This is a genomic window from Streptomyces sp. WZ-12 (genome assembly GCF_028898845.1).
GTDB lineage: Bacteria > Actinomycetota > Actinomycetes > Streptomycetales > Streptomycetaceae > Streptomyces.
Map to the genome: position 1 here is coordinate 113,832 of NZ_CP118575.1, position 57,671 is coordinate 171,502.

Genomic DNA, 57,671 nt, shown 5'->3' on the forward strand with positions numbered 1-57,671 from the left:
ACAGGCGGCCCGGGTCAGCCGGGGGTGATGGGGGTCAGCCACTCGGGGTGCGCCCCGTCGGCGGAGCGCTTGGCTGCGTCGTAGAGCGCGGCGGCCCGGGTCGCGAGCGGGCCGACTGTGCCGTTTCCGATGTCCCTGCCGGAAAGGGAGACCACGGAGACCACGCCCTTGCCGGTGGAGGACAGGAATATTTCGTCAGCGGTGAAGAGGTCTGCGGGGCTGAGCCGGCGTTCCAGGACTTCCATGCCCGCCTCCCGGCACAGTGTCATCACGGTGTCCCTGGTGATTCCGGGCAGCAGGTCACCCGTAGCGGGCGGTGTGGTGATGCGTCCGTTGTGCACGGCGAAGACGTTGGCGGTGCTCGCCTCGGCGACGTTGCCCGCCTGGTCCAGCAGGATGGCGTCGTCGAAGCCGGCGGCACGGGCTTCGTCGCTGGCCAGGGCGCAGTTCACATAGCCGCCGGTGAGCTTTGCCTGCGCCGGGAATGCGTCACGGGGCGGACGCCGCCACGAGCTGATCAGGCAGCGTATGCCCGGTGGGGTCCGGGATGCGGGAAAGCCGAACGTGGTGATGGACAGCGCGTCGGAAACTCCGGTGAGCGAGACGCCGGGGGGCGTGTGCGGCGTCAGGACGAGCTTGTGCACCAGCGGCCGTACGTAGGCGTCCTCTTGATGACCGTTGCGCCTGAGCAGTTCCCCGGTGATGTCGATGAGGTCGTCGATGTTGTCGGGTATGCCAGTGATGTGCAGGATCCGGCAGGCGCGCAGCATGCGTGCGTAGTGGTCTCGTGCCCGGAACAGCAAGAGTCCGTCGTCACAGTGGTGTGCGCGGATTCCTTCGAAGGCGCCGGTCCCGTAGTGCAGGCCCTGTGTGGAGAGCGTCAGCCGTGGAGCCGTCGCCGAGACGAACTCCCCTCGGTCGTAGGCCCATTCGCCGAGCCCCATCGAGGATCGTGTGAAGTTGTTCTGTGTGTCCGTCATGCCCTCGTTCCCGCGATCCGTTCGGCGGAGGCGTTTTCGATGGAGGACTCGGTGCGTAGGTCCACCACCCGTGCGGCTTTCCAGCTCACCATGGCTCCGGTGCTGGTGATGGGGCCGGGGGCGCCGAACCCGATGCTGAGCGGGGTATCGAGTGTGTCGAGGCATTCCTCGGCGGCCTTCTTGACTGCCTCTTGCCGGCTGTCCGGGTCGGCCTTCAGGGTCAGGGAGAGCAGGTCCTTGCCGTGGTCGTCACGGGCGACGGTGATCTGGTAGTCCTGGTAGCCGCGGAAGTGGCGGAGCAGCAGGTTCTCCAGGTCGTAGCCGTTGATGAGGTGACCGTTGAGCAGAAGCCGGTCGCGTACGCGGCCGACCGCCTCCAGAGCGGGGGCCGGCACCGTGGCGCCGGGCGCGGGGTCGGTCATCCGCACCATGTCCCCGGTGCGGTACCTGATGAGCGGCTTCGCACCGGTGTAGAGGTTCGTCACGACGAGTTCGCCGTACCGTACGCCTGCGGAGTCGGCTGCCACCGGCTCCAGGGTGTCCGGATCGATCACCTCGTAGAGGTTGATCAGCGGTGCGGTACGGAGCGAGCCATCGGAAGTGGCCGCCGCGAGAACCGAGGCCTCCTGTGAGGCGTAGAGGGCGTTGCGGGCTTCGGCTCCCCACAGCGCGCCGATGTTCGCCAGCAGGCTGGGAGACATCAGCTCGCCGGTGAGCATGAGGATGTCGAGGCAGAAGTCCTTCTGGGGGTCGAGGCCCGCCTCGGTCGCCTTCTGGGCGAGCCGCATCGCCATGCCCGGGGTGCAGAACAACCCCGTGATCGGCAGGAGACGCACGACCTCCAGGGCGCGGTCGAAGCCGATGACCGGCGAGTGCGGCCACATCTTGGCCACCGCGTGCCCCAGGTTGCGGCACACGTCCCCGAAGGTGTCACCGGTGGCGTGCAGCTCGGTGGGTCCGGAGACCCCGATGACCTGACAGTCACCGTGAGCGGCCAGGACATCGCGGTAATAGGTGGTAAGGACGGTGTTGTTGTGGATGGTGTCTGCGTTGGTGCGCGGACACGGGGTCGCTGCACCGGTGGTGCCGGTGGTCTCGTAGAAGATCCAGGCATCGGAGACCGGACATGACAGGATGCCGAGTTGAGTCTGCCTCAGGTCTTTCTTGGTCGTGAAAGGAAGGCGCCGCAGGTCGTCGCTTCGCAGTGCCGATATTTCGCCGTCGCCTATTCCCTCCAACTTCTCCCGGTAGAACGGGGAGTTGGCGCGTACGTATGCGGCGACCTCGCGGAGTTTGCGCGTCTGATGGGCGGCCAGTGCGTCATTGTCCCACTCGCCGGCCGTGAACGCGTCGAATTGGTCGCGCAACTCGCAGGTGAGAGAGGCGGATTCCGGGTCGTATTGCGTGAACATTCGGTGGAGCCCCCAATCAGGGATCTGTTGCCTCCCGTACGGGAGGCCTGGAGAAGGTCAGTCGTCGATCAGATCTGCGACTACCCAGTCGGAGATCGACCGCCACTTCTGGATGGCCTCTTGGTGAAATTTGTTGGTCTGGTACTTATCCAGCGCGGTCAGGTCGGGCAGCACCCCGATGACGGCGAAGTCGTAGGAGATGTCGCGCTTGACGGTGTTCCATCCCACCCGCCAGGTGAGCAGCTCCGGGACGTTGCGGCCGACCTGCTTGGCGAACTTCTCGGCCTCGACCACGGAGGGCGAGGTGCGCTCGAAGCCGTCCTTCAGTTTGAAGAGAGCGATATGCGTGATCACCGTTTTCTTTCACGCACGAGGCCCCAGCTGATTTCCGGTCGCGCGCGGTTTCCGTTCAACGGGAGGTATGTGGGGCCGTGTGCGATTTGGTCGATGCGGCGAGGCAACGGGGTGCCATCCTCACGCTGGTGTCCCAGCGCGTCGCAGTCCGGTTGCCCGTCAGTGAACAAGGGGTTTTTCCGGCTGTATTGCCGATCCCCGCGGAATGGAGTGTGGTGAATTCCTTCGGAGCGGTCATGTTCGATTCCTTCAGGAGCGTGCAACCGCAGTCTTCCGGTGCTGTGGACCGAAGGAGCCGATGCACCGGGCCCGAGGCGAATGCCGGCCTTCGGGTGGTCCGCGGGGGCGCCCGTGGGTGTTCCCGTGCTTGCCCGCCATCAGTCTCCCGGAAGCCGGAGGATCTCACTGGTTCCGGGAGCGTTCCCGGTCGGCTTTGCCGGTCCTGGTCCTCCCGTCCAGTTCCGTTCGATGTACTCCAGCGCAGTCTCCCGGTCGACGTCGGTGAAGGCGGCACGCCAGCCAGCCGGGAGGTCCAGGAACGGCCGCCACAGGGCGTGCTGCTCGTGGTCGTTGACGACCACGAGCCACGTGCCGTCACCCGCGTCGAAAGGACTGCCGGTCATCGCGTCTCTCCGCTCATCTCGTCGTCGTGGGCCAGTCCTGCACGGTCGGGGAAGAACCGGACCGGAAGGCTGGAGAATCCGTTCAGCAGGTTGGATCGCAGACGGGGCGCATGGCCGGTCCACTCAAGGCCTGTGGTGAAGTCCCGCAGGGCCATGAGGAGTTCCGATATCTCGATCTTGGCGAGATGCGCGCCGACGCAGTAGTGGGGGCCGTAGCCGAACGAGATCTGCTGGTTCGGTGTCCGTCCCAGGTCGAACACCTCGGGCCGGTCGAAGACGCGCTCGTCCCGGTTGGCCGAGTAGTGCCACAGCGTCACGATGTCGTTCCGGCGGATGGTAACGCCGTTGATCTGTGTGTCCTGCACCGCGGTGCGGCCGAAGTGCATCGACGGGGACGCCCAGCGCAGCACTTCGTCGACGGCCGTGTTGATGGCGACCTCGCCGTTCTTCAGCCGCTGCCACTGGTCCGGATGCGTGGCCAGCGAGTGCACACTGTCGATCATGGTGAGCCGACTGGTCTCGTCACCGCCGATGATCAGGCTGTAGCAGTTGAGGACCACGTCCTCGTCGGTCAGCCGGACCCCGTCGACCGTGCTGTGCGCCAGTGTGCTGACGAGGTCTTCACCCGGCGTCTTGCGCCTCTCCTCCACCAAGTCCTGGAAGTAGAGGAGGATTTCGTTGCGCGCCATCGCCGACTCCTCCTCGTCGACCTCGTCGTCATCCGTGCTCAGTGCGGTCTTGTTCAGTGTCAGGAGGTAGTCGCGGTCACTCTCGGGCACGCCCAGCAGGTTCGAGATGGTATTCATCGGAATGCGGCTGGCTATCTCCAGGGCGAAGTCGCAGCCATCTCCTGCGACGGCTTCCCGGACCAGCGGACGGGTATTGGCGCGCACCGCCTCTGCCACGGGCCTGAGCACTCGGGGGCCCAGCGCCCGCAGCAGGATCTTGCGCAGCTGCTCGTGCCGTGGCCCGTCCGTGACCGCGAGCATCTTGCCTGCTCCCGCATCGCCGCCCTCGAGCAGGGTCACCAAGACGTTGCCCCGCTCCGAGGTGAAGTTCTCGTCGTCGCGATGGACCGCAATGATGTCCTCGTGGCGTGAGAGCACCCAAAATCCGCGCCGCTGGCTGGTCGGCCGGTTCCAGTGAACGGGTCTGGTGTCCCTCAGGTCGCGCCAGAAGGCGTTCAGGTCCTGGTCCGCGAAGGTGGCTGGGTCGGACAGGTCGATCGTCTCGGGATCGCTCGCATGAGAGGCGGTCGCCTTGGGGTCGCCTGCCTCGGCGATGACCGTGGTGGGGTTCATTGCGGTGCTCCGGCTGATCGGGTCGGGGTAGGAGGAGAAGCACTGACCGTCACCAGTCGGTCCGCCAGAAGCGCCGGCGTGCGAAGGGATAGCCCGGCAGCGGGATCCGGTGGCTGCGCTCGCCCTCGTGCAAGGCAGCGAAGTCCACCCGCTGGCCTTGTACCCAGGCCTCGGCGAGCCGGAAGAGCGCATGCTCCTCGTGCAGTGCCTCGGCCGTGTCCGGCACGAGACCGTCGTCGGTACGCCTGAGCCCGGACAGGTCGGTGTGCCGCGCCGAGCCGCCGGAGGTCACCCGCTCGCCGGCCTCGACGGCCAGGGCCTCGGCCAGCTCGGCCTTGGTCCGGACCACGGCCGCCCAGCGCCGGCCCATCATCTTGCGCCCGAGGTTGAGGCTGAGAGTGATGTCATCGAGCCGTGCCTGGGGATGCGAGGTGATCCACTCCCGCAGCGCCCCGAGCCGCGCGGCCAGCCCCCGCTCGTCCAGGGCAGAGACCGTGACGAGCCGCGGTGCCCCGGTCTCGGGAGCCCGGGCGGGCAGGGCCGGCGGTTCCTCCAACACGAGATGGGCGTTGTAGCCGCCCCCGCCGAGCGCGGTGACACCGGCACGCCGGACACCGGCCTCCGCCTCCCAGTCCGCACCCTCCACTTGGGGCACGAAAGGCGTGTTGGGGAAGTCAAGGTCCTCGTTGACCTCGGTCAGGTTGATCGTCGGCACCAGCTTACGGTGGTAGAGCGCGAGCGCCGCCTTGACGGCACCGGACCCGCCGGCCGCCACTCCCGCGTGGCCGATGTTCGCCTTGACCGAACCGATGGATGTGGTACTGGTCTGCTTGCCGAACGCCATCTGCGCCGCGCGGACCTCCAGCCCGTCGGTGATCGGCAAGCCGAAGAAGTTGCCCTCGTACATGGACACGGTGTCCGGGGCCACGCCGCCCACATGCATGGCGTTGGCGATGCAGGCGCTGAGCCGGTCGGGCTGGGCGAACCCGTACGACACCGCGCTTGCGCCGTTGTTGTTGACGGCGGAGCCCTTCACCTTCGCGTAGATGTGATCGCGGTCGGCGACGGCCTTGCGGAGCGGTTTGAGGAGGAACGTCGCGACACCGCTAGCCAGCCTGGTCCCGGTGCCGTTGGCGTCGAACGGGCGGCAGTGCCCGTCCCGGGACATGATGCGGCCCTCTTCCCACAGGTATCCACGGCGATGCGGCAGTCGCACCATGACTCCGCTGGCGATGGCCATATCCGTCTGGCCCAACAGCAGCGACTGGCAGGCGAGGTGCACCGAGTAGTGGAAGCCGGTGCACACCGCCGTCAGGGTCATCGCCTCGCCCGTCAGCCCGGTGTAGAAGAGGGCGTTGGAGGACATCGTGTCCGTGAACCAGGCGTTGCTGAGCTCCATCACCTCGGGTCCGACGGAAACCCAGTCGGGGGCGGAGCTGTACAACGCCGGGGTCTGGGGGTTGGCCGCCGCGTAGATACCCACTTCACCGGCGACGCGATCCGGGTCGTAGCCGGCGTCCTCCAGGACGTCCCAGACACTCTCCATGAACAGGCGGTGCTCAGGGGACATCAATCTCGCGAGACGGTCCGAGATGCCGAAGACCGAGGGGTCGAACTCGTCGTAGCCGTCGAGCGTGGCGCATGCCCGAACGTAGAACGGGTTGTTGACCAGTGCCTGGTCCACCTCGAGGTCCTCCTTCTGGAGGAACGTGATGGATTCCCGTCCGTTGACGAGGTTGTCCCACAACTGCTCCTTGCCGTCCGCTCCGGGGAAGCGGCACGCGATACCGGTGATCGCGATGTCGCTCTCGTCGTACTGCAGCTCAGGGGTTTGGTTCATCGGTGTGAAAGCCTCCAATACGCAGGGTGGTTCACGACGTCTCAAGCGTCGGATGGGCGGCCTCGGCCGAGTACGGCGGACCGTCGGGCCTCGGCGCGGCGCCTGGCGTCGGTGACTGCGGTGGGCGTGGCACCGTTCTCGACGTCGTCCAGCCACTTGGCTTGCGAGGCGATGTCACGGAACCGGAAGAGGTCCGACACACCCACCCGCCTGCCGAACCGCTGGCTCATCCGTTTGGCAAGGCGCACCAGCAGCAGCGAGTTGCCCCCCAGGTCATAGAAGGCGTCACGCACACCGATGGTTTGGGGATCCCGGCTGAGGAGTTCGCCCCACAGCTCGGCCAGTGCCGCTTCGCCCGCGGTGCGGGCCGGTTCGGTTGTCCTCGGAGAGTCAGGCGAGGGAGGCTCCGGCAGGGCCGACCGGTCGAGCTTGCCGTTGGGCGAGACGGGGAGCGTGGCCAGGAATACCACCGTCTCGGGGACCATATAGTCGGGCAGCATCTGCTCCAGCCGCCGGGTGATCCGGGACTGCAACTCGGCATCAAGCCACGGACTGTCGCCCCTTGCCGACGTCTTGCTGCCGTCCTGCGGCACGACATAGGCGACCAGCGAAGTGGCACCGGGCTGCCCGGCCGCCGAAGGTACCGCGACGGCCCCCTCCCGCACCTCCGGGCATCCGGACAGCCATCCTTCGGCCTCCTCCAGTTCGATGCGGTACCCGCGCACCTTCACCTGGTGGTCGGCACGCCCGATGAACTCCAGCTCGCCGCCCGGCACGAAACGGGCGATGTCACCCGTGCGGTACATGCGTTCGCCGACCAGGTGCGGATCCGGCACGAAGCGTTCCGCAGTCAGTCGCGGCCGGTTGACGTAGCCCCAGGCCAGGCCCGCGCCGCTAAGGTACAGCTCGCCCGGTTCTCCTTCCGGTACCGGCCGCAGGTTCTCGTCCAGGACGTAGAGCAGGGCGGTGGAGGAGGGCATACCGATCGACGGCTCGCCGGACTCGTCCGGCGGGACCATTTTGAAGGTACAGAAGACCGTTCCTTCGGTCGGGCCGTACCCGTTGAAGACGCGGGTCACCTTCGTCTCGCGGTACACCCGGTCGACGAGCCGGCGTCGTACCGCTTCCCCACCGAGGACGACCGAGCGCAGCCCGGGCGCCAGATCCCCGGCGTCGAGCAGGCTCGTCATGGTGGAAGGAACGGTATTGAGATGTGTTACCCGGTGCCGGTACGGGCTCTCCGGGAGGTGGAGCGCGCTCTCGAGCAGGACCACGGCCCCGCCCTGGGAAAGCGGGGCGAAGATCTCCATGACTGCCAGGTCGAAGCAGATGGAGCTGACGGCCGCCACACCGCTCAGGTCACAGTCTTCAAAGATGCGTTGGGCCTCGGACAGCATCGCCGCGCAGCTGCGGTGCCGGATCGGCACGCCCTTCGGCTGTCCTGTCGATCCGGAGGTGTAGATCACATAGGCGGAGTCCTTCGGAACCGAGACATCGGGTCTCGCCCCGGGTTCGGTCTCCACGGTGTCACCGAGCACCATCACCGTGGGCCCCTGCGGGCACCGGCCCCGCGCCCCAGGCGTGGTCAGCAGCAGAGCGGTGCCGCTGTCCCGCACCATGAAGTCCAGCCGCTCGTCGGGATATTTGGGGTCGAGCGGCAGGTAGCAGGCGCCGGAGCGGAGGATCGCCAGCAGGCCGACGAGCAGACTCACACCGCGTTCGGCGCAGATGCCGACAGGTACGCCCGGGCGCGCACCCTCGGCCACCAGCTGTTCGGCCAGCAGCGCCGAACGCCGCTCCAGCTCTCCGTAGGTCATTACACCCTCGTCGCAGAAGATCGCGGTCGCTTCCGGGCTCTTCGCCGCGTGCTCGAGGAAACCGCCGTGCAAGGTGGTGTCGGTGCGCATCACAGTTCCCTCTCTTCCGGCCGGGAGCCGGGTGACAGGTGGTCTAGGGGCAGATCGGGGCTATCCATCCCCTGCAAGAGCACGGAGCGGAATTCCTTCAGCAGCGTCGTCACGATCTCCCTTTCCACGAAGCTAGGTTTGTACTGGACCTGGCCGACCACTTCGTCGGCGATGTCCGCCAACGTGATTTCCAGATCGAATTTCGCGATGTCCCGCCGCATCGGGAACGGGACCAGGGACAGCGCCCCAGTGGGCTCCTCGGCCTCACCGACACCGTGGAAGAGTGTGGTGACGTGAGTGAAGGCGTTGCCGGAGAGCCAGTTGACGGCGAAGTCAGACCACGGCGCACGCCCTTCGGCCCGGGGCGGATTGAGTTCCGCCACCAGCTGGTCCAGGGGATAATTCATGTGCTCCAGCACACCGAGCGAGAAGGCATGGACCTCGCGGAGCAGCTCTCGGAAGCTGTTGGCGCCGCTCGGCCGGGCCCGTACGAGCACGGTGTTGAGGTAGTAGCCCACAGCAGACTCCCAACCCGGTTCGCCGCGCTGGGCGATGGCAGTGGCGACGACGGTGTCCTCGGCACCGGTCAGCCGGTTCAGTGCCGCGAAGAAGCCTGCCAGCACCAGGGTGCTGAGCGAGACGCCCTCCCGCACCGCGAACGCCTTCAACCGGCCCGTTTCGTCCGCGTTCCAGCGGAAGATCAGGTCCGCCCCCTCGTAAGTGACCACGGGCAGCCGTTCCTTGACCAGGGCCGCCGCCCCGGCCGATGGGGGCAAATCGAGGTTGGCCGGTGGTGCCGCCAGGCGCTCCGCCCACCAGCGCAGCGCCGCCTCGGCCTCGGGACCGCCCAGCCAGGCGCGCTCCCACTCGACAAAGTCCGTGTAGGGGGCGGCCGGTTGCTGGGGCACCAGGTCTGCGCACAGCGCCCGTTCGTAGTACATCCGCAGATCGCGTACGACGGTGTCCACGGACGCCGCGTCGACGGCAACATGGTGCATGACCAGCAGCAGGAAGTGGTCTTCGGGGCCGCGAGAGACCAGCGCCGCCCGAAGGATGGGGCCTTGATCGAGGTCGAGCGGGCAGTGCCCCCGTTCCACGAGCAGGTCATGCACCTCTTTGTCCTCGAGCCCCGAGCCGTCCTCCGTCAGGAACTCGTAGACCGGCTGGTCCAGGATCAGCTGGTAGGGCCGTCCGCCCGCCTCGACGAAGACCGTCCGCAGCACCGGGTGCCGCTCCACCACCGCCCGTACAGCATCCTCCAGCGCCTGCTCGTCCACCTCGGTGGGGATGCGTGCGGAGAACATGAGGTTGTACGGCACGCCGTCGGGCGACAACTGCTGCATGAACCAGATCGAGGTCTGCCCGTGTCCGGCGGGCGCCAGCTCGAAGGCCGACGTAAGCTCCAGCGCAGTCCGCAGTCTCTCGACCGCCGGCAGACCATCGTCCGCAGGCTGCTCCAGCAATTGCCGCGCGGCAAGTTCGTCCAGCAGCTCTTGCGCGTCCTCGTCCAACAGGCCGTCGACGACGTACGCCGATTCCGCCCTCGCAGGCGGCGGCGTACCGTCGTTCGCTGCCGTTTCCTTTCCGTCCCCGACAAGTTCGAGCAGCCGTTGCAGAAGGTCGGCCACAGTGCGGTCGTCCAGGAACTCCGCCGGGGACAACCGGTGCCCGAACAGCGACTGCATCCTGTTGGTCAGGCGGATGGCCAGCATGGAGTCCAACCCGAAGTCTCTCAGCCGGGTGGTGGGGCCGAATTTTTCGGGCGGAACCCCGAGTACCTCGGAGATTTCCCCGAGGATGACCTCCCGGGGAACCAGGCGCCCGGTCCCGTCAGCCGGAGCGGTCTCAGCCAGCGCGGTACCCTGCGGGGCAGGGTGCGAGGCATCGGTGGCGGAAGGCGCGGCGTTGGTCCCGGGCGCCCCCTCACGCGGTGCCGCCTCCAGCCAGTACCGGTCCTTCTGCCAGCGGACCAGCGGTGTCCCGACCACCTGCGCACCCGCCGGGGACAGCGCCTCAAGCGACAGGGGCACGCCGCGCACGAACAGGGAGGCGACAGCCCCCAGTAGGTTTCGCATGTCGCTCTCCCCCCGCTGCAGGGAGTTGACCACATGAACGTGCACCCCGTCGGCCAGCGCCGTCTCCTCGACGGCACCGCGCAGCACGCCGTGCGGACCGATCTCGACGAAGGTGTCGATGCCGTCCTCGATGAGCCCCTTGACGGCCGGGGCGAACCGCACGCAGTCTCGGAGATTGTGCGCCCAGTAGTCCGCGTCGACGACGGGGCTGAGCACACCGCCGAGCGTCGTGGAGCGCAGCGCCACCTCGAACGACCGGGGAACAATGTCCTGGAGCGCCTCGCGCAGCACCGGTGCGATCGGTGTCATGGACGTGCTGTGCGCCGCCCGCTCGAGCCGCAGCCGCCGCGTCGCTATCCCCGCGCCCCGCAGATCCTCCTCCAGTGCGCGGATCGCGTCGGGCTCACCGGAAACGGTCACGCTGGTGGGACTGTTGACCGCCGCGAGCGACACGCACTCCCCGTAGGGGGTGAGGTACGCAAGGACGTCTCCCGAGAACTCCACAGCGATCACGGCACCCACTCCGACCTCGTGCTGCATCAGGTGCGATCGGGTCACCGCGACCCGAGCCGCATCCTCCAGGGACAGCGCGCCGCCCACGCAAGCCGCGGCTACCTCGCCGAGACTGTGCCCGACGAGTGCCGCTGGGCGCACACCGAGATCCGTCCACACCCGCGCCAGTGAGACCTGGAAGGAGAACAGCACCGGCTGCATGACGTCCAAGTCGTCCAAGCGCGACTTCTCCGGGGGCGCCGTCATCGCCTCGAGCACCGACCAGCCGGCCAGGTCGCGCACGACGGCATCGCAGTTTTCCATCTGCTCGCGGAAGCCGGCGTGCCAACGCAGCAAGTCGCGGCCCATACCCGGCCACTGGGTTCCACCCCCATTGAAGACGAACGCGATCCGCCCCTCGCCCTTGCTCGCAGCGACCGTGCCCTGCACGATGTCACGGTGCGGCTCCCCGTCGCTGACCCGCGCCAGCCCGTCAAGTACGTCCTGACGGTCGCGTGCCAGGATCGTGACCCGGTGTTTGTGGTGGGTGCGCCGGTTCGCCAGGGTGTGCGCGAGATCGGGAACCCACAGACGGGCATCGCGCTCGATGTGATTGGACAGTTCACGGCAGGTGTCCAGCAAGGCCTCCGCGGAGTGGGCGGTGACGGGCATCAGGTGCGTCCGCTCCGGCGGCTCAGACGTGTGGTGAACCGGCGTGAGGTCCCCCTGATGGCTCGGCCCGAGATGGCGCCCCCTCATCCCGGAGACGAAGGAGCCGGCGGTGACGGCCAGTCCGTCAGCGTGCAGCGCGCCGAGCGAGGAGAGCAGTCTCCAATCGTCGTCCGTGCCTCGCTGGAGCGAGGGAAGGCAGCTCACCGCACGATCCGCGAAAGCCTCGCGTATCGGCTTCAACAGCACGGGGTGCGGGCTGAGCTCGACGACGGTGTCGACACCCCGCCGCTCCATGGTCTGCAGGGCGCTGGTGAGCTGGCTCGGCCGCCGGACGTTCTCCACCCAGTAGTCGGGCCCCAGATCGCCGCCGCTGACCTCCTCCCCGGTGACGGTGGAGATCATGGGGATCCGGGTCTCAGTCGGGTTGATCCCCTCGAGCGCGGCTCGTAGCGGAGCGAGCACCGGTTCCACCGAGCGCGAGTGCGCCGCGTACCCCATCCGGACCCGGTGGCTGGAGATCCCGTCCGCCGCGAGCCGCTCGGCCAGTGCTTCGAGTTCCGCCGTCTCGCCCGAGAGCAGCAAAGACGCGGGCCCGTTGTGACCAGCCACCGTGAGGCGATCACCCGCGGCAGTGAGATACGGGGCCACACGGTCCTCGCCGGCCTCGACCACCATCGCGTTGCCGCGACCCACAGCGAGCTGTTGTACGAGGCGGGCGTGGTGCGCAGTCAGCAACGCGGCGTCGTCGAAATCGAGTGCTCCGGCGATGTGAGCGGCGGCGAACTCGCCGATGCTCTGTCCGAGTACGAGATCGGGTTCCACCCCAAGCGAGCGCCAGGTTTCCGCCAGGGCGGTCTGGATGGAGAACAGAAGCGGCTGAACGACCTCCATGTCGTCGAGCCGGGAACGTTCCGGGGCAGCGAGCAACTGGTCGACCACAGAGAAGTGGGACAGCTCCCCGATGCGTTCATCCGCGCGCATTAGGCAGCGGCGGAACACGGGCATCCCCACGAGCAGCCGCCTGGCCATGCCCAGCCACTGACTGCCGGTGCCCGAACACAAAAAGGCCACCCGCGGCTTCCCCGGCCCGCTTGCCCCGGTGGCGAGCCCTGGGTGGGGCCGGCCATCGGTGAATGCGTCGAGCTGCGCAACCAATTCGTCCCGGTCGCGGGCTGCGGCGGCGAGCCGGAACCGGTCAGTGGGGACCGGGTCAGCTGCCTGCCGGCACAGGGCTGGCAGATCCGCCGCAATGCCTTGCGCAAGTGCGGTGCGCAGTGCGGCAACCCGGTCGGACAGTTCTCGCTCGCAGTCCTCGCCCAGCAGCAGCAGAGAACTGTCCGGATGAGGCAACTCCTCGGCAACAACGTGGCAGTTGGTGCCGCCGATACCGAAGGCGCTGACACCCGCCCGGCGCGCGCCTGAGCGCCGTGGCCACACAGTGGTCCGCTCCTGAACCCGCAGATGCGCCTCGGTGAAGGAGATCTGCCGGTTGGCGCTGCTGTAGTGCAAACTGGCGGGTAGGACGCCGTTGCGCAGAGCGAGGGCAACCTTGACGAGACCCGCGACACCCGCGGCCGGTTCGAGGTGGCCGATATTCGTCTTCACCGAACCGATCCGCAAGGCGTCCCCGGGCTCGCGGCCCCGACCCAGCACAGCCGCCAGAGCCTTGGCCTCGATCGGATCTCCCAACGGAGTGCCGGTGCCATGGCACTCCACGTAGTCCACCAGGGACGGCGACACACCCGCCCGCCGGTAGGCGGCGCGCAGCAGGGACTCCTGGGCACGCGGATTCGGAGCGGTGAGACCGTTGCTCAGACCGTCGTTATTGACCGCGCTGCCACGAATCAGGCAGTACATGGGCAGTCCGCGCTCGAGCACGACCCGCAGCGGCGCGAGGACGACCACTGCTGCGCCCTCGGCGCGCACATAGCCGTTGGCGCGGGCGTCGAAAGCTTTGATCCTGCCGTCTGGTGACAGCGCCCCGGCTCGCTCCATGGCCAGGAAGTGGTCGGTGATCAGGTTCAGGTTGACCCCGCCGGCCAGGGCCAGCCCGCTCTCGCCGTCGCGCAGCGACTGGCAGGCGAGGTGGACGGCGACCAGCGAGGATGAACAGGCCGTGTCGAGGGCCATGCTGGGCCCCTGCAGCCCGAGGACATAGGAGACACGGTTGGCGATAATGCTGTCCAGCGTCCCGGTTGCTGTGTGAGGCCCGACGTCGTGCTGCGAGCCGCTCTGATGCGCCATCGCGGCGTAGTCGCTCCAACTGGAGCCCATGAAGACACCAGTGTCACTCCCCTGGAGCCCGCCGGGCGCAATGCCCGCGTCCTCCAGTGCCTCCCACGCCAGCTCCAGCACCAGCCGCTGCTGGGGATCCATGGCGACCGCCTCGCGCGGTGAGATCCCGAAGAAGAGAGGATCGAAGAAGTCGACGTCGTCGAGGAACCCGCCCCACCTGAACGAATCTGCGGTACCGCCCTGTTCAAGAAGCTTCCGCCGCGAAGGGTGCACCGTGCCCACGGCGTCGCGCCCATCCTCGAGCAGTTGCCAGTACGCCGACGGGTCTGCCGCGCCGGGAAGCCTGCAGCTAATCCCCACGAGGGCAATCGGCTCCTGCGCGCTGTGCGCAACCGCCGCATACCGCCGGTCCGTTCCGCGTCCTTCCCCATCAGCGTGGGGACCGTGGGCCAGTGCACGGCACAGGCCCTCCAGCGTCGGATGGTCCCACACCATGGTGACTGGTACCGGCCGTGCCAGGAATTCCGACAACGCCAGGACAAGGGTGGCGGATTTCAGCGAGTCCAGCCCATACCGGTGCAGTGGCACCCACCGGTCCACCTCGTCCTCGGTTACATCCAACAGATTCACGAGCCGAGAAAGGAGAAAATCTCTGACCTCATCGATACCAGGCGGACTGGAACCAGCTGACATGCCTCTCCCTGGGTACTCATCAGGCGACGGAACTGAATAGCCGAGCAGACTGCCAAGGCCCACCTACCAGGGCGGAGATGACATCGCCCACATTGCCCCAAAAGCAAGGAACTGCTTCCACAGCTCAACGGCGTGACCGCCGCCCCGGCCCAGAAGACCCCTCGTCAGGCGTTCGGCTTGTCCCGCCCTCAACGATTCGCGAAGGAGAGTCGATTTTCAAACGCGCTTTATCGATGCAGTGAATCACCTGATGCGATGACAGCCTCGTAGTGAAGTTTTCTCAGGGATCACCGCCAAAGGCGTTGTCGAGTTGTTGGTGTGGGTGGTGAGTTGGGGTGTGATGAGGGTGCGGGTGTGTTCGCGGTGGCGCCTTGGTCAGCCGGCCACGGTCGCGGCGGTGACGGTCTTCCAGACGGTGAAGTGTTCGGTCATTTCGGTGCGGTAGTCACTGGCTGTGAGCAGGTGCCGCCGGGGTCGGAAGTGTGAGGAGATCTGGGAGAAGCAGGCAAGGGATGTCTGGGCCGCTCCGACGGGGGGAAGTTCTTCATGGCGCGTTCGCGTTGTCTGGTGGGCTGTTGGCTGTTCTCGGCCCGGTTGTTTAGGTACTTCGAGGTGCGGTGCTCGACCGAGGGCATGACCTGGCGGTGGGTGGCGTCGTAGGAGCGGAGTTTGTCGGTGACGATCACGCGGGGCAGGTACGCGTACTCCTTGAGGAGCTTGCGGAAGAACCGCTTCGCCGCCGTGGTGTCCCGCTTGTCCGTGACGAGAATGTCGAGGACGTTGCCGTCCTGGTCCACCGCGCGCCAGAGGTAGCGCATCCGGCCGTTGACCTTGATGAACACCTCGTCCAGGTGCCACTTGTCGCCCGGGCGAGGCCGGCGGCGACGCAGTTGTCTGGCGTAGGCCGGGCCGAACGTGGTGCACCAGGCGCGGATCGACTCGTACGAGACGACGACGCCACGCTCGAAGAGGAGCTCCTCGACCTCCCGGTACGAGAGCGGAAAACGGTGATACAGCCACACCGCGTGAGCGATCACCTCGGCCGGGAAGCAGTACCCCTTGTACGACGACGCCCCCTCGGACCCCACGACCGACCCCTCCCACAACGACCCAACATCAAGATCACCTCACGCCACCCACAACAACCCGATAGCGCCGACACCTGCGGTTATTTACGCGTCAGAGTCGGATACGGACCCAAGGCAGGAACGGTTCAACCCCCGTTTGCCGCAGCACCGTCATCTGGTAATCAGATGAGCAGTTGGGCCAATCGGTGACATACGTTACCCGTTTCGCGTGTCAAGGGTGGCGTGACCCGATGACAGAGGGAACAGTGAGGACTCCGTTGCTCAATCCCTGGGGCTAGCCGGCTCGGCTGCCACGACCTGCACCGACGCTATTTGCCGAGCGACCAGAGTCGGCCAGATCTGCAGCTCCTGCGAATTGGGCAACGGAGTCAGTGAGGGCGTCAAAGCCAATACCTGCCTGTTCCACGCTAATTGGCGATACGGGCAGGGCTCTGAACGTAGCCAGCGGTCAGCTGGAGTTCTGGCTCTTTGCAGCAGGAGCTCTTTTGCTGCCTGCCGGCAACGCTGACAACTACCCTGCCCCCAAACATCGGAGCTGTTCATGATTCGTACGCCGGCTCTCTCCGTGCTTCGCATGCTCTCCTGCTTGCTGCTGGCAGCTTGTATCACGTGCCTTCATCAGGTGAGTTATGCAGCGCAGACCGCCGTCAGCTCCAAATGGGACGCCGTAGCTGCTTGTGAGAGCGGTGGCGGTTGGAGCATCGCCACAGGAAATGGCTACTACGGTGGACTGCAGTTCTCCGCGGAAACCTGGAGAGAATTTGGAGGCCGACGTTACGCCCCCCTTGCGCATCAAGCTTCCCGGGCAGCGCAGATTGCGATCGCTGAAAATGTCCTCAAAGTGCAGGGCTGGCGTGCCTGGCCTGTATGCTCACGTTGGAGATGAGCATGGTTCTCGTCACGTAAGGCATGTTTGAGGAATTTCGATTTCCGCAGTAAGCTGTCCAGTAAGGCTACCTCGACGCATTAGTCGGGTTCGCGGGGTCAAATCGGGAGAAGGCATGAAGCTTCTGCAGGACACGCCTCACCGAAAGATCATGCCTGTTGTTGCCGAAGTCGTCGTGGCCGCTTATGCATCCATGTTCCATGCATGAGGCACGATCCTGGCCCCTACTGGCTTATGGCTTAGCAGCTCAATCGCAGTCTTGCCGGGCGCATCTCGCCAAGGCCGTGAACTGCCGGATATTATCGTGGGCGAACTTTACTAAACAGGCCGAAGGCGCCTGACAGTACCGGACAGGTGCGGTTCCAGCGCCTGGTCTTGGGGTTTCTCACCTGAAAGCGGAGCCCTTCAAGATTGCGAAGGAGTCCGAACAATGGAGCTTGCGGTATTTCTCTCCGTCAGATGACAGCGATGCAGCAGAAGGGTACCGAAACACCCACTCAGAACTTGCGACGCCTGGAAAGATTCCGCTTATACTACAGTACTCATCCGCATCTGATGGGGACTACGTCACAACTGGGCTTGCCCAATGCCGCCACCTCCGTTCAACTGCGCAAGTTGCTACGAAGGTTTCCAACGAATAGGAGCAGAGAATCCATGACCTTGTTGACTGGTCGACTCATTTTTCGCATTCGCCTTGCATTCCGGAAGCAAGTCATTCCCACGCCAGTCGCCAATCTCGCATCCGCCCCATTATTTACCTATCCAGGTGAAAGGTATTTCCGCTGGGGAGAGGAAAATGCCTACGTTACATGCGCCCGATACATGTTTATGCAATGTGGCATGGCTGACCTCTATCGCGACTCCACCTTTAAAGGATGGTCAAACATCGACATCCGAGCATGCGAAAGATTTCAGCGGACTTTTGGATGGTGCATAAAGAGAAGTGATGGCGTGTTGGATTCGAAAACCTGGGGGCTGCTTGCTCGGTGCTGGGTAAATAACTTTAGGCTACCTAAAATCCATTACCTCCCGTTACACCCGAACACGACCACGGCCGTGTTCCCTAATACTCGCCCGCTGAGCTACCCTGGCCGTTCTGCATTTGGCCCCGGCCATGACAATGCGTGGGTCCTAATGCTCCGGATCGGGCTCCTGTGCTATGGTTATGGTTCGCGACCACGAGCACCTTTCTGCAAGAATCTCCTTAACCGAGAAGCATCTTCTTGGGATGATCAACTTCGTGAATCGTGTAAAGAATTTCAGCGCGCACTAGGATGGAGAGGAAGGGCAGCCAACGGCTATCCATGCGAACTTACTTGGCGGCTTCTATGGAACTGTCCCAGCAGCTGTAGTTCTTGATCGGTATGGTGGGCTCAGGTCGCTGCGGCTGCCGTGATGTTGTTCCAGGATGCTGTCAAGTTGCCGGAGCCTTTTCCGTCTCTCACGGCATCTTTAAGTCGTGATCTTCGGGGCGTCCGTGCAGGTCAGCAGGTTGCTGCGGGTATGGGAACGGCCACCGTGATCATGAGCGTTTGTGACGACGTCCAACGATCAAGTGGCCGTGGAGGCAACGATAGCCGAGCAAGTGTGGAGGACGGCGCCTTCGCGTCCCGCGAGGGCGTACTCCAGCGTGGTCAGGACCAGGTCGGCGTCCGCGCGGGCGGAGGTCTCCCAGGCCACCACCCGGCGGGAGAACGCGTCCCGGATCGCCGACAGCCACAGCGGGCCCTCGCCGGTCGAGATCATCGTCAGGTCGGTGACCCACAGCCGGTTCGGCGCCGGTGCGGTGAAGTCCCGGTTGACCAGGTCCGGGGCGAGTGTGGCCTTCGGATCCCGGCGCGTGAAGCCTGTGCGGCGCGGGCTGATGCCCGCCAGGTCGGCCTCGCGCATCAGGCGCTCGACCCGCTTGCGGCCCACGCGTGTGCCCTCGCGTTTCAGCACGGCATGCACGCGCGGAGAGCCGTAGATCCCGCCGGACTCGGTGTGGATCTCCTTGATCCGCTCGGTCAGCTCGACGTCGCGACGCCGCCGCTCGCACGGCTGCTTCTCGGCGCGGCGCCAGCGGTAGTAGGTGGAGGAGGCGATGTGCAGTTCCCGCAGGACGCACTCGACTCCCAGGTCAGGGTGCTCGTCGAGGAGCCCCGTCACCTGGGCCGGGTCGGGTCGAGTTGCGCCGCGAAAAAAGCCGAGGCCGTCCGCAGAACTTCGTTCGCGCGCTTGAGCTGGGCGTTCTCCTTGCGAAGCGCGGCGAGTTCGACGCGTTCGTCGCTGGTCAGCCGGTCGTCCCGCTCGCCGGCATCGGCCTCGGCCTGCCGGATCCAGCCGCGCAGGGCCTCGGGATGCACGCCGAGCTCGATAGCCAGTCGCTTGATCTGGGGCTTCGGGTCGGAGGTCCGGTACATCCGCACCGCACGCTCGCGCAACTCCAGCGAGTACTTCCTGGGGGCAGCCATGGTCGATGTTCCTCTCATGAGAACCATCTGACCCTCTGTCACCATCCTCCGCATCTCGGGGGAACCTCAGGATCAAGACGCCGTCATCGCCGGCCTGTCCAGCTCCTGGAGCTCCGGCCAGGTCGAGGGTCAGAATACGAGAGCCATTCTGTGGAATCAGAATTGTCAAGCTTGCTGCGGTTTGCCCTGGCGGACGTCGAGGATCGGAAGGAGGGGCGTGTTCGGTGGGACGTCGAGTTGGCGGGGTGTCGGTCCGGCCGGGGTGGGGGTGTCGGCGAGTCTGTCGAGGAGGCGGTCGAGCGCGCTCTGGCCGTCGGTGACGGCTGCTTGTTCATCTTCGGTGAGTGGGATCGAGACGGCCATTTTCTGCAAGTTTCCCCTGGCTTCGAGTAGTTGGGCTCTCGTGGAGTCCTTGGGGGTGTAGAAGTCGCAGCGTGCGCAGGCCATGCGGTGCTGGCACTGCTCGAAGAAGGTGTAGGTGCAGTAGCCGTGTCCGAGGTCGTAGTGCTGCCAGGGTTCGCCGGTCGCGGCGGCGCCGGAGGTGACCGCGTCGCGGTCGACCAGGACCTCGATGGTGCGGACGTTCCGCTCGAAGTAGCCCGCCTCGGAGTACGCCTTGGACAGAGTGTTCGGGGTGATCTTCGCGTAGTACTGGGTGGATTGTGGCGATCGATGTCCGAGCCAGGCTTGCAGCTCGAACAGCGTCATCGGTTCCTTGGCGTTGTAGAGCTGGCTGGCGATGGTGGACCGGGCCCGGTGGCTGGTGATGTTCCCTCGGACGTCGGCGTCCGGGACGCCGGCCTTGCGGCAGAGCATCGGGATGATCGTGTTGTTGATGTAGCTGGTGGAGACGCGGCGGGCGCGGACGGCGAACAGCAGCTCGACGTGCTCGCCGGTGCGGCGGTCGGTGAACTTCGGCTGGTCCGGGCGGACGGCCTGCCAGACGTCGATGGCCTGGCCGAGGATCGGGTCGACCGGCTTGGTGAAGGCGGTGCCGGTCTTGTGGGTCGGGACGTCGAGCAGGCAGACCGCATCGCGGGCCAGCACCTGTTGCGAGTCGCCTGCGATCGAGTTCCCGTCGTGCTGCCAGCGGATGCAGCCCAGTCTCAGCCGGGCGATCTCGTTGCTGCGTTGACCGGAGAACAGCCAGGTCAGCGTGACCGCGCGGACCAGTTCGAAGGGGTAGAAGTGTCCGGAGCGGGTCTGTGGAAGATCCGCGGGGTCGAGGTTGAGGCCGGCCCACAACAGCTTCGCCCAGACCTCGTCGGCGATCACCCGTGGGTCGGGGCCGAGGAGGGCGGTGATGCTGCGGGGGATCGCCAGAGCGCGTAGTGGGTCGAAGCGGCGGGGCAGCCACTCCCACTCCTGGCAGTCCCGAAAGAAGGTCCGCAGCGCAGTGATCTGTCCGGCCTTGGTGGGTGCCTCAAGCGGCTTGCCGAGCCGGTCCTTGAGGCCGACCGTGCGCTGGACGTAGTCGCCGACTTTCATCCGGTCCAGTGCGCCGATCCAGGTCGCGCAGGTCTGCCGGGTCCAGTCGGTGGGATCGGCGGCGTCGGGCTGTTCGGCGGCGATCCACCGGCCGACCCGCAGGAGGGTGGAGCGGATGCTGCCGCGGACGCGCGGGGTGAGGGTGGAGGTGTCGTGCCAGCGGTCGGCCCACTGTTCCCAGATCTTGGCGCCGCCAGTGGCCCGCGCCGAGTGACGGCCGGTGCTCTGCAGGGGTGGATCGCAGAAGCCGAGCGCGGCGACCGCCCGCTGCAGGGCGTGCAGGGTGTTCAGCCGGGCGCCCTCCAGCAGCCGGTCGCGGCGGACCCTGTCGAACAGTGCGGTGTCCATGTCCTCGAGGTGCGGGCTGCGGTTGAGCAGGAACAGCTGGCAGGCGACCGCCGGCAGCAGTGTGTCGTCGTCCTGGCCCAGTTGATAGCCCCAGGCGCCAAGGACCGTGCGGAGGCGGGCGATCTCGCTGGTGACGCGGTCGCGTCCGAAGATCCTCCAGGACAGCGTGAGGCGTTGGAAGCTGCCGAGCTGGTGGAACTCGTTGAAGGAGCCGAGCAGGTAGGCGTGCGCCGCAAGGTAGGGGCGGACTTCGTCCCCGGCCCAGGCGGGTGCGTTCTGCCGGAACTCGGCCTGGGTGCGGCCGAGTAGATGGGCCCACTCCTGCGTGGTCCACCCCCAGTAGGCCCGTCTGGTCTGCGCGCTGTGCGTCAGCAGAAGGGCAACGACGTCGAGCATGGCCCTTCGGCGGTGCGGAGTGGGAGGTGAGTCGAGTGCCGAGTTGACCGCCTCCAGCGGACCCAGCAGCCGTGCGATCATGCGCCAGCCCGGTGCGGCCGGGTCGTGGTACTGCAGCCGGCGCAGATTGCGCACACCGAGTTCGAGGACGGCCTGTGTCTCCGCGGGGCGGACCTTGACGGTCGTGTCGTAGCGGTCCGGGATGATCGGCCAGGACCAGCGACCGCCGACGTCCTCGGGGACGATGGCCAGCGACGATGCGATCACCGCGACACCTCCGCCGTCGCGCCGGCCGGGGCGGTGAGCATCTGTATTCGCCAGGCATGAATGTGGTCCATGCCGCGGGCCAGCTTGTCGGCCAGGTCCCGGCCGGAGAGGTGGATGTACTGAAGGGTCGAGTCGGTGTGACGGTGTCCGGCGAAGGACGCGATCGCGTGCAACTCCCAGCCCATGCGGGCCAGATCGGTCAGACACAGGTGCCGGGTGGTATGCGTGGAGAACCGCTCGACACCGGAGGTCAGCGCGAGTTTGCGGACCACTTTTGACCAGGTCCACAGGCTCAGCGGCTGGGCGTGATTGCGCCGCGATTCCGACAGGAACAGCGGTCCCCGGGCCCGGCTGATCCGGGCGCGGTGGGCGAGGTAGTCCGACAGCAGTACCCCGGTCGGTGCCGAGTAGGGCACCACCCGCTCCAGCCGGTTCTTCGTCGTTTCCGCTCGTATCCGCAGCGTGCGGTGGGCCGGATCGACGTCGTCGGTCCGCAGTGAGCACAGTTCCTCGCGGCGCAGGGCGGCGTCGTAGGCCAGGGCGAGCATCACGCGGTTGCGTACCGGCTCGCGCTTGGCGACCTCCAGGACGTTCAGCCACTGCTGTTCGCCGGGAATCCACGGCAGCTTCGTCAGTCGGGGCACCAGGCCGCGCTGCGGACCGCCGTTCCGTCGGCCGGGGGTGTAGCGCCCCCGGCCGACGGGGTTGGACTCCCGCAGCCCCTCTTCCATGAGGAAGTCGTAGAACAGGCGGACCGGCACGAGCCGCTGCTGGATCGTCGCGTTCGCCAGCCCCGCCCCCGAGTCGATCGAGATCACGTTCGCACCCCGGCGGTGCGGCCGCGAGGTCAACTCCCGTACGTAGACGGCGATATGGGAACGGTTCGCGGCGACCGGGTCGACACCCTCCCGCTCGCACATCAGCAGGTACTCGGCCAGTCCCCGGCCGTAGGCGTCGATCGTGCGGGGTGCACGTCCGAGATCCGTCCAGACCGTCAGCCAGGCCGCTGCCTGCTCGTGCCGGCCGAACACCGGCCACTTCTCCGTGAGCACCGTCGTGCCGCTCAAGCCATCTCCCAAGTCCGTGGTTGCACCGGAGAGACATGATCACCCCGGCAGATTCCACGTAACTTCTAAACGGATCAAAAGGGACGGGTACGGCCGGGCCAACTTCGAGCTTCTCCGCACCCTCATCCTGTACAGACCCTGACCCGCCCGATCACAAGATCCGCGACAGAGCCGAATTACGTGATCGTTCACACGGGGCGGCGTGGCCCGTGGAATTGTATGGGTTGTGGTGCGAAGGTCACACATGTCGTCGTCGGCCGTGACTGTTCGATTCCCGGGCGCCGGCTGCGGCCCGGCGACGGCTTAAAGAAGGTTTCGAGGCTCACGCGATGGCAGCGTTCTTGCCGGCGCTGGGAAGAACGTGTCTGGTGCTGGGGCTGCTTGCACGACGCCTTCGAGGGGGTGCGGATGGCTGCCCGCCCCGCGTGCGTGAGAGGGGTGTTCTCGGCCCGGCTGGTGCGTCGAGTTGATCAGCCGACGCGTCACTGTCAGTGCTGCGTGGTATTCGCGCGCGCCCACACGCAAGGACGCGACCGGTCGCAGCGCGACGCTTCTGTGGTCCGCGGCGACCCAATTACGCGATGGCCACGGCTGCTAAGCCGCTCATGATCACGGTGTTCATGACGTACGGCGGTGCTCAATGGTCGCCCCTGCGATATTTCTTGGCCAGGTTGTCCAGTACATAGGGGTGGAAGCATAGGCGTAGTTGGGGGAAGAGGTGGTTCTCTTCGGTGTCGATGTGCGTGCGGAGCTGGGTGTGTACTTGGTCCACGAGATGGTCGAAGTCGGCGTCGTCGGGTTCGCGTTCCTGCAGTTGTTCGAGGAGGTGTCGCATCCGGCTGTGGTCGGCGTTTTTCTGAGTCGCGAGTGCGTCGCTGTGGTCCAGGTGTTTGGGCAACGCTAGAGGCAGGTGCTGCTCTTGGAAAGCCAAGTGCCTCTTCAGTTCGATCGTGAGTACGTTGACTAGTCGTTTGCGGTCCGCAGTCCCCGGGGGCGCGTTGTTGAACTGCGCGAGAAGTGCGTCGAAGATGCGGTGATCCGCTGTCAGTTCGTCGACGACGTCGGGGTCGCCTCGCACAGTGCCTCCACGATGGTGCGGCGTCGGCTTGCCCAACGCCGCACCATCTATTCCCACCCCGCCCGCTGAGTAACAGGAAGGCTCGGGCAAGGCGCTGGCCGGCTCATGTTCATCCGGTGAGTAACAACCGTCGCCGCGATACGGCCGAACATCCTGGGGGCGATGACGGTCTCAACCAGCGACGGCTCTCACACGCTATGGCAGGCATGAGGGGATCTGGCGCGAGTGTACTCAAGGGGTCTTTGCACGGATTTAGGTGTGGGCGGGGTTGCCGCAGCACTTCTTGTACTTGCGTGCCGAGCCGCACCAGCAGGGGGTGTTGCGGGGTGGGGGCCAGGGGGTGGCGTGGCCGCGGGCGGCGAGGTGGGGGAAGGTTCTCTCCTTGGGTGAAGGACTCGAAGTCGCTCATGGTGCCGTGCGCGATGCCGAGGTGGGTTGCCCCCTCGTTGGATAGGCGTTGCAGCGTCTGCTGGACGTGGTGGATGTGCTGGTGGTGTTCGTCTCCGTAGTGGTCGGCCATCTCGGGCCAGGTGTCGAGCAGTTGGGCGAACTCGTCACGGTTCCAGAACAGTGCGCAGGTCAGGCGAGGGTGGGAGCGATCGCTATGAAATATCGCGCCCTTGGTGAGCTTGCGGTTTCGTGCCGCGTTACGGATAGCCCGGACGATGAGCGGCGTCCGGTAGTGGTCATCCATTGCGTAGCCGATAACTTCCTTGCTGCAGCAGTCGATAATGGTCGCGAGATAAAGCCAGCCCTCTGTCGTCGGTATGTAGGTGATGTCGCCGACAAGTTTTTCGCCGGGTGTGTCGGCGGTGAAGTCGCGGCCGACAAGGTCTGGCACCAGGCTGGCCGTGGCTTGGGTGAGGCCGAAACGATTCGGCCTCGGCTGGCAGGGTTCCAGGCCCATCTCGCGCATGAGGCGGCGGACCAGCTCCGGGCCGACGGCGCGGCCCCAGCGGGCCAGCTGGGCGTGGACGCGCCGGTAGCCATAGGTGCTGTCGGATTCCTCGAATGCCTTCTTGATGAGCATTTTCAGTTCCTCGCGCCGCTTGGCTGTTGCGGATTCTGGACGGTCGCGCCATTCGTAGTAGCCGGATCTGCAAACGCCGAGTCTGCTGCACATGAACTCGACGCTGTAGACGTACTCCGCCGTATCAAGTCGCATCTCATCGATGAACTCGTACTTGCTCGCTACCGGGGATCCTTCGCGAAGTACGCTGCGGCTTTTTGTCAGGAAGGCGTTCTCCATCTCGAGCTCGTGGTTGCGCCGTTCCAGCTCTTTCAGTCGCGCACGCTCACTGACGGGCAGGCCGGCATCGGCGGGCAACTCATTCCGCTTCTGGTGCTTCTTCACCCAGCCACGGAGCGTCTCCGGATTCATCTCGAGTTCCCGGCCGACCTCGGTGACCGTCTTGCTCGAACTCAAGGCAATCCGGACGGCTTCCTCACGGAACTCCGGGGAGTACTTTCTCGGTGCCACTGCTTGTTCCTCGTTCCCTGTTCCAGGCGATCCTATTGGACGCCTGTCCGGAAACCTCGAGGCACCTCACCCACCCTCCACCTGCGGTGACCTGCGCAGATGGGAAGCCGCCGGCCACGTCTCCCTGCGCCATGCGGCCATCGCCTCCTCATCGCGCTCCACAGCCCGCACCTTCGGTACCTGCCAGGACCAGCCAAGGCGGTCCAGCAGCCGCCACACCCCGGAGATCTCATACGTGACGTGGAACCGCTCCTCGATCAGCCGGCCGATCCGCGCCAGCGTCCACCGCTGGTCCTCCAGCTCCGTTTCCTGCCCGGCGCTCAAGTACGAGCTGCCGCCCGACCCTTCGACAGCAGAGCCTCCCGACCGCCCTCGGCCCAGACCCGACGCCACAGGCTGACCGCCTGCGGCGTCACCCCGAGCATGCCCGCGACCCCGCTCTGCCGTATCCCTTGTTCGAATAAATCAGCTGCCCGCATACGCCGCCGCTCGACCTCAACTGCCCCCAACCGCCTGCGAGTTAGAATCCCCATACACACGGTATGCCGAACAAGGCCAGATCATCAAACGCGCCGTCAAAGATCAGTAGTACCAGTGTCCCAAAACGGAAGGTTGTCCATCAATCCGGGGCAACTTCACATCTGGGCCAAGACAGCCGAGGAAATCCTCACTCCCTTGCCCACTTCTGCCGACGGATCTCTGGCGCAGGACACTAGCCGTGAATACCCTGGCAGGGGGAACGCGAAGAGACATTCACAACGTATCGCCAACCATTTAGCCCCTGAGAGCTACCATGCGTCGCAAAGCATTGACAGCTGACCCGCGTCATAGGCTGCTGACCACAGCCGAAGCCGCCCGCATGGCTGGTGTTTCACCAGCCTGCATCCGCCAGTGGGTGAGGCGTGGATACCTGCAACCAATTGCCCACTATCGTCGAGGGAACATCCCGCTCTACCGGGAGGATCATGTATTGTTAGCTGAACGTGACCGCCGCACTCGTAAGGGTGAGCCTGCGTAGTTATTTAGCCGAAATCGCCTGACTGCCTCGCTCGTTGAGGGTATGCGATCCAGGGCTGACGCAAGTTCCTGTTGATCATGCATCTGGGCTGGCGAGAGACCCCGCTCCAGTCGCCCGTGCCCTCGATTCCGCTCGCTGTGCCGGACCGTCGCCCTCTCCCGCGGCAGACTCCGGCACGCCGCATAGAGTGTCGGCTGGTTGGCCTTCACGGTCATGATGAAGTGCGCCTTCTTGGCCTCGACCAGGAACTTTGCGGTCTCGGTCTGTGTATGGAGCGCGTCCAGGGTCACCCAGGTGCCGGTCAGGTCGACGTGGCGTACAGCTCACGCAGGCAGGGGATTTCGTTCGTCTTGTCCGGGACGCGCATCTGCCCGGTGACCAGGGCGTTCTCATCACAGCCGGACAGCAGGTGAGCGGCGGATGCGGTATGGGTGCGCGAGCCGCGGGCGCTCTTGCCGTCCACTGCCAGACGCTCCGGGCACCCCTTCGGCGCGGCGCGGCCGGTCAGCAGGGCCGCGAGCCCCTGTGGGCAGGTCATCAACAGCAGGCGCCGGACGGTGTCCTTGGCCGGGACAGGGCGCAGTCCGAGACTGCCATGGCCGGGAAAGCCCAGGCGAGCGCGGGCATCCTGGGTACTGTGGCGCAACCAGTCGGCGATCGCCGCATAAGACTTGGCGCCCGCAATCACCGCGGCCTGCGCAGCACGCAGAACCGGAAGCAGCGACCAACGCCGGCCCCGGCGACTGCGGGAATCGAACATCTCCGGATCGCCGTCAACAGTCGCGGAGGGTAAGCAGACGAATGTGGCAAGATACGACAACGCCGAAGTTCCGTTCCGGACAGCCGAGTTGGAGTCTCAGCTGAACCCAACGGAACTTCGGCTCTTCAGGTTGCGGAGCCTCTCACCAGCCCAGATACATGATCAACAGGAACTTGCGGGCGGCCGGCGAGCGATCTGCTCCGGACTCCAAGAGCTCGCCCAGCGACGGTCCTTGCGTGGACCGTGCCGTCGTCCGATCCAGCGTGTGGGCGGCCCGGGGATCTCGTTGCCGTCTGCCGCGGTGACCGTCCCGGCGAGCCGTTCCTGCACGTACTGCTGGAGCCGCTCGTTGTTGGCGAGCTTGGAGGTCTTGGGGCGGCAAGCCTGCCGATCGGCGTGCCACTGAGCAACCGAGGCTCGGTAGCCCAGACGGCCACCGCGGGCGGCCGCGTTGCATCGCGGCTCCCGCGAGATCGTCGAAGGGGAACGGTCCATCTGACGGGCGATGTCACGCACCCCGCAATTCTTGGCTCTCAGCAGCGCGATCTCCTCGCGCTCAACGAAGGACAGGTAGCGTCCCGAAGGCGAATTCAGGCTGAGTGGCGGCATGCCGCCACCCTCACGAAACCACCGAGGCCCCAGTGGCTGCGACACACCACAGGCGACGGCAGCCTCCTCGCTCGACAGCCCTTCAGCGATCTTCCGCCAGAACTGCTGTTTCTCCGCCCGCCGGTTGACCGGCGGGCGACCCGGCGACCGCAGCGGCGGACGCCGGCCTGAAAAGCCGCACTGAATCCGCCCAGTATGTGTCTATCCGCTACACCGACCGCCTCCACGAAGCCGGCGCCACCCGCGTCGGGACCGTCGGCGACGCCCACGACAACGCACTCATGGAGTCCACAATCGGCCTGTTCAAGACCGAGACCATCAAGCCCGGCGGCCCCTGGCGGACCCTCGACGACGTCGAGATCGCCACGCTGACCTGGGTCGATTGGTACAACCTGCAGCGCCTCCACAACAGCATCGGCAACCTCCCACCCACCGAGTACGAGGCGATGCACTACCGTTCACACCAAGCCACACAGACCCGCTGAAAACCACACATCACACTCCCCAACGAACCCAGTGCGGTTCAGTTCGAGGAGCTCTTCGTCGAGGTCGCACGCGGCAAGATAGAGGAAGACGGGGCATCTCCACAGGTGAAGCTACGTTTGGCGACTCTCCAAACCAGCGGGATGCCCCGTTCACAACGGCGTTGAACGGCAACGCCAGTGTGAAAGCAACGCTGCTGGACAGGCGGATCCCGCGCTCGGGGCGCTCAGACGTCATCCGCTTTCCGAACGTGATCGGCTGGTTCGGGCTGGTCGGGTGTGAACTCTGGCTCATGGAGGGAGAGTTAAGACGATTCGTTCGTCTCGCTCGTGGAGGTGGCTGTGCCGTCGGTGCTCGGTCTGCTGGAGGCCCGGGAGAAGAAGGTTCGCGAAGAGGTGGCGCGGTTGCGCGAGGAGGCCGAGCGGGTGCAGACCGCGCTCGATGCGGCTCAGGCGGCACTCGACCGGCTGTCCGCCGCGCGCGAGACCGTCGCCGAGGTCATGACCGAACTGCCCGCAGACCAGGACGGGGTGGTCCGCGATGCGGTGCCGCGCTCGGTGGTGCCCAACCGGTCCGAGGGCGTCGGGGCAGAGGTGCTCGCGCCTGAATACCGGCAGATCCTGTCCGTGCTGGCCGCTCCAGACACCGCGGACGGGCTGCGGGTGAAGCCGATCGCGGTGAGGCTGGGCCGGGAGACGCGCCGGCCCGCATCGAAGGGGTGCGCTCGCGGGTGAAGCGGCTGGCGGCGCGGGGCTGGGTGCGTGAGGTTTCGCCGAACGTGTTCGCCGCCCTCAGCCCGGCAGGGTCGGCGTCGGCCGCGGGGTGAAGCCGCTTGTGCGGCGGCCCGCGAGGCGTCCGGTCATCAGCATGGTCATCGACCACAGCACCATCGCCTCGTGCATCACGGGCAGCGTCTCGTAGTCGCGCACCAGCCGGCGCGAACGCATCAGCCAGCTCAGCGTTCTCTCCACCACCCACCGCCTGGGCAGAACCACGAACCCCGCACAGTCGTCGCTGCGCTTGACGATCTCAAGTGTGAGCTGGAGTTTCTCGGTCGCCCAGTCGACCAGACGCCCGGCATAACCGCCGTCCGCCCAGACGAGCTTGAGCGCGAAGTACCAGCTTCGGAGCCGCTGAAGCAGCGGGACAGCGGCGTCACGGTCCTGCACGCCGGCCGCGGTGACCAGCACCGCCAGCACCAAGCCGAGGCAGTCGACGATCAGATGACGCTTGCGTCCGCCGACTTTCTTCCCGCCGTCCCACCCGGACGTGGTCCGGGGGATGTTGGCGGCGGCCCGCACCGACTGCGAATCGATGATCGCGGGCCGTCGGATCCGGTGACCGGCCTGCCTTCGCCCGCACGCGGTCGCGCAACCGGTCGTGGAGCTCGGCCAGCAGGCCCTGGACCTGCCAACGGCGGGCGAAGTCGTGCACCCGCCGGAACGGCGGGAAGTCCACCGGCAGGTTCGCCCACTTCACACCGTTGTCCACGACGAAGCGGACCGCGTCGATCATGATCCGGTGGCAGTACTTCTCCGGACGTCCGCCCCGACCTCCAGCCACGCCGGAATCGGCAGCGAAGCCCGCACGACCCGCCACTCGACGTCCGTCATGTCCGAGCCGTAACACGGCGTCCTGATCGGTCCGTCGGCCGCGTTCCCGAACCGATGCGCGAGACAATCGCACACCGACACACGGCAGTTGGACTCCCCAGGGGCGATCACGCAAGACTGCGACAACAGGGCCTCCTGGATGCTCGAGCGTTCGCAACCCCGAGCTACCGAGAGGCCCTGCTCTTATGCGCCTGCACCACGGCGATCACCCGATCCAGAACACCGTTCCAATGATCAGGCTCCTCGAGCGGTAAGCGGATGACCTCTCAGACCTGCTCGAGCAGGAGGTCTGGGGGATCCTGACCGTGAGTTTTCGCTACGGCTATAGCCGACTGTGCCCCTTACTTCCCACGCAGGTCACTTCGGAGAGTTAACACAGGTCAGCCAACTTCGAGTGATCGTTTTCGCTTCGTCTGCCTGGTCTGGTGTGACGACACCCTCCACGTCTGGAGGACGCCCCAGGAAATCTTGTACCTGTTCGCGCTCGCCTGCGCTAACAACCCATACGGAGGACGTAGAGGATCCGTCATCGTGCCAGTCCAGCACGCTAAGAGTATGCCGATCGGTCATCATGTCCTCCCGGCCTCTTGCATCAGCTCACGTCGCGCGGCCAAGGGGGATGGGCGTGACGTTTTCAGCCTGTGGGCCCTTCGGGCCTTGGACGACATCAAACGACACCGTTTGGTTCTCCTCCAGGGAGCGGAACCCCGAGGCTTTGATCGCCGAGTAGTGAACAAAGACATCGGGGCCACCATCTTCCGGTGCGATGAACCCGAATCCCTTCTCGGCGTTGAACCACTTGACTGTCCCTGTAGCCATGGCCCCTCCTGAGACTGAGGCGGGGTACCGCTGATTCGACAGCGGAACCAGTATCGGCAGCTTCACCGATGAGTACAACAGAGACGTCTATTCGGTAAAAACGCCACCACTGCCTACACTCTAACGCTCATGTCCTTGATGGGCCAGGCGCCGCCATCACCAGCACCAAGCCGTCCAAGCCCACCACCGATGGAACAACGGCACCGTAGAAGCAACAACATGACCTCACGACGAAGATCACGACTTACAGCTGCCGTGTCGGAGGTGGTGAACTTCCACTGGAACGGCTGTGCGTGGCGCTGCACCCGGGTTCCCAGCTCTTCATCCGGGCGAAGGCGTGCTCCACAATCCCGTGTCCACCTGCGTGGAGCCGATCAGACCCCTCTCTGTCAAAGTAGGTCAAGCCAGGCATACTGGATGATTCATTGAGTCGAGGGTGGAGAGGGAGTAGTGCCCCAGGTGGCCAGCACCAACGACCACGGGACTCCTGATCCGCAGGTTGTGGAGCAGGCGGACGCCACCCCGGACAGCAGCACCTACTACACGTCGCATCGTTGTAGCGGTTGTGACACGGAGGTTCACGGGCTCCACGGCTGGTGGACGTGCGCGACGTGCGGGACATGCTCCCCCGTACTCTCCGCCGCCTGGTGGGTGGGCGGCCGACCCGGACTATGACGCCTGGTCGTGACCTGTGATTCTGAGGTTCGTAGTTGGTGTGGTGAGGGCTGCTTGAGCTGGGGTGTTGGGGACTCTCTGATAAGTAGTTCGGCGCTTGCGGGAGGTTTGAGGTGCCTCGAGGTTTCCGGACAGGCGTCCAATAGGATCGCCTGGAACAGGGAACGAGGAACAAGCAGTGGCACCGAGAAAGTACTCCCCGGAGTTCCGTGAGGAAGCCGTCCGGATTGCCTTGAGTTCGAGCAAGACGGTCACCGAGGTCGGCCGGGAACTCGAGATGAATCCGGAGACGCTCCGTGGCTGGATGAAGAAGCACCAGAAGCGGAATGAGTTGCCCGCCGATGCCGGCCTGCCCGTCAGTGAGCGTGCGCGACTGAAAGAGCTGGAACGGCGCAACCACGAGCTCGAGATGGAGAACGCCTTCCTGACAAAAAGCCGCAGCGTACTTCGCGAAGGATCCCCGGTAGCGAGCAAGTACGAGTTCATCGATGAGATGCGACTTGATACGGCGGAGTACGTCTACAGCGTCGAGTTCATGTGCAGCAGACTCGGCGTTTGCAGATCCGGCTACTACGAATGGCGCGACCGTCCAGAATCCGCAACAGCCAAGCGGCGCGAGGAACTGAAAATGCTCATCAAGAAGGCATTCGAGGAATCCGACAGCACCTATGGCTACCGGCGCGTCCACGCCCAGCTGGCCCGCTGGGGCCGCGCCGTCGGCCCGGAGCTGGTCCGCCGCCTCATGCGCGAGATGGGCCTGGAACCCTGCCAGCCGAGGCCGAATCGTTTCGGCCTCACCCAAGCCACGGCCAGCCTGGTGCCAGACCTTGTCGGCCGCGACTTCACCGCCGACACACCCGGCGAAAAACTTGTCGGCGACATCACCTACATACCGACGACAGAGGGCTGGCTTTATCTCGCGACCATTATCGACTGCTGCAGCAAGGAAGTTATCGGCTACGCAATGGATGACCACTACCGGACGCCGCTCATCGTCCGGGCTATCCGTAACGCGGCACGAAACCGCAAGCTCACCAAGGGCGCGATATTTCATAGCGATCGCGGCAGCAACTCCATGTCCACCGAGTTCGCAGATGTCCTCAAGAAGCTTCAACTCCGAAAGTCCGCCGGGCGCACGGGGATCTGTTTCGACAACGCGATGGCCGAATCATTCTTCGGAGTCCTCAAGAACGAACGCGTATCGCGCGTCACGTACTTGACCCGCGAGGCCGCACGACAGGACATCACTCGATACATAGAATTCTGGTACAATCGCAAGCGCCTTCACTCGGCAGTGGGGTACCACCCTCCCCGCGAAGTCCACGCCGAGCACCAGAAGCTGCGAATAGCCGCGTGAAATAGACCGCCAGACGACTGTCCGGAAAACGCGAGGCCCCTCACGTTCGAGACTGGGTCTCAAAAAACAAGCACAGAGCTCGACTATCTGGCGACGGAACTCCGGCGGGTAGGCCGGACGCGTCCTCGGCACGATGAAGTCCTCCTTGCGGGACCCAATGCCCCAAAGCGGAAGGTTGTCCATCAAACCGGGGCAACATCACCGCTCCGTCGGAGCGGCCCAGAGATTCCTCGCTCCCTTCTCCCGGATCTCCTCACACTTCCGACCCCGGCGGCTCCTGCTCACAGCCAGTGACTATCGCACCGAGATGACCGAACGCTTCACCGTCTGGAAGACCACCACCACCATGGCTATCACCGGCTGACCAAGGTGCCCGGCACCAGCACAACCACACCCCCCAACTCACCACCCACACCAGCAACTTGACAGCATCCCTTCGGAAATCCTCAGCTGCCTTGAGTGCTCTTCGCGGAAGGTGACAATGAGCCTTTGCCAACCTGCTGGGCTTGATGGGGTGTTGGGGTGGGGCCCAGGTGCGTGACATGACGAAGCTCCTGGTAGACGAGTTCACGACCAAGATCGCTCGTCTGCTCCAGGAGCTTCGCGTGCTTGTCTACCCGTCCGCGCTCGACCTGTCCACTTCCCACCTGCGGTTTCTGACGGCTCAACTGGCTGCACACCGGGCCGGGCGGGGTACGCGCTGGCGCCGGCTGCCCGCTGGCCGACAGGCCCTGCTGGTGTTGGCGCACCTGCGCTGTGGGCACACGTATGCGCAGCTCGCAGCCGGGTTCAAGGTTGGTCTCAGCACCGTCTACCGATATGTCGCCGAAGCCGTGGAACTGCTGGCCGCCCTGGCGCCGGAGCTCGCGGCGGCGGTGAAGGCGGCACAGGGCAAGGCGTTCGTCATCTTGGACGGGACCCTGCTGCCGATCGACCGGATCGCCGCCGACCGACCCTTCTATTCGGGCAAGCATCGCAAGCACGGGATGAACGTGCAGGTCCTCACCGACCCGCACGGCCGACTGTTGTGGGCATCGCCCGCCCTGCCCGGCGCCGTCCACGACATCAAGGCCGCCCGCACTCACGGCATCATCAACGCCCTGTCTGATGCCGACCTGGCCTGCTGGGCGGACAAGGGATACCAGGGCGCCGGCGGGAGTGTCCGGGTGCCCTTCCGCGGCCGGCACAACAACCTCTCCGCAGGTCAGCAAGCTGTTAACGTCGCACATGCGCGCATTCGGGCTCTCGGAGAGCAGGCGATGGCCACGCTCAAAACGTGGCGCCTCCTGCGCAAACTCCGCTGCAGCACCACCCGCATCACCGGCGTCGTTCAAGCAGTGCTGACGCTTCACCTGAACTGCTCAAAGTGAGGTTGGCAAAGGCTCAATGCCTGATAGCCTGCCGAACCGAGAAGCTCGGTTGACGTCGACGGGTTCTTGTCACACCATGAAAAGACAATCGTTAGGCATGCCGAGATATCAATCCCCTGCGAACGGCGTCTGACACGGAAATAGGGTGAACCGTGCCGCGGAGTCGCCTCGGTCTGACAGGCACTGATGGGCTTGTGGGCTATGCGGCTGCGTAGAGCACGCTATGTGGTGTCTTTCGCGGTGTGATGACGTTCGTACTCGGCTGGGCTGAGCTGCTCGTTTCGCCGAGTGGCGGCGTCGGGGGTTGTGCTGATCTTTGACGGCGCGTTTGATGATCTGGCCTTGTTCGGCATACCGTGTGTATGGGGATTCTTACGGGTTGACCCGCGATTGATGATCTTGGTCACGTGTGGGGACATGGGGAGGGTCACGGGAGTTGTCCTGAGTGTGATGATCCGCCAGGCCCGTGTAGCTATGTCCCATCCCGCCTTCCGTGGTGTTCCGGAGCAGTTCCTGGGTGAGTTGGTGGCCGAGCTCGCGCCGCGCTGGGAGGCGCGGTGCGAGTCCGAGCGGCACGGCCGTCGCCAGGGGGCTCGGAAGCGGTAGGCGGGGGCCGGGTCGAAGTGCGAGTTCGTGTTCCTCGACCGGCTGCTGGTGACGCTGGTGCACCTGCGGACCGGGCTCACCCACCAGGCTCTGGGGGTGATCTACGAGGTGGGCTCGTCCACCATCGGCCGGGCGGTGAGGGAGATCCGCCCGCTGCTCGCCGAGCGGGGGTTCGCCGTCCCCGAACGGCCCGGCCTGCGGCTGCGTACGCTCGAGGACGTGTTCGCCTATGCCGAAGCGGAGAACGTGACGCTGCGGATCGACGGGATGGAAACCCAGGTGAGGCGCCCCAAAGCGGGCAGGCCCGGACGGCGCGCGTTCGTGTCGGGCAAGCGGAAACAGAACACGATCAAGACCACCACGATCAGCGACGAGGCGGGCCGCACCCTGTGGTCCGGGGCCGAACGCCCTGGCAGAATGCATGAAGCAGGAGGGATGTACTGGGCTCTGTTCCGTAGTTGGTGGTGACGAAGGGTGATGTGTGTCGTTGACATCTCATGCGGGATGTCAACGAGCTTGTGGCTGTGGTGTTTTCGGGGTTGTCAGCGCTGGTCATCGAGGATGTTGCGGGCGACGGCGAGGCGGTCCGGGTCACCGCCCGGACCCGGGATGTTCCGGTGCCCTGCCCGGTGTGCGGGGTGCCGACGGCGAAGGTGCACGGGTACCACCACCGGACGGTGGCGGATGTGCCGGTGGATGGCCGCCGGGTCGTGGTCCGGGTCCGGCGTCTGGTCTGCCCTGTCCTGGGCTGCCGGCGGCAGACCTTCCGCGAACAGATACCGGGGCTGCTGGAACGCCATCAACGCCGCACCACGCGTCTGACCGGCCAGATCTCCAAGGTGGTCAAGGAGTTATGCGGCCGGGCGGCAGCCCGGCTCACCCGGTGGCTGGCCACACCGGTCTCGTATGCCACCGCCCTGCGCCTGCTGCGACGCATCCCCGCGCCGCAGGTCCGCGTTCCACGGGTGATCGGGGTCGACGACTTCGCCCTGCGCCGCCGGCACCGCTATGCCACGATCGTCATCGACGCCGAGACCGGCCAGCGCGTCGAGGTTCTCCCCGACCGCGAGGCCGCCACTTTGGAGACCTGGCTGCGCGGGAAGAGGGGAATCGAGGTCGTGTGCCGGGACGGATCGGTCACCTACGCCGAGGCGATCCGGCGGGCACTGCCGGACGCGGTGCAGGTCAGCGACCGCTGGCACCTGTTCCGCAACGTGTGCGACAAGGTCCTGGCCGAGGTCCGCGCCCATGCTCCCTGCTGGGCCACCGTCAACCCGCCCCGCCCCGGCGGGGTCCGTGAGCAGACCACCCGCGAGCGCTGGCACAAAATCCACGGCCTCCTCAGCCAGGGCGTCGGCCTGCTCGACTGCTCCCGCCGTCTGGGACTGGCCCTGAACACCGTCAAACGCTACGCCCGCATCCCCGAGCCGACGGCCTTGCGCATCGCTCCCCAGTACCGGCCCACCCTGGTCGACCCCTACCGCGACCATCTGCGCGCCCGCCGCGCGGCCGATCCCGCAGTCCCTGTCACCCACCTGCTGCGGGAGATACGGGAGTTGGGCTACACCGGCAGCGCCAACCTGCTGGTCCGCTACCTCAACCACGGCCGCGCCGAAGGCGACCGCCCGGTCACCACCCCGCGACGCGCCACCCGACTCCTGCTCACCCGCCCTGAACACCTGCGCACCAAGGAGACCACCCTCCTGGAAGCTCTCACCGCTGCTTGTCCTGAGATGACCGAACTCGCCCGGCTCGTCCGCGAGTTCGCCGAGCTGCTGGCCCCGGCCGCGGGCAACGACGCCCGGCTCACCGAATGGATCACCGCAGTCCGGGCCGCCGACCTGCCCCACCTGCAGACCTTCTGCAACGGCCTTGAACTCGACCGCGCCGCCGTGGACGCCGGCCTCACCCTGCCCTACCACAACGGACGCACCGAGGGCGTCAACACCCGCACCAAGAGGATCATGAGGCAGATGCACGGACGAGCAGGCTTCGCCCTCCTCCGCCACCGCATCCTCCTCCCATAAGCAGAACCCAGCGTCACCACCGACTACGGAACAGAGCCGGTCTGTGTGTGATGGGTGTTGTGCTCTGTGGTCCTGGTTCCTGCCGTGGTTACTTTCGGTTGATGTTGGTCAGAGCGGGAGTCGGTCGCCGAACCGGATCTTGAACTGGTTCATGGCGCGGGTCCAGCCGAGGGTCCCGGTGCCGCGGACACGGCCTTGGGGAACGTGACCGTTGCCGTCGATGTGCCGGCCCTCGATGGTGCGGATGCCGAGGTAGAGCATTTTCATGGCGGCGTCGTCGGAGGGGAAGTGCCCGCTGGTCTTGGCGAGTTTGCGCAGGTTGCGGTTCATCGACTCGATCGCGTTGGTCGTGTAGATGACGCGGCGGATGTCGGGGTCGAAGTCGAGGAACGGGATGAACTGGGCCCAGGCGTTCTCGGACACACTGATCGTGCCGGGGTATTGCCGTCCGAAGTCCTCGCGGACAGCTTCGAGGGCGGTGGTCTCGTCGACTGCGGTGTAGACCGGCTTCAGCGCCGCGGCGACCTTCTTGCGGTCGGTGGAGTTGACGTATTTCAGTGCGGACCTGATCAGGTGGACGACACAGGTCTGGGTGATCGCTTGGGGCCAGACGGCCTCGATGGCCTCGGGCAGGCCCTTGAGCCCGTCGCAACAGTCGATGAGGGCATCGGCCAGGCCGCGGTGCTTGAGCTGGGTCAGGACGTGGAGCCAGAATTTCCCGCCTTCGTTGTCCTGGAGCCAGATGCCCAGCACATTCTTGACGCCGTCGACATCGACGCCGATGACCAGGTGGGCGGCCTTGTTGACGACGTGTCCGTTGTCACGGACCTTGCTGCGGATGGCGTCGATGTAGAGGATCGAATAGCACTCGTCCAGGGGACGGTTCTGCCAGCTGGTTACTGAGGGGCCTCGCGTTTTCCGGACAGTCGTCTGGCGGTCTATTTCACGCGGCTATTCGCAGCTTCTGGTGCTCGGCGTGGACTTCGCGGGGAGGGTGGTACCCCACTGCCGAGTGAAGGCGCTTGCGATTGTACCAGAATTCTATGTATCGAGTGATGTCCTGTCGTGCGGCCTCGCGGGTCAAGTACGTGACGCGCGATACGCGTTCGTTCTTGAGGACTCCGAAGAATGATTCGGCCATCGCGTTGTCGAAACAGATCCCCGTGCGCCCGGCGGACTTTCGGAGTTGAAGCTTCTTGAGGACATCTGCGAACTCGGTGGACATGGAGTTGCTGCCGCGATCGCTATGAAATATCGCGCCCTTGGTGAGCTTGCGGTTTCGTGCCGCGTTACGGATAGCCCGGACGATGAGCGGCGTCCGGTAGTGGTCATCCATTGCGTAGCCGATAACTTCCTTGCTGCAGCAGTCGATAATGGTCGCGAGATAAAGCCAGCCCTCTGTCGTCGGTATGTAGGTGATGTCGCCGACAAGTTTTTCGCCGGGTGTGTCGGCGGTGAAGTCGCGGCCGACAAGGTCTGGCACCAGGCTGGCCGTGGCTTGGGTGAGGCCGAAACGATTCGGCCTCGGCTGGCAGGGTTCCAGGCCCATCTCGCGCATGAGGCGGCGGACCAGCTCCGGGCCGACGGCGCGGCCCCAGCGGGCCAGCTGGGCGTGGACGCGCCGGTAGCCATAGGTGCTGTCGGATTCCTCGAATGCCTTCTTGATGAGCATTTTCAGTTCCTCGCGCCGCTTGGCTGTTGCGGATTCTGGACGGTCGCGCCATTCGTAGTAGCCGGATCTGGAAACGCCGAGTCTGCTGCACATGAACTCGACGCTGTAGACGTACTCCGCCGTATCAAGTCGCATCTCATCGATGAACTCGTACTTGCTCGCTACCGGGGATCCTTCGCGAAGTACGCTGCGGCTTTTTTCAGGAAGGCGTTCTCCATCTCGAGCTCGTGGTTGCGCCGTTCCAGCTCTTTCAGTCGCGCACGCTCACTGACGGGCAGGCCGGCATCGGCGGGCAACTCATTCCGCTTCTGGTGTTTCTTCATCCAGCCACGGAGCGTCTCCGGATTCATCTCGAGTTCCCGGCCGACCTCGGTGACCGTCTTGCTCGAACTCAAGGCAATCCGGACGGCTTCCTCACGGAACTCCGGGGAGTACTTTCTCGGTGCCACTGCTTGTTCCTCGTTCCCTGTTCCAGGCGATCCTATTGGACGCCTGTCCGGAAACCTCGAGGCACCTCAGTGGCCGGGTCGCCGAAGACGAACTCACCGCCGTGCTTGGGCGGTCGGCCGCCTTTGGGGTCGTAGATCCGGGGAGGCGTCGGCCGCCGCATCACCCGATCTGAGCGGAGCCGGCCGAGGATCTGAACCGGCAGGTCCGCCAGGAGATGTGCGATGCGGGGTGCGTCGTAACCGGCGTCCAAGACCACCAGGATCTCCGGGTCGCCCTCCTGCCACTGGCCGGCGGCGATCAGTCGCTGGACCACCTCCCGGACCTGGGCGGTGGTGATGGCGGCGAGGTCAGCACCGGGTTCCAGGCGGACGGCGTCAAGAATCGCCGTCCAGGAGGTCCGACCCGTCTCCAGGGCCGCCACGATCGAGTAGGGCCAGCCGGGCATCATCTGGTGCTTGGCCTCGCCGCGTCCGTAGGTGTGGCAAAACGAGCGGTCCGGGCAGGTCCCCGCATCCGGCCGCAACCACGGCGAGACATCCACCGCCAGGACCAGGCGGCCATCCGCCGCCCGCGGCAATGGCAGCCCGGCCAGAGCCCGACGGAGCCGGGCGACGTCGAGGCAGCCGCCATTGAGCCCGCCGTACAGCGAGCCATGACCACGGCGGTGTTCAGGGGCCAGCGCAAGCTCGACGAGCGATCTGACGGGGCCGTCGGTGCACAGCATGGCGTCGCACAACTCGAACAACGCGTCGCCCCACGCGGTCAGACACGTGTACAACTCCGTCCGGAAGCATGACAGTTCCGCGAACGCATCCCGCAGGACGTGCTGATCCCCCACACTCATGACTACGGCCTTCGTGCTCTTCCTGTGCCTTGTGACGAAGCAAAGGATCAGACGAAGGCCGCCCCCATTTCCTCTGAACTGCGAAAACGCTGCTAAAGTTCGAGGCACGTTCGAGACTGGGTCTCAAAAAACAAGCTTAGAACAGGCGACCCAGGCCACCTTCGCCCCCCCTACACTTTTGCGAAATAATCACAAATAACGCCCGATGCGAAATGAAACTTCGGAGGGTATTATGCAAAGAGGAGAGGAAGTAACTCCCTTGAATGGTGATGATATCTGGCCGACTTTTGCGCACACCAAACATCGCATACCCGTCCGGATTTACGCAGCAGATCCAATCCTCGAATCGGGGGTCGTCAGTCAACTGAGGCCGCATCCTGAAATTCAAATATTATGTGAAAGTGACGACTCTCAAGCACAGGTTGCCTTGGTAGTGAGCGAAGAATTTGACAATGCAACTGTAATCCAACTCCGGCGCTTGCGGCATACCCCGCCGACGCGCACCGCATTACTCATAAGCAGGATTAGCGAGTCAGAGATCCCGCGAGTAATCGAGTGCCGAGTATCGGCATTACTCTACCGCAGGCAAGCTACTCCGGAACGCGTAATCGCGATGTTAACTCAGGTGGCTGAGGGTGAAGCGTGTCTTCCTGGTGACCTCCTTCATCAACTGCTAAACCGTGTTGCCGATTTACAGCAGCAAGTCTTGCACCCCAACGGGCTGACCATGACAGGACTGACTGAACGTGAAAGTCGCATTTTAGAACATGCTGCCGACGGATGCTCTACCCGAGAGATAGCCCGACACGTCGGCTATTCAGAGCGCACCGTGAAGGGTGTCCTTAATTCTCTGCAGACACGATTCGGTTTGCGTAATCGAACCCACATCGTTTCCTATGTCATACGGCAGGGTCTCATCTAACGGGTTGACCTGCGATTGATGTTGGGACGTGAGGTTCCCCCGAGATGCGGAGGATGGTGACAGAGGGTCAGATGGTTCTCATGAGAGGAACGTCGACCATGGCTGCCCCCAGGAAGTACTCGCTGGAGTTGCGCGAGCGTGCGGTGCGGATGTACCGGACCTCCGACCCGAAGCCCCAGATCAAGCGACTGGCTATCGAGCTCGGCGTGCATCCCGAGGCCCTGCGCGGCTGGATCCGGCAGGCCGAGGCCGATGCCGGCGAGCGGGACGACCGGCTGACCAGCGACGAACGCGACGAACTCGCCGCGCTTCGCAAGGAGAACGCCCAGCTCAAGCGCGCGAACGAAGTTCTGCGGACGGCCTCGGCTTTTTTCGCGGCGCAACTCGACCCGACCCGGCCCAGGTGACGGGGCTCCTCGACGAGCACCCTGACCTGGGAGTGGAGTGCGTCCTGCGGGAACTGCACATCGCCTCCTCCACCTACTACCGCTGGCGCCGCGCCGAGAAGCAGCCGTGCGAGCGGCGGCGTCGCGACGTCGAGCTGACCGAGCGGATCAAGGAGATCCACACCGAGTCCGGCGGGATCTACGGCTCTCCGCGCGTGCATGCCGTGCTGAAACGCGAGGGCACACGCGTGGGCCGCAAGCGGGACGAGCGCCTGATGCGCGAGGCCGACCTGGCGGGCATCAGCCCGCGCCGCACAGGCTTCCCGCGCCGGGATCCGAAGGCCACACTCGCCCCGGACCTGGTCAACCGGGACTTCACCGCACCGGCGCCGAACCGGCTGTGGGTCACCGACCTGACGATGATCTCGACCGGCGAGGGCCCGCTGTGGCTGTCGGCGATCCGGGACGCGTTCTCCCGCGGGGTGGTGGCCTGGGAGACCTCCGCCCGCGCGGACGCCGACCTGGTCCTGACCACGCTGGAGTACGCCCTCGCGTCCCGCGAGGTCGAGCCCGGCAAGCTCATCCACCATGCCGACCACGGCTGTCAGTACACATCCATCAAGCTCCCAACTCGCCTGCTGCGGGCAGGAGTTGACGCGTCCATGGGCTCCGTCGGGGACAGCCACGACAACGCCCTCGCGGAGAACCTGTGGATGCTGATCAAGACCGAGTGCGTGCGCGGCCGCGTCTTCGCCACACGTGCCGAGGCGAACCTCGCGCTCTTCGAGTACACAGACGGCTTCTATACTGACCTCGGCTCGTCAGGGTGATGTTGGGTCATCGAGGGTGAGGCCGGTTCCGGCGATGAAGCCGTCGAGGGTGTCGGGCCGGTACTGGAGGCGCTTGAGCCGGTTGCGGACGAGTGCCTCGAGGCGGTCCAGGGCCACGACGGCGAGGTTGGCCAGGCTGCGTTTGACGTGTGCCCACACCCACTCGACCGGGTTCAGATCGGGTGAGTAGGCCGGCAGCAGGAATACCGTCAGCCATTCCCGTTCGTCGATCAACTTCCGCATCCTGCGGGAGACATGCGTGTTCAGCCGGTCCCACACCAGGACGATCGGTGCCTTGACGAGCTGATGGGCGCCGTCGATCAGCGCGATGAAGTCGCGCTCGCTCATGCTGCGGCGCTTACCCTTGCCCGCCGGGTGGGCGATCAGCCGGTGGCACAGGCGGGTCCGCGAGCCGGGCCGCATGGCGACCAGCCCGGCCACCGACAGGCGTCCCGATCGTCGTCCGCTGACCGTCACAACCGGCGTCACACCGCGCCGGCCCCAGGTGCGTCCCCTGGGCGGCTTGCGGGTGAACCCGGCTTCGTCCTCGAAGCAGAGGTAGCCCCCGCAGGCCGCCCGGGCTCTTTTACCTCCGCCCAGGTCGCCTCCTTCCACACCTTCACGGCCTGCTCGTCGCGCTCGGCCACCCGCCGCGCGGGAACCTGCGGGGAGAAGCCGAGCCGGTGCATCAACCGGGTGGCACCCGAGACGCTGTAGGAGACGTGGAACTTCCTGCCGATCAGCGTGACCACTCGCGCCGCGGTCCACACCTGGTCCTCCACCCACCCGTGCGCGGCCGGACCCTGGTCGAGATACACGGCGAGTTTCGCCAGGCAGCGTGGCGACAGCCGGCACCGGCCGCCACCGGGCCCTCGTGAACCAAGCGCATCGGCGCCGCCCTGACGCCACAGCTGCTGCCACTGATAGGCCGACTTCACGCTCACCCGCAGCCGCCGTGCGACCTCCGGCGGCTTGATCTTCTGCTCGAACAGCTCGACCGCCTGCATCCGTACAGCCTCGCGACGCTGACGTCCCGCAGCGGTAAGCCCGCCCCCATCTGCATATCTCACACACCACGAGATACAGACAACGCGCCCGCCTCACCAGCGACTTCGCCAAAGATCACCCTGACGAGCCGAAGTCAGTAACAACCCCCGCCGCACCCAGGAACGACTCGGCTTCCTCAGCCCGATCGAATTCGAGGAGAAGTACTACGCCGAGCAGGCAACGACCGAACGAACGAACCTGAACACCCATCAACCCCTCCTGACCAGCTGATCAGCGCCTCCCGAACGACGGGGGAACCTCACACTTTCAGGTGGGCGAGCGTGAGCAGGGCCTGGCGGCCAGCGCTCAGGCGCCGCCAACGCGAGCCGATTTCGTGGCGATGCCGTCGCAACTGCTGGGTGAGGAAGCGCAGGGCAGAGCTGGATACGTCGACGCCCGACGGGTAAACAAGCACGTGAAGCCTCTGGTGGAGACGGTTCTCTTGGTCGAAAACCCATCTACCAGGGGCCTCACCATGTTGTCAGCCCAACTGCCGGACTGGAACGTCAGGTTGGAAAGGGCTCATGGTCACCGTGCCCCTCAGCACCCCGAAGATCAACCCACCTGCAACGATCAAATGCCCATGCTAATCCGGAGCGGCACCCTCCGCCCCTCAACATCACCATCCTGAGTGGCAATCAACACCGCTCTGCCGTATCCCTTGTTCGAATAAATCAGCTGCCCGCATACGCCGCCGCTCGACCTCAACTGCCCCCAACCGCCTGCGAGTTAGAATCCCCATACACACGGTATGCCGAACAAGGTCAGATCATCAAACGCGCCGTCAAAGATCAGTACCGTACAGGAGACCATTATGGACACTAACCCCAATGCCGTGGACAACTATCGCATCAGCCATTCGGTGCCACCAGATTGGCGTCCCTTATCGCGCACCTTGCTGGGGTCTGCCGGTGATTCAAATGCAGGGCGACTGGGCGGCACGAACGACATGATGCGGCGACTCTTTAATCGCCTAGCGGAAACCGAAGTAGGCTCGGACGAGTATTTACACGTACGAAACTTATTAATAGAGCTCAATCTACCTATCGTTGAGCAGGTGGCTAGAAGATTCTACGGGCACGATCAAGATATGCGAGATATTATCCAAGCTGGTTCGGTCGGGCTAATTAAAGCGGTAGATCGCTACGATCCATTACGCGAAGCCGAGTTCCGAAGCTTGGCCTTTCCCTATGTACTCGGCGAGATTCGACGTTCCTTTCGTGACACCTCATGGCGTGTCCAGGTACCCCGTCGCCTGCGAGAACTGCGAGGCGCCCTTACTCATGCTACTGACGAACTTACGAGCCAATTAAATCGCGCACCAACAACTGCGGAACTGATCGATCGCCTAAAGGTCACCAGTGAAGAACTCCTGGAAGTTCGACGGGCCACAAACGCCTACCACACCGTTCCACTTGACAGACTTACCTCTGTGGACGAGGTCGGACTTCTCGAACCTTCGTGCGACAGCGACTCGCAATTCAATGTCATTGAACTCGCTCACATCCTCAAGCCGATTCTCTCACGATTTGACAAACGGGAACAGGCCGTCTTATGGATGCGATTTGGACTAGAGATGACCCAGTCTCAGATTGGCAACAAATTATCCATATCTCAATCGCACGTTTCGCGCATCCTGCGTCGATGTCTAAAGCGGTTACGCATCGAACTGCCGGAAGAAGAGTGTCTCGCTGGGGATTGACATTATCGAGATAGAACTATTCAATTGCCTATTTGGGCGTGTGCTGATCTTTGACGGTGTGTTTGATGATCTGGTCATGTTCCAGGGCCCCGGCAAAGTTGTTCGGTAGTCCTGTGACGTGGGGTTTTGTGGGTGGATGTGGGTGCGCGGGCGTGTTCCGGTCCGGTTGGATGGAGGTTCCTACGCCTTCTTTCCGACCAGGGAACAACGCCCGCGCCATGTCATCGTCTCGCATCCCCGCGCCTGTTCGCACGTCCGTCCCGGATCATGAGTTCCTCGTCGAGGTGCTGGGGCGGATACCTGATCCGCGCCGGCGGCGCGGAGTTCGTCATCCGGTGGGGGCTCTGATTGCGGTCGCGGTGTGCGCGGTGATGGCCGGGGCGCGGGGTTTCACGGCGATCGGAGAGTGGGCCGGGGACGCCGGGGCGGCGGCCTTGGCACGGCTGGGGCTGCAGCGGGGTTCGGTGGACGAGTCGACGCTGCGACGCCTGTTCACGAGGCTGGACGCGGACCGTGTCGACATGCTTCTGGGGGCCTGGGCGGCCACGCGGTGCGCGCTGGTCGCAGGACGGCGGGTGATCGCGATCGACGGCAAGACCGTCCGGGGCGCGGGCGGCGGTGATGCAGTGGCCCCGCACCTGGTCGCCGCGCTCGCGCATGGGTCGGGGAGCGGTGCTCGGCCAGGTCGCCGTGCGTGAGAAGAGCAACGAGCTCCCCGCGGCCCGGAACCTGCTGGAGGTCCTCGATGTGGACAGAGCGGTGGTCACGCTGGATGCGCTGCATACCCAGCACGCCACCGCGGCGCTCGTGACCGAGGCCGGCGCCGACTACGTCCTGACCGTGAAGGCCAATCAGAAGTCGTTGTATACATGGCTCAAGGCCCTGCCCTGGGGCCGGATACCTGCTGTGACCAGGACGGATCACGGACACGGACGCCGGGCCACACGCACGGTCAAAGCCGTCGACGTACCGGCCTGGATCGATTTCACCTCGGCCACACAGGTCGCGCAGCTGCGGCGCACCATCACCAGGAAGGGGAGACGGACGGTCGAGATCGTCCACTTGATCACCAGCGCGGATGCCCGCACCGCGCCCCCGGAGCTCCTGGCCACATGGGTACAGTCGCACTGGGAGATAGAGAACCGCCTCCACTGGGTCCGCGACGTCACCTACGACGAGGACCGCTCCCAGGTCCGTACCGGCAACGCACCCCGCGTCATGGCGAGCGTCGGCAACACCGCGATCACCCTCCTACGCCTCGACGGCCACCACAACATCGCCGCCGCCTTACGACACCACGCCCGCCACACCGACCGCCCCATCAGCCTTCTCCTGGCTGCATGATCAACGACTTTGCCAGAGCCCTGGCGCCGTAGACCTCTGCGAGATGGGCGGAGATCTCCCCATGTGTCAGGCCACGGGCGGACAGGGAGGTTCCCCCGAGATGCGGAGGATGGTGACAGAGGGTCAGATGGTTCTCATGAGAGGAACATCGACCATGGCTGCCCCCAGGAAGTACTCGCTGGAGTTGCGCGAGCGTGCGGTGCGGATGTACCGGACCTCCGACCCGAAGTGAGCTTCCCCCGCTGTGCGGGAGGTGCTGATCAGCAGGTCGGGATGGGTTGATGGGTGTTCAGGTTCGTTCGTTCGGTCGTTGCCTGCTCGGCGTAGTACTTTTCCTCGTACTCCGAGTGCGTCCTGCGGGAACTGCACATCGCCTCCTCCACCTACTACCGCTGGCGCCGCGCCGAGAAGCAGCCGTGCGAGCGGCGGCGTCGCGACGTCGAGCTGACCGAGCGGATCAAGGAGATCCACACCGAGTCCGGCGGGATCTACGGCTCTCCGCGCGTGCATGCCGTGCTGAAACGCGAGGGCACACGCGTGGACCGCAAGCGGGTCGAGCGCCTGATGCGCGAGGCCGACCTGGCGGGCATCAGCCCGCGCCGCACAGGCTTCACGCGCCGGGATCCGAAGGCCACACTCGCCCCGGACCTGGTCAACCGGGACTTCACCGCACCGGCGCCGAACCGGCTGTGGGGCACCGACCTGACGATGATCTCGACCGGCGAGGGCCCGCTGTGGCTGTCGGCGATCCGGGACGCGTTCTCCCGCCGGGTGGTGGCCTGGGAGACCTCCGCCCGCGCGGACGCCGTCCTGGTCCTGACCACGCTGGAGTACGCCCTCGCGTCCCGCGAGGTCGAGCCCGGCAAGCTCATCCACCATGCCGACCACGGCTGTCAGTACACATCCATCAAGCTCACAACTCGCCTGCTGCGGGCAGGAGTTGACGCGTCCATGGGCTCCGTCGCGGACAGCCACGACAACGCCCTCGCGGAGAACCTGTGGATGCTGATCAAGACCGAGTGCGTGCGCGGCCGCGTCTTCGCCACACGTGCCGAGGCGAACCTCGCGCTCTTCGAGTACACAGACGGCTTCTATAACTCCCGCCGCACCCAGGAACGACTCGGCTTCCCCAGCCCGATCGAATTCGAGGAGAAGTACTACGCCGAGCAGGCAACGGCCGAACGAGCGAACCTGAAACCCCGTCAACCCCTCCTGACCAGCTGATCAGCGCCTCCCGAACGACGGGGGAACCTCAGGCACGCCGGATCGCGTCAACATAGGTTGCCGAGCCGTCACGGCACACGATCTCGATGCCCGGATGCTCGCTCAGCCACGCCTGTAGGGTGTCGGGCGTGCGACCGGGCAGCACGTCGATCCGCTCGTGAGTCTCGGCGTCGATGATCACGGTGGCATAGCGATCCCGCCGGCGCAGAGCGAAATCGTCGTCGCCGATCACGCGGGGCAGCCGCCCGGCGGATAACGGGATCCGCAGCAGGGCGCGCAGGGCCGTGTGACGCGACAGGCTCACCGCCAATATCGCCAGCAACCGTGTCCCCGCCCGGCCCGCAACTCCTTGACCACTGCCTTGACTTGCCTGGTCAGGCGGGTCGTACGCCGCTGGTACCGGTCCAGGACGCCGGGCACCTGTTCACGGAAGGTGTGGCGGCAGCCGCGCGTGGGACACACCAGGCGCCGCACCCGCACGCGGACCACTACCCGTCGTCCATCGACCGGCACGTCCACGACTGTCCGCCAGTGATAGCCGTGTACGCGTTCCGACGGGGCCCCGCACACCGGGCAGACCGCAGTGTCCTGCGGAGTCCGTGCCCGCACCACGATCCGCTCACCTTCGTCGACCACATCCTCGATGACCAGCGGGGACAGGCCCGAAAACACAGTCTGCACGAGCTCGTTGACATCCTTCACACCAATGTCAACGACCCCTCACGACGCTCCGTCACCACCGAAAGTGAGACAGAGCCAAGTAGACGGTGTTCGCGCTGGACAGCCCCCCACCTCGTGCACCGCAGCAGATCCTTCACCCGGTCCGGCGTCACATACCCCGCATGCACGGCGATGTGCCAGGAATTCTTACGCTCCACCGGCCCCAGCAGCGCCTTCACAAACGCACGCGCCTTCCCACGCAGATCCTTCCGACTCAACAAGCCCCGAGCGTGGCGAAGAAAATCATCGAACCACTCCGCCCACCGCTCCACATCACGCAACATCTCCACAGACAGGCCAACGACTCAACCCACCAACAGACACGGAAGCACTCCTGTAGTACCTGGAGGGCGTCCAGCAGGCTCGGCGTGTGCTCGGCCAGGACGTCGACGGTCTCGGTGAGGTACCGGCCGGCGGTCGCAGTGGAGACGCCGAACCCAGCGCCGATCTGGGCGAGCGTCTCGTTCTTGCGTAGGTGTACCAGGGCGAGAAGGGCTTGGCGGAAGCAACCGAGCCTGCGCCAGCTCGAGTTCAGCTCACACCTTCGGGCGTAGATCAGCCACGAGACATGCTCAACGACCTCGTGCGGGACATCGAGCATGGCACGATACGGGACCAACAGGACTCCTGCGTCCGGACGTTGATGAGTGAGATCGCCAACGGAACGACCAGGAGGCCTGCCACGTCACGGACCCGTCATCGCCCGCGAGCCGCAGGATGAGAAGCGTTCAATAAGTTGACACGCCCCGTAAATGAAAAATTAGCCAAAGGTGGATCTTGTGAAGAATCCCAGCATATTTGGCTGGCTAGGAGATAGGGCCGGGTGCGGTTACTACCGAGTTTGGCTTCCCCTCAAGGCTCTATCCTCTCTCGGTTACGCTACGGCTGCCTCTACCCAACTGCCTAAGATTGTAGAGGAAAACCCGAATACTATCATTATTGGGCAACGAGTTTGCCGACCAGACTCCACTGCCGTATGGCAGCATCTTGCAGCCGAAGGCCGTAGGTTGATCTATGAAGTTGACGATGACCTCTGGAATATCGACACTTCAAACCCGTCGTACAAGTACTTCACGAACCCTAGAATCCGGCGTAATTTGCAACAGAATATCGAAGTCTCCGCAGCAGTTACAGTAACCACTGCCCCTCTTCGTGATCGAGCGAGTCGATGGAATCCCAACGTTCATGTCGTGCCCATATCTATCCCTGATTGGCTATTGGAGCGCCATCCGCCTCAACGAAGAGACGGCATCCTTACGGTGGGCTGGGGCGGCAGTCCTACACACGTTATGGATTTTGCGTCGGCGGCTAGCCAATTGCGAGACTTTTTCTTGAGTAATGTAACCACGGAGCTGCACTGCATCGGGACTGACTATGCGTCATATATGCACGTTCCGCGAAGACGGATTAGATTTACCCCTCCGACTGACCCTGAGAATTTCCTGCGCGCAATCGATTTTCACGTTGGCATTGCTCCACTCAAGCATCACGCATTCAACCATTCAAAGTCAGCACTTAAGATCATCGAGTGCGGCGCGCTTGGAATTCCTGTGGTTGCTTCTGCCGTCGAGCCTTACGAGGCCACTGTCCGACATGGAATTACCGGGTACCTCGTGCGCAGTAACGACGATTGGCGTAAGTACCTACATGCACTCATCTATGATTCAGACCTGCGCACGGCGCTCGGGGCGGAGGCCAAAGCGCAAGCTGAACAATATGCCATCAGTCGCCTAGCGACCCTATGGGAGAAGGTGGTCCTACAATGACCGCGCGTGTCTTGCTGACTGGTGCTGCCGGATTCGTGGGCTCACATATCCTGCGTCACCTTATGGCTAACACGGAATGGTACGTATCTTGCCCTGTGACATTCCGGCATAAAGGTATACCTCAACGTATCGCCTCAGTTTTGGAGACCGACGGCAGCTGGTGGGATCGTGTCGATATCGTCAGGTTTGATCTCTGTTCGCCAGTCGACGCTGTGACCGCCGCACGCTTTGGTCAGATCGACTATATTTTCAACGTCGCCTCAGAGTCGCATGTTGATCGCAGCATTCGCACTCCAGGCGCATTTATCGATAATAATATACGACTGATGACTAGCGTCCTGGATTTCGCTTTGCGCGCCCAACCGAAATTGGTGTTGCATATGTCCACGGACGAAGTGTATGGGCCGGCATCTGGCAACTATAAGCATCGAGAATGGGATGCCATCGCCCCCTCGAATCCTTATTCCGCCAGTAAAGCCGCCCAAGAAGCTATTTGCTTCTCATATTGGCGCACCTATGGCATTCCTGTCATCATTACCAATACGATGAATCTTTTAGGGGAGCAGCAAGACTCGGAAAAGTTCGTACCCAAGACTATTGGAGCCATTTTGCGTGGCCAGGCTGTTACTGTGCACGTTTCGCCTAGCGGCCAGCCTGGCTCCCGGTGCTACCTCCACGCTCAGAATCTCGCCGATGCCTGGTTGTGGCTCGCTCGAAATCATCGACCGCAAAAGTACGATGATCATGATCTGCTCAGCCGGTTTCATATCGCCGGAGAGCGAGAAGTCGATAACATCGAAATGGTGCGTACGCTTGCTCGCCTCATGGGCGTTGAGGACCCGCTTCTGAATCTCGTCGATTTTCACTCAAGCCGCCCTGGCCACGATCTGCGCTATGCCCTAGATGCGTCGAAGATCGCCGATGCTGGCTGGACTGCTCCGCTGTCTCTGGACGAGTCACTCAAACGCACCGTTGACTGGGCCATGCTTCACCCGGAGTGGCTTTATTGAAGCTCTTTCATCCTGTGCCGGGAGGGTGAAATGGCCTTGCCAGCGGGGGTTGAGGCGCCCCGAAGTTTCCGGGTAACTGGTTAGGTCGGTGGGGCTGAAATGCCCCGTAGGGTTCGAATCCTGGAGGATTGGGACCTATGCCAGCGAAGAGGAAGTACCCGGACGAGCTCCGTGAGCGGGCTGTGCGGATGGTGTTCGAGTGTACGTGAGCAGACCGGAATGTGCGACATCCCGTGAGTTCCCCTGAGCCCTGCCGAGTCCCCAGTCCTGTAGCCAGGGGGTTCTTCCTCCTTCGTGTGCTCTCCCACCGGGTGACGTAACTTCGGGATTCTTGAAGCGTTCTCATCTCGTCCGATCGATCTGCGGTCGGGGTGAAGGTGAGGGGGCTCGGGTTGGCGGCGCTGGCGGTCGTGAGGGACCTCCGCGATGTGCGGGCTCCGGTCTCGGCGGAGGAGCTGGAGCAGTTCGAGACCGACGCGCTGGCCGGCACTTCGTGCTCGCGCGGGCGTCGGCCGGGCTGACGGACGGCACCATCCGCGGAGACGTCGGTCACCTGGAACAGGTGCGGACGTGGTTCGGCCGGCCGCTGTGGGACATGGAGCCCGCCGACGCGGACCCGTACTTCGGGAAGGTGCTGCGGAACTCGCCCAGCGGCACCCGGCTTGCCCGGTCGCAGGCGCTGACCACGTACTTCACGTTCCTGGAGCTGCGGCACAAGGTCGAACTGCACCGGATGACCGGCCGCGCGGGGCGAAGGACGCCCAACTGCGGATCCCGCCGCTGGAGCCGGAGGTCGGGCAGCTGTTCACTGGCTGGGCCGGCGAGCTGGCCACCTGCCGGAAGTTCGCCCCGATGGCCAGGAATTACACCGCCTCGAAGCTGATGTCCGAGGTGGGTCTGCGGGTGAACGAGGCCCGCAGGCTCGACCTGGACGACATCAAGTGGAACCTCGGGCGGTTCGGCAAGCTCCATATCCGCTATGGCAAGGGCAAGCGCGGATCGGGCCCACGCGAGCGGATGGTGCCGCTGATCAACGGTGCGGGCCGGACCCTGCGGTGGTTCATCGAGGATGTGTGGGGCCAGTTCGGCGACGACCACACCCGCCCCGGTGCCCCGCTGCTGCCCTCAGAGCGCAAGAACGCCGACGGCTCCTCACGGCGGGTCGGTGACGATGCCCTGCGCAACGGACTCGCGGAGGCCACCAAGCTCCACCTGCCGAGCTGGACCGACAAGCTGACGCCGCATGTCCTGCGGCATTTCTGCGCGTCTCAGCTCTATCTGAACGGGCTCGACCTGATCTCGATCCAGGAGGTTTTGAGACACTTGAGGTGCCTCGAGGTTTCCGGACAGGCGTCCAATAGGATCGCCTGGAACAGGGAACGAGGAACAAGCAGTGGCACCGAGAAAGTACTCCCCGGAGTTCCGTGAGGAAGCCGTCCGGATTGCCTTGAGTTCGAGCAAGACGGTCACCGAGGTCGGCCGGGAACTCGAGATGAATCCGGAGACGCTCCGTGGCTGGGTGAAGAAGCACCAGAAGCGGAATGAGTTGCCCGCCGATGCCGGCCTGCCCGTCAGTGAGCGTGCGCGACTGAAAGAGCTGGAACGGCGCAACCACGAGCTCGAGATGGAGAACGCCTTCCTGAAAAAAGCCGCAGCGTACTTCGCGAAGGATCCCCGGTAGCGAGCAAGTACGAGTTCATCGATGAGATGCGACTTGATACGGCGGAGTACGTCTACAGCGTCGAGTTCATGTGCAGCAGACTCGGCGTTTGCAGATCCGGCTACTACGAATGGCGCGACCGTCCAACTACATGTCCACCGAGTTCGCAGATGTCCTCAAGAAGCTTCAACTCCGAAAGTCCGCCGGGCGCACGGGGATCTGTTTCGACAACGCGATGGCCGAATCATTCTTCGGAGTCCTCAAGAACGAACGCGTATCGCGCGTCACGTACTTGACCCGCGAGGCCGCACGACAGGACATCACTCGATACATAGAATTCTGGTACAATCGCAAGCGCCTTCACTCGGCAGTGGGGTACCACCCTCCCCGCGAAGTCCACGCCGAGCACCAGAAGCTGCGAATAGCCGCGTGAAATAGACCGCCAGACGACTGTCCGGAAAACGCGAGGCCCCTCAACATCGGCGTCAGGGCTGACGCAAGAAGTTAATTACTGAGCGTTTCCGGAGGTCGGGGTGGGTAGTCCGAGGAGGTCCAGGGGTGCGGTGAAGGGGTGGTAGGACTGCTCACGGACCGCCTGGGCGATGTTGGTGGCCCCGTTTGTCCGCAGGAGGTTCATCGCTATGTTGCGGAGCGTGGCCATGGTTTCCGGCCCGTGGCCCGTCCGGATGCGGGAACGGTCTTCCTGCCACACTTCGCCTCGAACAAGGTGGATCTTGTTTTCGATCGCCCAGTGCTCCCGCATGGCGGTGGCGAGTTGATGTGGTTTGCCTGCCTGGGCGTCAGGTCCGTGATCACGTAGATGGTCTCTCGGGTCTGTTTGTCCGTGGCGAGGTCGGTACGAGTGCGGTAGATCCGTGCCACTTGTGCGAGGTGGGGAAAGTCCAGGTCGTCGGTCGACAGTACGGTGAGAGACCCCGCTCCAGTCGCCCGTGCCCTCGATTCCGCTCGCTGTGCCGGACCGTCGCCCTCTCCCGCGGCAGACTCCGGCACGCCGCATACAGTGTCGGCTGGTTGGCCTTCACGGTCATGATGAAGTGCGCCTTCTTGGCCTCGACCAGGAACTTTGCGGTCTCGGTCTGTGTATGGAGCGCGTCCAGGGTCACCCAGGTGCCGGTCAGGTCGACGTGGCCGTTGGGGGAGATATGCCCGAAGCGCGCCCCCATGGGGGCGCCCTTCGGGCATATCTCCCCCAACGGCCTCTCAGGGGGCCCGGCGCCCTCAGGGCGCGATCTTTCTCAGAGGACGGGCTTGATGAGGTCGAGCGCGTGGTCGGGGTGTGACCGGTAGTGATCAACGGCGGCGGCATGGTTGTGCCAGCCGGCGAGCTCGGCCAGGGCGAGGGCGGTGTTGCGCAGGGCGGCCATGACGCGGGGCGCGTTGCCAATGCGGATCTTTGAGGCGTCCTCGCGCAGGGTCACGTCTCTCACGTGGTGCAGGGCTTCCACGCCCCAGTGCTCGCGGACGTGTTCGCCGAGGTGGGGGACGGTGGCCTGGTGCATGGTCAGGTCGGTGAGCGCGTAGACGCGTTCGAGGGTGAGTTTGCCGGTGGACAGTACGCGGCGGCGGCGCACGATCTGCAGGGCCTGAGCCGCGTGGGGAAAGGGCAGGTCGGGAACGGTGACTGCCTTGATCCTGCGGATCTCGTCACGGCCGTGCGCGGTGGCGCGGGTGTAGCCCATCAGCGGGACCTCCTTCCAGGGCAGCTGCTTCAACCGGGCGTGCAGCGTGGGGTGGTTGGCCTTGATCAGGGCGATGTAGTGCGCGTTCTTCTCCTCGACCAGGAAGCGGGCGTGGTCGTGCTGGGTGAGCAGGGCGTCGAAGGTGACCACCGTGTCGGTCAGATCGAGCTCTGCCAGCAGGGGCTGGAAGGCGGTGATTTCGTTGCTCTTGGTCTCGACCTGGCGCTGGGCGATCACGGCACGGGTGCCGTGCAGGCAGGCGGCCAGTAGGTGGACGGTGCGCTGATCGCGGGTGCGTGAGCCGCGGACCGTCTTGCCGTCCACCGCGACGGCCCCTCTCTTGCGTGGGCCGGTGCCCTGCGGGGTGGCGAGCGGATCGGCGTGCTGGAGCTGGACCCAGGCGCCGAGGGCGTCATCGAGCAGGTCGGCGTCCAGCCGACGCAGCAGCCGGGCCAGTGTGATCGCGCGGGGGACGCCGCGCGCCAGGCCGATGCGCTGCCGGTCCGCGAGGGACAGGCCGATGGCGAAGCGGGTGATGGTGGCCCAGCCGGTGGCCCCGGCAAGAACGGCGAGCGTGCACAGGGTCAGCAGGGCGCCGAGGGAGTAGCGCCGTCCGCGCCGACAGCGCGGGTCGGGCAACTGGTCGAGGAAGCCGGCCAGATCGGCCAGGCGCCAGGCGTCGTACGTGCCGCTGTCCGGCAACTGGTCATGGTGGCGGGTGACGGCAGAGATCAGGGAAGATGACATGCGAACGCGGCTCCGGTACGTGATCAACGGCTTCGACACCTTGATCATCCGGAGCCGCGTCTCGTTTCACCAACGCCGCAGACCAGGCAACTCGACCATCCATGATGGACCATGACGTCTCGCCCCCCGAGAAGGTTCATCGCCCTGCCCACACCCCTATGCCGCTATAACAGCCGCCCAGCGAACCCGACCGACCAACCAACCAAACTGATCAACACCCACGAAACCAACCCAGAGCAGGAAACCCGCAGCTCACAAGCCCACTCAGCCCGGGCCCGCAAGCAACGCCCAACATCTCGCCAGCACACACCACACCGCCGGACCCAACCAGCCAACTGATCAGCCCAGTTCAACGCCCCGGATGCCGATCAGAACGAACGAACCGCGACAGAGGCTGGCCCCACGGACCTTCCAGTCCGGACCGAAGAACCCCTCCGGGCCCGCGGGGAAAGGAAATCCCTGGCTGCGGGGCGCGCTCGGTGAGGCCGCCGTATCCGCGGCCCGCACCGACACCTTCCTCGGCGCCCGGTACCGCCGCATCGTCAAACGCAAGGGCCACCTCAAAGCCCTGGTCGCCGTCGCCCGCTCCATCCTGGTCTCCGTCTGGCACCTGATGAACGACCCCACCAGCCGCTACCGAGACCTCGGAGGCGACTGGCACACCCGCCAGCAAAATCCCGACCGCAAGACCCGCGACCTCGTCCGCCAGCTCACCGCCCTCGGCCACGACGTCACCCTCACCCCCACCGGAGCCTGACCCACACCCAACACACCACCACCGGGGGCTACTTCGTCATGCCCATCTGGCCGTCGAGTTTTCCGGTCAGCGAGTGTATATTACGTATATTTTGCCACCGTAGGTGATCGCGGTCAGTTCGGCGCAAGAGATATCGTCTCCAATAGGCGCTGGACTCGGAACAAGGCGTTGGCATTCGAACGCCGGACCGATGTCATCGGCCTCCCCCTCGCGCCAGTACAGATACATCACGTTTCCACCGACGATCGACACGCCTGGGGCGCACTGAGTCCTGATGTTTTGCCCGGCTGGCTGCTCCGGAATCCCTGCGGCAGTGCTTATCAGTAGCTTGCCTTCAGAGTCCCTGAAAATTATTGAACGCACTATCAGCCCGCGCGAACCTATATTGTATCTCGGCGCACTCGCGTTGGGGTATTTTAGAGCCCCAAATAGCGGGAGCCTCGGATTCCACCCTATTCCTTCTGTGTAGGAGGAGGCGTAGAACTGTCCATCCGCTTCATGAAATATGAGCTCCAGTACGTCTCCGGTACTCTCTGACGCAACAGCCAGCGCTACCGCAACGTCTGGACGCCAGCCTGCCCCTTCGGTAAATGCGATAGCATCCCAACGCGAAATAGGCGACTCTGGATTTTCGCTGGCAAAATGCACTGGCCTTCCTTCGGTGTCAGTGAAAACCAGGTGCATTTTGCCGTTGAATGAAGCCAGGGCGGGCATGGTATTTCCAGGTTGGCCAAGCATTAACGCCATGGACCATGTACTGCCGTCGAAGTGCTGAAGATAGAGATTTTGATCCACTGAGCCTTTGCCAACCTCACTTTGAGCAGTTCAGGTGAAGCGTCAGCACTGCTTGAACGACGCCGGTGATGCGGGTGGTGCTGCAGCGGAGTTTGCGCAGGAGGCGCCACGTTTTGAGCGTGGCCATCGCCTGCTCTCCGAGAGCCCGAATGCGCGCATGTGCGACGTTAACAGCTTGCTGACCTGCGGAGAGGTTGTTGTGCCGGCCGCGGAAGGGCACCCGGACACTCCCGCCGGCGCCCTGGTATCCCTTGTCCGCCCAGCAGGCCAGGTCGGCATCAGACAGGGCGTTGATGATGCCGTGAGTGCGGGCGGCCTTGATGTCGTGGACGGCGCGGGGCAGGGCGGGCGATGCCCACAACAGTCGGCCGTGCGGGTCGGTGAGGACCTGCACGTTCATCCCGTGCTTGCGATGCTTGCCCGAATAGAAGGGTCGGTCGGCGGCGATCCGGTCGATCGGCAGCAGGGTCCCGTCCAAGATGACGAACGCCTTGCCCTGTGCCGCCTTCACCGCCGCCGCGAGCTCCGGCGCCAGGGCGGCCAGCAGTTCCACGGCTTCGGCGACATATCGGTAGACGGTGCTGTGACCAACCTTGAACCCGGCTGCGAGCTGCGCATACGTGTGCCCACAGCGCAGGTGCGCCAACACCAGCAGGGCCTGTCGGCCAGCGGGCAGCCGGCGCCAGCGCGTACCCCGCCCGGCCCGGTGTGCAGCCAGTTGAGCCGTCAGAAACCGCAGGTGGGAAGTGGACAGGTCGAGCGCGGACGGGTAGACAAGCACGCGAAGCTCCTGGAGCAGACGAGCGATCTTGGTCGTGAACTCGTCTACCAGGAGCTTCGTCATGTCACGCACCTGGGCCCCACCCCAACACCCCATCAAGCCCAGCAGGTTGGCAAAGGCTCACTGTCGAAAAGTATACGCAGTAGAGTTTCCCATTGTGCTCAGCGAGGGCCGGCGGACTTGCGGGATCCGTAGTTGGCCCTGGAACGATTTGTGGACTTGACCAGGATCTGTCGCCCTCGTCTCGCGTCACGTAGGTCAGAGGTGCATAAACCGGAGTAATGCGGAACGCCTGGCCGTGGCCGGTGGCGGTGGCGGTGGCGTTGTAGGCGGCTGACTTGTCGGGGTAGGTGAAGGTGTTGTCGGCAATGACCGCTGTTCCGCTCGCGTCCGCTGCGGGCGTGGTCACCGGGGTGCCGGTGCCGAAGTCGACGCTGGCGGTGGCGCCTTGCATGAGTCCGGTGACAGTGGCGCCGGCCTTGTTCCAGTTCGCCCCCGTCCCCACATTCACCTGCAACCCGAGCGCCTTGCGGATGGTGACGGTGGCGGTTCCGCTGGGGTGGCCGGTGGCGGTGGCGGTGGCGTTGTAGGCGGCTGACTTGTCGGGGTAGGTGAAGGTGTTGTCGGCATTGACCGCTGTTCCGCTCGCGTCCGCTGCGGGCGTGGTCACCGGGGTGCCGGTGCCGAAGTCGACGCTGGCGGTGGCGCCTTGCATGAGTCCGGTGACAGTGGCGCCGGCCTTGTTCCAGTTCGCCCCCGTCCCCACATTCACCTGCAACCCGAGCGCCTTGCGGATGGTGACGGTGGCGGTTCCGCTGGGGTGGCCGGTGGCGGTGGCGGTG

Annotated in this window: 43 protein-coding genes and 13 pseudogenes (1 of these 56 only partly in view); 22 read left to right on the forward strand and 34 right to left on the reverse strand. The window is 64.8% G+C overall.

The annotated features are described in order from the left end of the window. Positions 1-14: 14 nt before the first annotated feature. From PV796_RS40645 to PV796_RS40685, 9 genes and pseudogenes are all read right to left on the reverse strand, one after another. Positions 15-980 (reverse strand): aminotransferase class IV, encoded by a 966-nt coding sequence (locus PV796_RS40645; RefSeq protein ID WP_274919507.1) that lies wholly within the window; start codon positions 978-980, stop codon positions 15-17. Beyond that, complete coding sequence (locus PV796_RS40650; protein WP_274919508.1) at positions 977-2,392, reverse strand: phenylacetate--CoA ligase family protein; 1,416 nt, start codon at positions 2,390-2,392, stop codon at positions 977-979. The genes PV796_RS40645 and PV796_RS40650 overlap by 4 nt, the downstream gene beginning before the upstream one ends. Before the next feature lie 57 nt (positions 2,393-2,449). Continuing rightward, complete coding sequence (locus PV796_RS40655; protein ID WP_274919509.1) at positions 2,450-2,746, reverse strand: Dabb family protein; 297 nt, start codon at positions 2,744-2,746, stop codon at positions 2,450-2,452. 377 nt (positions 2,747-3,123) lie between these two features. Next, positions 3,124-3,369, reverse strand: a complete 246-nt coding sequence (locus PV796_RS40660; protein WP_274919510.1) for an MbtH family protein — start codon at positions 3,367-3,369, stop codon at positions 3,124-3,126. Next, positions 3,366-4,670, reverse strand: a complete 1,305-nt coding sequence (locus PV796_RS40665; RefSeq protein WP_274919511.1) for a cytochrome P450 — start codon at positions 4,668-4,670, stop codon at positions 3,366-3,368. The genes PV796_RS40660 and PV796_RS40665 overlap by 4 nt, the downstream gene beginning before the upstream one ends. A 49-nt stretch (positions 4,671-4,719) precedes the next feature. Further along, positions 4,720-6,510: a type I polyketide synthase gene (locus tag PV796_RS40670; protein WP_274919512.1), complete on the reverse strand. Its 1,791-nt coding sequence runs from the start codon at positions 6,508-6,510 to the stop codon at positions 4,720-4,722. Positions 6,511-6,551: 41 nt separating this feature from the next. Then, complete coding sequence (locus PV796_RS40675) at positions 6,552-8,417, reverse strand: non-ribosomal peptide synthetase (protein ID WP_274919513.1); 1,866 nt, start codon at positions 8,415-8,417, stop codon at positions 6,552-6,554. Beyond that, entirely contained in the window at positions 8,417-14,584 is a 6,168-nt protein-coding gene (locus tag PV796_RS40680; protein ID WP_274919514.1) for a type I polyketide synthase, read from the reverse strand. The genes PV796_RS40675 and PV796_RS40680 overlap by 1 nt, the downstream gene beginning before the upstream one ends. A gap of 375 nt (positions 14,585-14,959) precedes the next feature. Then, a pseudogene (locus tag PV796_RS40685) lies at positions 14,960-15,672 on the reverse strand (IS6 family transposase). A gap of 649 nt (positions 15,673-16,321) precedes the next feature. Between PV796_RS40685 and PV796_RS40690 the strand changes: the two are divergent. Further along, positions 16,322-16,546, forward strand: a pseudogene (locus tag PV796_RS40690) (transglycosylase family protein); the annotation flags it as partial. Between the two features lie 1,563 nt (positions 16,547-18,109). Here PV796_RS40690 and PV796_RS40695 read toward each other — a convergent pair. The 8 genes from PV796_RS40695 to PV796_RS40730 form a co-directional block, all read right to left on the reverse strand. Beyond that, a complete protein-coding gene (locus tag PV796_RS40695) occupies positions 18,110-18,706 on the reverse strand; it encodes an IS3 family transposase (RefSeq protein WP_274919515.1) in 597 nt (198 codons plus the stop codon). Next, positions 18,703-19,011 (reverse strand): transposase, encoded by a 309-nt coding sequence (locus PV796_RS40700; protein WP_274919483.1) that lies wholly within the window; start codon positions 19,009-19,011, stop codon positions 18,703-18,705. The genes PV796_RS40695 and PV796_RS40700 overlap by 4 nt, the downstream gene beginning before the upstream one ends. Before the next feature lie 165 nt (positions 19,012-19,176). Further along, positions 19,177-21,510: a tyrosine-type recombinase/integrase gene (locus PV796_RS40705; protein ID WP_274911918.1), complete on the reverse strand. Its 2,334-nt coding sequence runs from the start codon at positions 21,508-21,510 to the stop codon at positions 19,177-19,179. After that, entirely contained in the window at positions 21,507-22,577 is a 1,071-nt protein-coding gene (locus PV796_RS40710; RefSeq protein WP_274911917.1) for a tyrosine-type recombinase/integrase, read from the reverse strand. The genes PV796_RS40705 and PV796_RS40710 overlap by 4 nt, the downstream gene beginning before the upstream one ends. Before the next feature lie 637 nt (positions 22,578-23,214). Further along, on the reverse strand, positions 23,215-23,655 hold the full coding sequence (locus PV796_RS40715) for a hemerythrin domain-containing protein (RefSeq protein WP_274919516.1): 441 nt from the start codon (positions 23,653-23,655) through the stop codon (positions 23,215-23,217). Between the two features lie 109 nt (positions 23,656-23,764). Continuing rightward, on the reverse strand, positions 23,765-25,135 hold the full coding sequence (locus PV796_RS40720; RefSeq protein WP_274919517.1) for an IS3 family transposase: 1,371 nt from the start codon (positions 25,133-25,135) through the stop codon (positions 23,765-23,767). Positions 25,136-25,201: 66 nt separating this feature from the next. Beyond that, positions 25,202-25,459, reverse strand: a complete 258-nt coding sequence (locus tag PV796_RS40725; RefSeq protein WP_274919518.1) for a helix-turn-helix domain-containing protein — start codon at positions 25,457-25,459, stop codon at positions 25,202-25,204. Beyond that, positions 25,456-25,668 carry a helix-turn-helix domain-containing protein gene (locus PV796_RS40730; protein ID WP_342456978.1) on the reverse strand — a complete coding sequence of 71 codons (213 nt, stop codon included), beginning with the start codon at positions 25,666-25,668 and terminating at the stop codon, positions 25,456-25,458. Before PV796_RS40730 ends, PV796_RS40725 begins: the two co-directional genes overlap by 4 nt. A 260-nt stretch (positions 25,669-25,928) precedes the next feature. Here PV796_RS40730 and PV796_RS40735 point away from each other — a divergent pair, with 260 nt between their 5' ends. After that, a complete protein-coding gene (locus tag PV796_RS40735; protein WP_274919520.1) occupies positions 25,929-26,153 on the forward strand; it encodes a helix-turn-helix domain-containing protein in 225 nt (74 codons plus the stop codon). 301 nt (positions 26,154-26,454) lie between these two features. Here PV796_RS40735 and PV796_RS40740 read toward each other — a convergent pair whose 3' ends face one another. Together PV796_RS40740 and PV796_RS40745 are read right to left on the reverse strand one after the other, a co-directional pair. Then, positions 26,455-26,913 (reverse strand): transposase family protein, encoded by a 459-nt coding sequence (locus tag PV796_RS40740; RefSeq protein WP_274919521.1) that lies wholly within the window; start codon positions 26,911-26,913, stop codon positions 26,455-26,457. Between the two features lie 183 nt (positions 26,914-27,096). Then, positions 27,097-27,708: pseudogene (locus tag PV796_RS40745) on the reverse strand (transposase); the annotation flags it as partial. A gap of 2 nt (positions 27,709-27,710) precedes the next feature. Between PV796_RS40745 and PV796_RS40750 the strand changes: the two are divergent. Next, positions 27,711-28,007, forward strand: a pseudogene (locus tag PV796_RS40750) (integrase core domain-containing protein); the annotation flags it as partial. Between the two features lie 339 nt (positions 28,008-28,346). Beyond that, positions 28,347-28,739, forward strand: a complete 393-nt coding sequence (locus PV796_RS40755) for a hypothetical protein (protein WP_274919523.1) — start codon at positions 28,347-28,349, stop codon at positions 28,737-28,739. A 57-nt stretch (positions 28,740-28,796) separates the two neighbouring features. Here PV796_RS40755 and PV796_RS42105 read toward each other — a convergent pair whose 3' ends face one another. The 3 genes and pseudogenes from PV796_RS42105 to PV796_RS40765 all read right to left on the reverse strand — a co-directional run bounded on the left by PV796_RS42105 (position 28,797) and on the right by PV796_RS40765 (position 30,437). Next, a complete protein-coding gene (locus PV796_RS42105) occupies positions 28,797-29,339 on the reverse strand; it encodes a transposase (protein ID WP_446750732.1) in 543 nt (180 codons plus the stop codon). A gap of 106 nt (positions 29,340-29,445) precedes the next feature. Beyond that, positions 29,446-29,520 (reverse strand): annotated as a pseudogene (locus PV796_RS42110) (hypothetical protein); the annotation flags it as partial. Positions 29,521-30,215: 695 nt separating this feature from the next. After that, positions 30,216-30,437 carry a cold-shock protein gene (locus tag PV796_RS40765; RefSeq protein WP_274919524.1) on the reverse strand — a complete coding sequence of 74 codons (222 nt, stop codon included), beginning with the start codon at positions 30,435-30,437 and terminating at the stop codon, positions 30,216-30,218. Between the two features lie 817 nt (positions 30,438-31,254). Here PV796_RS40765 and PV796_RS40770 point away from each other — a divergent pair. The 5 genes and pseudogenes from PV796_RS40770 (at position 31,255) to PV796_RS40790 (ending at position 36,472) form a co-directional block, all read left to right on the forward strand. Further along, complete coding sequence (locus tag PV796_RS40770) at positions 31,255-32,469, forward strand: IS3 family transposase (protein WP_446750729.1); 1,215 nt, start codon at positions 31,255-31,257, stop codon at positions 32,467-32,469. A 202-nt stretch (positions 32,470-32,671) separates the two neighbouring features. Next, positions 32,672-32,833 (forward strand): annotated as a pseudogene (locus PV796_RS40775) (IS6 family transposase); the annotation flags it as partial. 241 nt (positions 32,834-33,074) lie between these two features. Continuing rightward, on the forward strand, positions 33,075-33,839 hold the full coding sequence (locus PV796_RS40780) for an IS5 family transposase (protein WP_274918887.1): 765 nt from the start codon (positions 33,075-33,077) through the stop codon (positions 33,837-33,839). 633 nt (positions 33,840-34,472) lie between these two features. Further along, a complete protein-coding gene (locus PV796_RS40785; protein WP_274919525.1) occupies positions 34,473-34,913 on the forward strand; it encodes a transposase in 441 nt (146 codons plus the stop codon). A 29-nt stretch (positions 34,914-34,942) separates the two neighbouring features. Beyond that, positions 34,943-36,472 (forward strand): ISL3 family transposase, encoded by a 1,530-nt coding sequence (locus PV796_RS40790; protein ID WP_446750720.1) that lies wholly within the window; start codon positions 34,943-34,945, stop codon positions 36,470-36,472. Between the two features lie 108 nt (positions 36,473-36,580). Here the strand turns inward: PV796_RS40790 and PV796_RS40795 are convergent. The 3 genes and pseudogenes from PV796_RS40795 to PV796_RS40805 form a co-directional block, all read right to left on the reverse strand. Further along, positions 36,581-37,381: pseudogene (locus tag PV796_RS40795) on the reverse strand (IS256 family transposase); the annotation flags it as partial. 34 nt (positions 37,382-37,415) lie between these two features. Further along, positions 37,416-38,629 (reverse strand): IS3 family transposase gene (locus PV796_RS40800; RefSeq protein WP_446750733.1). Its coding sequence is split into 2 segments (ribosomal slippage): positions 37,416-38,332 and positions 38,332-38,629, totalling 1,215 coding nucleotides; the frame shifts between segments, so codons are not numbered across the junction. Between the two features lie 32 nt (positions 38,630-38,661). Then, positions 38,662-39,438: pseudogene (locus tag PV796_RS40805) on the reverse strand (transposase); the annotation flags it as partial. Between the two features lie 727 nt (positions 39,439-40,165). On the opposite strand from PV796_RS40805, the gene PV796_RS42545 reads away from it, so the two are divergent. The 3 genes from PV796_RS42545 (at position 40,166) to PV796_RS40815 (ending at position 41,576) form a co-directional block, all read left to right on the forward strand. Beyond that, the gene (locus tag PV796_RS42545; protein WP_446750734.1) at positions 40,166-40,360 is read left to right on the forward strand and encodes a response regulator transcription factor; all 195 of its coding nucleotides are present in this window, start codon (positions 40,166-40,168) and stop codon (positions 40,358-40,360) included. A 98-nt stretch (positions 40,361-40,458) separates the two neighbouring features. After that, positions 40,459-40,767: a transposase gene (locus PV796_RS40810; RefSeq protein ID WP_274919527.1), complete on the forward strand. Its 309-nt coding sequence runs from the start codon at positions 40,459-40,461 to the stop codon at positions 40,765-40,767. Continuing rightward, on the forward strand, positions 40,764-41,576 hold the full coding sequence (locus tag PV796_RS40815; protein WP_274919528.1) for an IS3 family transposase: 813 nt from the start codon (positions 40,764-40,766) through the stop codon (positions 41,574-41,576). Before PV796_RS40810 ends, PV796_RS40815 begins: the two co-directional genes overlap by 4 nt. Here PV796_RS40815 and PV796_RS42550 read toward each other — a convergent pair. Further along, a protein-coding gene (locus tag PV796_RS42550; RefSeq protein ID WP_446750553.1) for an IS630 family transposase occupies positions 41,568-42,646 on the reverse strand; the annotation gives its coding sequence in 2 pieces (ribosomal slippage) (positions 41,568-42,145 and positions 42,145-42,646; 1,080 coding nt in all). The two genes, PV796_RS40815 and PV796_RS42550, sit on opposite strands and share 9 nt — an antisense overlap. 242 nt (positions 42,647-42,888) lie before the next feature. Continuing rightward, positions 42,889-43,038: pseudogene (locus tag PV796_RS40830) on the reverse strand (IS5/IS1182 family transposase); the annotation flags it as partial. A gap of 399 nt (positions 43,039-43,437) precedes the next feature. On the opposite strand from PV796_RS40830, the gene PV796_RS40835 reads away from it, so the two are divergent. The 4 genes from PV796_RS40835 (at position 43,438) to PV796_RS40845 (ending at position 46,893) form a co-directional block, all read left to right on the forward strand. Then, on the forward strand, positions 43,438-44,325 hold the full coding sequence (locus PV796_RS40835; protein WP_274919529.1) for a sigma-70 family RNA polymerase sigma factor: 888 nt from the start codon (positions 43,438-43,440) through the stop codon (positions 44,323-44,325). A gap of 218 nt (positions 44,326-44,543) precedes the next feature. After that, complete coding sequence (locus tag PV796_RS42115; RefSeq protein ID WP_342456980.1) at positions 44,544-45,023, forward strand: transposase family protein; 480 nt, start codon at positions 44,544-44,546, stop codon at positions 45,021-45,023. Next, positions 44,998-45,669 carry an ISAs1 family transposase gene (locus PV796_RS40840; protein WP_342456981.1) on the forward strand — a complete coding sequence of 224 codons (672 nt, stop codon included), beginning with the start codon at positions 44,998-45,000 and terminating at the stop codon, positions 45,667-45,669. The genes PV796_RS42115 and PV796_RS40840 overlap by 26 nt, the downstream gene beginning before the upstream one ends. Positions 45,670-46,032: 363 nt before the next feature. Then, positions 46,033-46,893, forward strand: coding sequence for an IS3 family transposase (locus PV796_RS40845; RefSeq protein ID WP_274919666.1), 861 nt, complete (start codon positions 46,033-46,035; stop codon positions 46,891-46,893). A gap of 31 nt (positions 46,894-46,924) precedes the next feature. Here the strand turns inward: PV796_RS40845 and PV796_RS40850 are convergent. Continuing rightward, positions 46,925-47,595 (reverse strand): annotated as a pseudogene (locus PV796_RS40850) (ISL3 family transposase); the annotation flags it as partial. Between the two features lie 349 nt (positions 47,596-47,944). Continuing rightward, positions 47,945-48,214: pseudogene (locus PV796_RS40855) on the reverse strand (helix-turn-helix domain-containing protein); the annotation flags it as partial. A 688-nt stretch (positions 48,215-48,902) separates the two neighbouring features. On the opposite strand from PV796_RS40855, the gene PV796_RS42555 reads away from it, so the two are divergent. From PV796_RS42555 to PV796_RS40875, 5 genes and pseudogenes are all read left to right on the forward strand, one after another. Next, a complete protein-coding gene (locus PV796_RS42555) occupies positions 48,903-49,379 on the forward strand; it encodes a glycosyltransferase (protein ID WP_446750735.1) in 477 nt (158 codons plus the stop codon). Further along, entirely contained in the window at positions 49,376-50,389 is a 1,014-nt protein-coding gene (locus PV796_RS40860) for a dTDP-glucose 4,6-dehydratase (RefSeq protein WP_274919530.1), read from the forward strand. Before PV796_RS42555 ends, PV796_RS40860 begins: the two co-directional genes overlap by 4 nt. 392 nt (positions 50,390-50,781) lie before the next feature. Beyond that, a pseudogene (locus PV796_RS40865) lies at positions 50,782-51,817 on the forward strand (tyrosine-type recombinase/integrase). Then, the gene (locus PV796_RS40870) at positions 51,783-52,070 is read left to right on the forward strand and encodes a transposase (RefSeq protein WP_274919531.1); all 288 of its coding nucleotides are present in this window, start codon (positions 51,783-51,785) and stop codon (positions 52,068-52,070) included. Before PV796_RS40865 ends, PV796_RS40870 begins: the two are co-directional and overlap by 35 nt. A 130-nt stretch (positions 52,071-52,200) precedes the next feature. After that, the gene (locus PV796_RS40875; RefSeq protein WP_274919532.1) at positions 52,201-52,482 is read left to right on the forward strand and encodes an IS3 family transposase; all 282 of its coding nucleotides are present in this window, start codon (positions 52,201-52,203) and stop codon (positions 52,480-52,482) included. Between the two features lie 75 nt (positions 52,483-52,557). Here the strand turns inward: PV796_RS40875 and PV796_RS40880 are convergent, their stop codons facing one another. After that, positions 52,558-53,067 carry a transposase gene (locus PV796_RS40880; RefSeq protein WP_274919533.1) on the reverse strand — a complete coding sequence of 170 codons (510 nt, stop codon included), beginning with the start codon at positions 53,065-53,067 and terminating at the stop codon, positions 52,558-52,560. 238 nt (positions 53,068-53,305) lie between these two features. Beyond that, positions 53,306-54,496 carry an ISAs1 family transposase gene (locus PV796_RS40885; RefSeq protein WP_274919534.1) on the reverse strand — a complete coding sequence of 397 codons (1,191 nt, stop codon included), beginning with the start codon at positions 54,494-54,496 and terminating at the stop codon, positions 53,306-53,308. A gap of 391 nt (positions 54,497-54,887) precedes the next feature. Here PV796_RS40885 and PV796_RS40890 point away from each other — a divergent pair. Then, a pseudogene (locus PV796_RS40890) lies at positions 54,888-55,253 on the forward strand (transposase); the annotation flags it as partial. A gap of 66 nt (positions 55,254-55,319) precedes the next feature. Here the strand turns inward: PV796_RS40890 and PV796_RS40895 are convergent. From PV796_RS40895 to PV796_RS40905, 3 genes are all read right to left on the reverse strand, one after another. Further along, positions 55,320-55,967, reverse strand: a complete 648-nt coding sequence (locus PV796_RS40895; RefSeq protein WP_274919536.1) for a hypothetical protein — start codon at positions 55,965-55,967, stop codon at positions 55,320-55,322. Positions 55,968-56,064: 97 nt separating this feature from the next. After that, positions 56,065-56,829 (reverse strand): transposase family protein, encoded by a 765-nt coding sequence (locus tag PV796_RS40900; RefSeq protein ID WP_274919667.1) that lies wholly within the window; start codon positions 56,827-56,829, stop codon positions 56,065-56,067. Positions 56,830-56,893: 64 nt separating this feature from the next. Next, positions 56,894-57,671 carry the 3' portion of a hypothetical protein gene (locus tag PV796_RS40905; RefSeq protein WP_274919537.1) on the reverse strand. 134 nt of this gene lie beyond the right edge of the window, so only the last 778 of its 912 coding nucleotides appear in the window; its start codon lies beyond the right edge, outside the window; it ends in the stop codon at positions 56,894-56,896.

Bases quoted from the DNA above. Each gene is read 5' to 3' on its own strand.
- PV796_RS40740 (WP_274919521.1), bottom strand. From the start codon at position 26,913: ATGTTCGATTCCCGCAGTCGCCGGGGCCGGCGTTGGTCGCTGCTTCCG.
- PV796_RS40885 (WP_274919534.1), bottom strand. From the start codon at position 54,496: ATGTCATCTTCCCTGATCTCTGCCGTCACCCGCCACCATGACCAGTTG.
- PV796_RS40835 (WP_274919529.1), top strand. From the start codon at position 43,438: ATGGACACTAACCCCAATGCCGTGGACAACTATCGCATCAGCCATTCG.
- PV796_RS40660 (WP_274919510.1), bottom strand. From the start codon at position 3,369: ATGACCGGCAGTCCTTTCGACGCGGGTGACGGCACGTGGCTCGTGGTC.
- PV796_RS40700 (WP_274919483.1), bottom strand. From the start codon at position 19,011: ATGGCTGCCCCCAGGAAGTACTCGCTGGAGTTGCGCGAGCGTGCGGTG.
- PV796_RS40665 (WP_274919511.1), bottom strand. From the start codon at position 4,670: ATGAACCCCACCACGGTCATCGCCGAGGCAGGCGACCCCAAGGCGACC.
- PV796_RS42545 (WP_446750734.1), top strand. From the start codon at position 40,166: ATGACAGGACTGACTGAACGTGAAAGTCGCATTTTAGAACATGCTGCC.
- PV796_RS40790 (WP_446750720.1), top strand. From the start codon at position 34,943: ATGCGGGATGTCAACGAGCTTGTGGCTGTGGTGTTTTCGGGGTTGTCA.
- PV796_RS40680 (WP_274919514.1), bottom strand. From the start codon at position 14,584: ATGTCAGCTGGTTCCAGTCCGCCTGGTATCGATGAGGTCAGAGATTTT.
- PV796_RS40670 (WP_274919512.1), bottom strand. From the start codon at position 6,510: ATGAACCAAACCCCTGAGCTGCAGTACGACGAGAGCGACATCGCGATC.
- PV796_RS40880 (WP_274919533.1), bottom strand. From the start codon at position 53,067: ATGCGGCGTGCCGGAGTCTGCCGCGGGAGAGGGCGACGGTCCGGCACA.
- PV796_RS40645 (WP_274919507.1), bottom strand. From the start codon at position 980: ATGACGGACACACAGAACAACTTCACACGATCCTCGATGGGGCTCGGC.
- PV796_RS40810 (WP_274919527.1), top strand. From the start codon at position 40,459: ATGGCTGCCCCCAGGAAGTACTCGCTGGAGTTGCGCGAGCGTGCGGTG.
- PV796_RS40730 (WP_342456978.1), bottom strand. From the start codon at position 25,668: ATGGGGATTCTAACTCGCAGGCGGTTGGGGGCAGTTGAGGTCGAGCGG.
- PV796_RS40650 (WP_274919508.1), bottom strand. From the start codon at position 2,392: ATGTTCACGCAATACGACCCGGAATCCGCCTCTCTCACCTGCGAGTTG.
- PV796_RS40860 (WP_274919530.1), top strand. From the start codon at position 49,376: ATGACCGCGCGTGTCTTGCTGACTGGTGCTGCCGGATTCGTGGGCTCA.
- PV796_RS40735 (WP_274919520.1), top strand. From the start codon at position 25,929: ATGCGTCGCAAAGCATTGACAGCTGACCCGCGTCATAGGCTGCTGACC.
- PV796_RS40765 (WP_274919524.1), bottom strand. From the start codon at position 30,437: ATGGCTACAGGGACAGTCAAGTGGTTCAACGCCGAGAAGGGATTCGGG.
- PV796_RS40875 (WP_274919532.1), top strand. From the start codon at position 52,201: ATGTCCACCGAGTTCGCAGATGTCCTCAAGAAGCTTCAACTCCGAAAG.
- PV796_RS42555 (WP_446750735.1), top strand. From the start codon at position 48,903: ATGGATTTTGCGTCGGCGGCTAGCCAATTGCGAGACTTTTTCTTGAGT.
- PV796_RS42115 (WP_342456980.1), top strand. From the start codon at position 44,544: ATGTCATCGTCTCGCATCCCCGCGCCTGTTCGCACGTCCGTCCCGGAT.
- PV796_RS40675 (WP_274919513.1), bottom strand. From the start codon at position 8,417: ATGCGCACCGACACCACCTTGCACGGCGGTTTCCTCGAGCACGCGGCG.
- PV796_RS40895 (WP_274919536.1), bottom strand. From the start codon at position 55,967: ATGCCCGCCCTGGCTTCATTCAACGGCAAAATGCACCTGGTTTTCACT.